The sequence below is a fragment of the Streptomyces sp. TSRI0107 genome (assembly GCF_001905845.1).
Lineage (GTDB): Bacteria > Actinomycetota > Actinomycetes > Streptomycetales > Streptomycetaceae > Streptomyces.
This window is the reverse complement of record NZ_LIVZ01000005.1, coordinates 286,082-341,638: the sequence shown is the minus strand read 5'-3', so window position 1 is coordinate 341,638 and position 55,557 is coordinate 286,082. Positions and strand designations below refer to the sequence as shown.

At 71.8% G+C, this 55,557-nt stretch carries 53 protein-coding genes, 1 pseudogene and 2 riboswitches (2 of these 56 only partly in view); of the genes and pseudogenes, 20 read left to right on the top strand and 34 right to left on the bottom strand.

Features of this window, described 5'->3' with window-relative positions:
- Positions 1-755 carry the 3' portion of an SAM-dependent methyltransferase gene (locus AMK31_RS15330; RefSeq protein ID WP_073941072.1) on the top strand. It extends 70 nt beyond the left edge of the window, so 755 of the gene's 825 nt are visible here — the last part of the coding sequence; the start codon falls outside the window, past its left edge; its stop codon occupies positions 753-755.
- Between the two features lie 70 nt (positions 756-825).
- Here the strand turns inward: AMK31_RS15330 and gatB are convergent, their stop codons facing one another.
- The 10 genes from gatB to AMK31_RS15280 all read right to left on the bottom strand — a co-directional run bounded on the left by gatB (position 826) and on the right by AMK31_RS15280 (position 12,013).
- A complete protein-coding gene (gene gatB / locus AMK31_RS15325) occupies positions 826-2,340 on the bottom strand; it encodes an Asp-tRNA(Asn)/Glu-tRNA(Gln) amidotransferase subunit GatB (RefSeq protein WP_073941071.1) in 1,515 nt (504 codons plus the stop codon).
- 15 nt (positions 2,341-2,355) lie between these two features.
- A complete protein-coding gene (locus AMK31_RS15320) occupies positions 2,356-2,595 on the bottom strand; it encodes a hypothetical protein (RefSeq protein ID WP_073941070.1) in 240 nt (79 codons plus the stop codon).
- Complete coding sequence (gene gatA / locus AMK31_RS15315; RefSeq protein ID WP_073941069.1) at positions 2,592-4,085, bottom strand: Asp-tRNA(Asn)/Glu-tRNA(Gln) amidotransferase subunit GatA; 1,494 nt, start codon at positions 4,083-4,085, stop codon at positions 2,592-2,594. The genes AMK31_RS15320 and gatA overlap by 4 nt, the downstream gene beginning before the upstream one ends.
- A gap of 6 nt (positions 4,086-4,091) precedes the next feature.
- A complete protein-coding gene (gene gatC / locus AMK31_RS15310; protein WP_004925108.1) occupies positions 4,092-4,388 on the bottom strand; it encodes an Asp-tRNA(Asn)/Glu-tRNA(Gln) amidotransferase subunit GatC in 297 nt (98 codons plus the stop codon).
- Between the two features lie 108 nt (positions 4,389-4,496).
- A complete protein-coding gene (locus AMK31_RS15305; RefSeq protein WP_073941068.1) occupies positions 4,497-4,991 on the bottom strand; it encodes a cupin domain-containing protein in 495 nt (164 codons plus the stop codon).
- 8 nt (positions 4,992-4,999) lie between these two features.
- Entirely contained in the window at positions 5,000-7,225 is a 2,226-nt protein-coding gene (locus AMK31_RS15300) for a putative bifunctional diguanylate cyclase/phosphodiesterase (RefSeq protein ID WP_073941067.1), read from the bottom strand.
- A 259-nt stretch (positions 7,226-7,484) separates the two neighbouring features.
- Positions 7,485-9,677: an NAD-dependent DNA ligase LigA gene (ligA, locus tag AMK31_RS15295; protein ID WP_073941066.1), complete on the bottom strand. Its 2,193-nt coding sequence runs from the start codon at positions 9,675-9,677 to the stop codon at positions 7,485-7,487.
- Between the two features lie 15 nt (positions 9,678-9,692).
- Complete coding sequence (locus AMK31_RS15290; RefSeq protein ID WP_073941065.1) at positions 9,693-10,700, bottom strand: methionine synthase; 1,008 nt, start codon at positions 10,698-10,700, stop codon at positions 9,693-9,695.
- A gap of 56 nt (positions 10,701-10,756) precedes the next feature.
- The gene (locus AMK31_RS15285) at positions 10,757-11,455 is read right to left on the bottom strand and encodes an SDR family oxidoreductase (RefSeq protein ID WP_073941064.1); all 699 of its coding nucleotides are present in this window, start codon (positions 11,453-11,455) and stop codon (positions 10,757-10,759) included.
- Positions 11,456-11,473: 18 nt separating this feature from the next.
- Entirely contained in the window at positions 11,474-12,013 is a 540-nt protein-coding gene (locus AMK31_RS15280; protein WP_073941063.1) for a TIGR00730 family Rossman fold protein, read from the bottom strand.
- 51 nt (positions 12,014-12,064) lie between these two features.
- Between AMK31_RS15280 and AMK31_RS15275 the strand changes: the two genes are divergently transcribed.
- Together AMK31_RS15275 and AMK31_RS15270 are read left to right on the top strand one after the other, a co-directional pair.
- Positions 12,065-12,388, top strand: a complete 324-nt coding sequence (locus AMK31_RS15275) for a DUF427 domain-containing protein (RefSeq protein WP_073941062.1) — start codon at positions 12,065-12,067, stop codon at positions 12,386-12,388.
- 38 nt (positions 12,389-12,426) lie between these two features.
- Positions 12,427-13,209 (top strand): alpha/beta fold hydrolase, encoded by a 783-nt coding sequence (locus tag AMK31_RS15270; protein WP_073941061.1) that lies wholly within the window; start codon positions 12,427-12,429, stop codon positions 13,207-13,209.
- Positions 13,210-13,236: 27 nt separating this feature from the next.
- Here AMK31_RS15270 and mnmA read toward each other — a convergent pair whose 3' ends face one another.
- Entirely contained in the window at positions 13,237-14,367 is a 1,131-nt protein-coding gene (gene mnmA / locus AMK31_RS15265; protein WP_073941060.1) for a tRNA 2-thiouridine(34) synthase MnmA, read from the bottom strand.
- A gap of 60 nt (positions 14,368-14,427) precedes the next feature.
- On the opposite strand from mnmA, the gene AMK31_RS15260 reads away from it, so the two are divergent.
- Positions 14,428-15,093: an N-acetylmuramoyl-L-alanine amidase gene (locus AMK31_RS15260; protein ID WP_073941059.1), complete on the top strand. Its 666-nt coding sequence runs from the start codon at positions 14,428-14,430 to the stop codon at positions 15,091-15,093.
- Between the two features lie 463 nt (positions 15,094-15,556).
- On the opposite strand, the gene AMK31_RS15255 is transcribed toward AMK31_RS15260, so the two are convergent.
- The 3 genes from AMK31_RS15255 to AMK31_RS39825 form a co-directional block, all read right to left on the bottom strand.
- On the bottom strand, positions 15,557-16,720 hold the full coding sequence (locus AMK31_RS15255) for a cysteine desulfurase family protein (protein ID WP_073941058.1): 1,164 nt from the start codon (positions 16,718-16,720) through the stop codon (positions 15,557-15,559).
- Positions 16,721-16,805: 85 nt separating this feature from the next.
- A complete protein-coding gene (locus tag AMK31_RS15250; RefSeq protein ID WP_073941057.1) occupies positions 16,806-17,072 on the bottom strand; it encodes a DUF4190 domain-containing protein in 267 nt (88 codons plus the stop codon).
- A 28-nt stretch (positions 17,073-17,100) separates the two neighbouring features.
- Positions 17,101-17,268, bottom strand: coding sequence for a hypothetical protein (locus AMK31_RS39825; RefSeq protein ID WP_107468613.1), 168 nt, complete (start codon positions 17,266-17,268; stop codon positions 17,101-17,103).
- Positions 17,269-17,379: 111 nt separating this feature from the next.
- Here AMK31_RS39825 and AMK31_RS15245 point away from each other — a divergent pair, with 111 nt between their 5' ends.
- On the top strand, positions 17,380-18,006 hold the full coding sequence (locus AMK31_RS15245; protein ID WP_073941056.1) for a TetR family transcriptional regulator: 627 nt from the start codon (positions 17,380-17,382) through the stop codon (positions 18,004-18,006).
- Between the two features lie 11 nt (positions 18,007-18,017).
- Here AMK31_RS15245 and AMK31_RS15240 read toward each other — a convergent pair.
- From AMK31_RS15240 to AMK31_RS15185, 11 genes and pseudogenes are all read right to left on the bottom strand, one after another.
- A pseudogene (locus tag AMK31_RS15240) lies at positions 18,018-18,987 on the bottom strand (helix-turn-helix transcriptional regulator).
- 21 nt (positions 18,988-19,008) lie between these two features.
- Positions 19,009-19,851, bottom strand: a complete 843-nt coding sequence (locus AMK31_RS15235) for a thioesterase family protein (RefSeq protein WP_073941287.1) — start codon at positions 19,849-19,851, stop codon at positions 19,009-19,011.
- A 25-nt stretch (positions 19,852-19,876) separates the two neighbouring features.
- Complete coding sequence (locus tag AMK31_RS15230; protein WP_073941055.1) at positions 19,877-20,554, bottom strand: trimeric intracellular cation channel family protein; 678 nt, start codon at positions 20,552-20,554, stop codon at positions 19,877-19,879.
- Positions 20,555-20,814: 260 nt separating this feature from the next.
- Entirely contained in the window at positions 20,815-21,993 is a 1,179-nt protein-coding gene (locus tag AMK31_RS15220) for an ABC transporter ATP-binding protein (protein WP_073941054.1), read from the bottom strand.
- Positions 21,990-23,087, bottom strand: coding sequence for an ABC transporter ATP-binding protein (locus AMK31_RS15215; protein WP_073941053.1), 1,098 nt, complete (start codon positions 23,085-23,087; stop codon positions 21,990-21,992). The genes AMK31_RS15220 and AMK31_RS15215 overlap by 4 nt, the downstream gene beginning before the upstream one ends.
- Positions 23,084-24,082 carry an ABC transporter permease gene (locus AMK31_RS15210; RefSeq protein WP_073941052.1) on the bottom strand — a complete coding sequence of 333 codons (999 nt, stop codon included), beginning with the start codon at positions 24,080-24,082 and terminating at the stop codon, positions 23,084-23,086. The genes AMK31_RS15215 and AMK31_RS15210 overlap by 4 nt, the downstream gene beginning before the upstream one ends.
- Positions 24,083-24,190: 108 nt before the next feature.
- Positions 24,191-25,990, bottom strand: a complete 1,800-nt coding sequence (locus AMK31_RS15205; RefSeq protein ID WP_073941051.1) for an ABC transporter substrate-binding protein — start codon at positions 25,988-25,990, stop codon at positions 24,191-24,193.
- Positions 25,991-26,060: 70 nt separating this feature from the next.
- The gene (locus AMK31_RS15200) at positions 26,061-27,065 is read right to left on the bottom strand and encodes an ABC transporter permease (RefSeq protein ID WP_073941050.1); all 1,005 of its coding nucleotides are present in this window, start codon (positions 27,063-27,065) and stop codon (positions 26,061-26,063) included.
- Positions 27,066-27,435: 370 nt separating this feature from the next.
- Positions 27,436-28,200: an enhanced serine sensitivity protein SseB C-terminal domain-containing protein gene (locus tag AMK31_RS15195; protein ID WP_073941049.1), complete on the bottom strand. Its 765-nt coding sequence runs from the start codon at positions 28,198-28,200 to the stop codon at positions 27,436-27,438.
- A gap of 129 nt (positions 28,201-28,329) precedes the next feature.
- Positions 28,330-29,124: an enhanced serine sensitivity protein SseB gene (locus tag AMK31_RS15190; RefSeq protein ID WP_073941048.1), complete on the bottom strand. Its 795-nt coding sequence runs from the start codon at positions 29,122-29,124 to the stop codon at positions 28,330-28,332.
- 81 nt (positions 29,125-29,205) lie between these two features.
- Positions 29,206-29,877, bottom strand: a complete 672-nt coding sequence (locus AMK31_RS15185; protein ID WP_073941047.1) for an AAA family ATPase — start codon at positions 29,875-29,877, stop codon at positions 29,206-29,208.
- Between the two features lie 179 nt (positions 29,878-30,056).
- A riboswitch (glycine riboswitch) is annotated at positions 30,057-30,156 on the top strand.
- A riboswitch (glycine riboswitch) is annotated at positions 30,157-30,269 on the top strand.
- Between the two features lie 47 nt (positions 30,270-30,316).
- On the opposite strand from AMK31_RS15185, the gene gcvT reads away from it, so the two are divergent.
- The 5 genes from gcvT to AMK31_RS15160 all read left to right on the top strand — a co-directional run bounded on the left by gcvT (position 30,317) and on the right by AMK31_RS15160 (position 35,202).
- Positions 30,317-31,444: a glycine cleavage system aminomethyltransferase GcvT gene (gcvT, locus tag AMK31_RS15180; protein ID WP_073941046.1), complete on the top strand. Its 1,128-nt coding sequence runs from the start codon at positions 30,317-30,319 to the stop codon at positions 31,442-31,444.
- 109 nt (positions 31,445-31,553) lie between these two features.
- Positions 31,554-31,931: a glycine cleavage system protein GcvH gene (gene gcvH, locus AMK31_RS15175; protein ID WP_073941045.1), complete on the top strand. Its 378-nt coding sequence runs from the start codon at positions 31,554-31,556 to the stop codon at positions 31,929-31,931.
- 14 nt (positions 31,932-31,945) lie between these two features.
- Positions 31,946-33,208 carry a serine hydroxymethyltransferase gene (gene glyA / locus AMK31_RS15170; RefSeq protein WP_073941044.1) on the top strand — a complete coding sequence of 421 codons (1,263 nt, stop codon included), beginning with the start codon at positions 31,946-31,948 and terminating at the stop codon, positions 33,206-33,208.
- A 63-nt stretch (positions 33,209-33,271) separates the two neighbouring features.
- Positions 33,272-34,639, top strand: a complete 1,368-nt coding sequence (locus tag AMK31_RS15165) for an L-serine ammonia-lyase (protein ID WP_073941043.1) — start codon at positions 33,272-33,274, stop codon at positions 34,637-34,639.
- A gap of 20 nt (positions 34,640-34,659) precedes the next feature.
- The gene (locus AMK31_RS15160; RefSeq protein ID WP_073941042.1) at positions 34,660-35,202 is read left to right on the top strand and encodes an MOSC domain-containing protein; all 543 of its coding nucleotides are present in this window, start codon (positions 34,660-34,662) and stop codon (positions 35,200-35,202) included.
- A 20-nt stretch (positions 35,203-35,222) separates the two neighbouring features.
- Here AMK31_RS15160 and AMK31_RS15155 read toward each other — a convergent pair whose 3' ends face one another.
- Entirely contained in the window at positions 35,223-36,215 is a 993-nt protein-coding gene (locus AMK31_RS15155) for a zinc-dependent alcohol dehydrogenase family protein (RefSeq protein WP_073941041.1), read from the bottom strand.
- Positions 36,216-36,316: 101 nt separating this feature from the next.
- On the opposite strand from AMK31_RS15155, the gene AMK31_RS15150 reads away from it, so the two are divergent.
- Complete coding sequence (locus AMK31_RS15150) at positions 36,317-37,246, top strand: AraC family transcriptional regulator (protein WP_073941040.1); 930 nt, start codon at positions 36,317-36,319, stop codon at positions 37,244-37,246.
- A 7-nt stretch (positions 37,247-37,253) separates the two neighbouring features.
- Here AMK31_RS15150 and AMK31_RS15145 read toward each other — a convergent pair whose 3' ends face one another.
- Both AMK31_RS15145 and AMK31_RS15140 read right to left on the bottom strand, forming a co-directional pair.
- Complete coding sequence (locus AMK31_RS15145) at positions 37,254-37,700, bottom strand: hypothetical protein (protein ID WP_073941039.1); 447 nt, start codon at positions 37,698-37,700, stop codon at positions 37,254-37,256.
- A 36-nt stretch (positions 37,701-37,736) separates the two neighbouring features.
- The gene (locus tag AMK31_RS15140; RefSeq protein ID WP_073941038.1) at positions 37,737-38,435 is read right to left on the bottom strand and encodes a FadR/GntR family transcriptional regulator; all 699 of its coding nucleotides are present in this window, start codon (positions 38,433-38,435) and stop codon (positions 37,737-37,739) included.
- Between the two features lie 211 nt (positions 38,436-38,646).
- On the opposite strand from AMK31_RS15140, the gene AMK31_RS15135 reads away from it, so the two are divergent.
- A complete protein-coding gene (locus AMK31_RS15135; protein WP_073941037.1) occupies positions 38,647-40,371 on the top strand; it encodes a 2-isopropylmalate synthase in 1,725 nt (574 codons plus the stop codon).
- A complete protein-coding gene (locus AMK31_RS15130; RefSeq protein WP_073941036.1) occupies positions 40,368-41,162 on the top strand; it encodes an ABC transporter ATP-binding protein in 795 nt (264 codons plus the stop codon). The genes AMK31_RS15135 and AMK31_RS15130 overlap by 4 nt, the downstream gene beginning before the upstream one ends.
- A gap of 55 nt (positions 41,163-41,217) precedes the next feature.
- On the opposite strand, the gene AMK31_RS15125 is transcribed toward AMK31_RS15130, so the two are convergent.
- Positions 41,218-41,430 carry an EF-hand domain-containing protein gene (locus AMK31_RS15125; protein WP_073941035.1) on the bottom strand — a complete coding sequence of 71 codons (213 nt, stop codon included), beginning with the start codon at positions 41,428-41,430 and terminating at the stop codon, positions 41,218-41,220.
- A gap of 160 nt (positions 41,431-41,590) precedes the next feature.
- Here AMK31_RS15125 and AMK31_RS15120 point away from each other — a divergent pair, with 160 nt between their 5' ends.
- A complete protein-coding gene (locus AMK31_RS15120) occupies positions 41,591-42,259 on the top strand; it encodes a GNAT family N-acetyltransferase (RefSeq protein ID WP_073941034.1) in 669 nt (222 codons plus the stop codon).
- Here the strand turns inward: AMK31_RS15120 and AMK31_RS15115 are convergent.
- From AMK31_RS15115 to AMK31_RS15095, 5 genes are all read right to left on the bottom strand, one after another.
- Entirely contained in the window at positions 42,213-42,842 is a 630-nt protein-coding gene (locus AMK31_RS15115) for an ADP-ribosyltransferase (RefSeq protein ID WP_073941286.1), read from the bottom strand. The genes AMK31_RS15120 and AMK31_RS15115 overlap by 47 nt on opposite strands.
- Before the next feature lie 155 nt (positions 42,843-42,997).
- Entirely contained in the window at positions 42,998-43,501 is a 504-nt protein-coding gene (locus AMK31_RS15110) for an ATP-binding protein (RefSeq protein ID WP_073941033.1), read from the bottom strand.
- Between the two features lie 285 nt (positions 43,502-43,786).
- Entirely contained in the window at positions 43,787-44,554 is a 768-nt protein-coding gene (locus tag AMK31_RS15105; RefSeq protein WP_073941032.1) for an enoyl-CoA hydratase/isomerase family protein, read from the bottom strand.
- Between the two features lie 76 nt (positions 44,555-44,630).
- Positions 44,631-45,881 (bottom strand): L,D-transpeptidase, encoded by a 1,251-nt coding sequence (locus AMK31_RS15100; protein ID WP_198948494.1) that lies wholly within the window; start codon positions 45,879-45,881, stop codon positions 44,631-44,633.
- Between the two features lie 160 nt (positions 45,882-46,041).
- Positions 46,042-47,289, bottom strand: a complete 1,248-nt coding sequence (locus tag AMK31_RS15095) for a L,D-transpeptidase (protein ID WP_073941030.1) — start codon at positions 47,287-47,289, stop codon at positions 46,042-46,044.
- A 153-nt stretch (positions 47,290-47,442) separates the two neighbouring features.
- On the opposite strand from AMK31_RS15095, the gene glgX reads away from it, so the two are divergent.
- From glgX to AMK31_RS15070, 6 genes are all read left to right on the top strand, one after another.
- Entirely contained in the window at positions 47,443-49,677 is a 2,235-nt protein-coding gene (gene glgX, locus AMK31_RS15090; protein ID WP_073941029.1) for a glycogen debranching protein GlgX, read from the top strand.
- Positions 49,678-49,748: 71 nt separating this feature from the next.
- A complete protein-coding gene (locus AMK31_RS42415) occupies positions 49,749-49,856 on the top strand; it encodes a putative leader peptide (RefSeq protein WP_385313103.1) in 108 nt (35 codons plus the stop codon).
- 74 nt (positions 49,857-49,930) lie between these two features.
- Positions 49,931-51,331: a sulfatase family protein gene (locus AMK31_RS15085; protein WP_073941028.1), complete on the top strand. Its 1,401-nt coding sequence runs from the start codon at positions 49,931-49,933 to the stop codon at positions 51,329-51,331.
- Positions 51,332-51,391: 60 nt separating this feature from the next.
- A complete protein-coding gene (locus AMK31_RS15080) occupies positions 51,392-53,191 on the top strand; it encodes an ABC transporter ATP-binding protein (RefSeq protein WP_073941027.1) in 1,800 nt (599 codons plus the stop codon).
- Positions 53,188-55,041, top strand: a complete 1,854-nt coding sequence (locus AMK31_RS15075; RefSeq protein WP_073941026.1) for an ABC transporter ATP-binding protein — start codon at positions 53,188-53,190, stop codon at positions 55,039-55,041. The genes AMK31_RS15080 and AMK31_RS15075 overlap by 4 nt, the downstream gene beginning before the upstream one ends.
- Before the next feature lie 172 nt (positions 55,042-55,213).
- Positions 55,214-55,557, top strand: the 5' end (the start) of a protein-coding gene (locus AMK31_RS15070; protein WP_073941025.1) for a carbohydrate binding domain-containing protein. It continues 2,632 nt past the right edge of the window; 344 of the gene's 2,976 nt are visible here — the first part of the coding sequence; its start codon is at positions 55,214-55,216; its stop codon lies off the right edge, out of view.

Genomic DNA, 55,557 nt, shown 5'->3' with positions numbered 1-55,557 from the left:
GGTACCCGCGCAGCAACGGCTACGACGCCCGCTGGACCGTCGAGAACCAGATGGGCCCGAACGCGCTGTGGCTGCTGGAGTGGCTGGCCCCGGCCCTCGGCCTCGACGCCCTGCCGCCCGGCGCCCGCGTCCTCGACCTCGGCTGCGGACGCGCCATGACGTCCGTGTTCCTCGCCAAGGAGTACGGCGTCCAGGTCACCGCCGCCGACCTGTGGATCAGGCCGGAGGACAACGCCGCGCGGATCGCCGAGGCGGGCGTCGCCGACCTGGTGCTCCCGGTGCACGCCGAGGCGCACGACCTGCCGTTCGGCGACGGGAGCTTCGACGCGATCGTCTCCGTGGACGCGTACCAGTACTTCGGCACCGACGACCTGTACCTGCCGTCGCTGACCCGGCTGCTGAAGCCGGGCGGGCGGATCGGGGTCGTCGTACCGTCGCTGCGGGAGGAGCCGGAGGGCGTCCAGCCGCCCGGGCACCTCACGCCGTGGTGGGAGCCGGACTTCTGGTGCTTCCACTCCCCCGCCTGGTGGCGCCGCCACTGGACCCGCAGCGGGGCGGTGGCGGTGGAGACGGCCGACTGGCTGACCGACGGCTGGCGCGAGTGGCTGCTGTGGTGCGAGGTGGTCGCCGACGAGAGCCGTGACGAGTGGCATGTGCGGATGGCCGGCCGGTGCGCCGAGATGCTGCGCGTGGACCGGGGCCGGGCGCTGGGCTTCGCGCGCGTGGTGGGCCGCCGCCTGCCGGAACACGGCTGATGACACACCCAGGGGGGATGCATCGCAACCGATGCATCCCCCCTGGGGCCGTGAGAACGGGCTCGGTGACTCAGCCCTCGCTGACGCCCAGCTTCTCCAGGATCAGCTCCTTGACGCGCGCCGCGTCCGCCTGGCCGCGGGTGGCCTTCATGACCGCGCCGACCAGGGCGCCGGCCGCGGCCACCTTGCCGCCGCGGATCTTGTCGGCGACGCCCGGGTTGCCGGCGATCGCCTCGTCGACGGCGGCGGTGAGCGCGCCCTCGTCGGAGACGACCTTCAGACCGCGCTTCTCGACGACCTCGTCCGGGGTGCCCTCGCCCGCGAGGACGCCCTCGATGACCTGACGGGCCAGCTTGTCGTTCAGGTCGCCCTTGGTCACCAGCTCGGTGACCCGCGCGACCTGCTCCGGCGTGATGGCCAGCTCGTCCAGCGCCTTGCCGGACTCGTTGGCGCTGCGGGCCAGTTCACCCATCCACCACTTGCGGGCGGCCGCGGCGTCGGCGCCGGCGTCGATCGTGGCGACGATCGGCTCCAGGGCACCGGCGTTGAGGATCGCCTGCATGTCGGTGCCGGAGATCCCCCACTCCTCGCGGAGCCGGTTGCGGCGGACCAGCGGCAGCTCGGGCAGACCGGCGCGGATCTCCTCGACCCACTCGCGCGACGGGGCGACCGGCACCAGGTCGGGCTCCGGGAAGTACCGGTAGTCCTCGGCCTCCTCCTTCACGCGGCCCGAGGTCGTCGACCCGGTGTCCTCGTGGAAGTGGCGGGTCTCCTGGATGATCGTGCCGCCCGAGGACAGCACGGCCGCGTGGCGCTGGATCTCGAAGCGGGCCGCGCGCTCCACGGACCGCAGCGAGTTCACGTTCTTCGTCTCCGACCGGGTGCCGAACTTCTCGGCGCCCTTCGGCATCAGCGACAGGTTCACGTCGCAGCGCATCTGGCCCATCTCCATACGGGCCTCGGAGACGCCGAGCGCGCGGATGACCTCGCGCAGCTCACGCACGTACGCGCGGGCGACCTCGGGAGCGCGCTCCCCGGCACCGACGATCGGCTTGGTGACGATCTCGATGAGCGGGATGCCCGCGCGGTTGTAGTCGAGCAGGGAGTGGGACGCGCCGTGGATACGGCCGGTGGCGCCGCCGACGTGGGTCGACTTGCCGGTGTCCTCCTCCATGTGGGCGCGCTCGATCTCCACGCGGAAGGTCTCGCCGTCCTCCAGCTGCACGTCGAGGTAGCCGTTGAAGGCGATCGGCTCGTCGTACTGGGAGGTCTGGAAGTTCTTCGGCATGTCCGGATAGAAGTAGTTCTTCCGGGCGAAGCGGCACCACTCGGCGATCTCGCAGTTCAGCGCGAGACCGATCTTGATGGCGGACTCGACGCCGGTCGCGTTGACGACCGGGAGCGCGCCGGGCAGGCCGAGGCAGACCGGGCAGGTCTGGGTGTTGGCGTCCTGACCGAGCGCGGTCGAGCAACCGCAGAACATCTTGGTCTTGGTGCCGAGTTCGACATGGACCTCGAGGCCCATGACGGGGTCGTACGACGCCAGCGCGTCCTCGTACGACACCAGGTCGGTCGTGGTGGTCACGGTGAAACTTCCCTCTCAGCCCAGCAGGACGTCGTCGTCGCCCAGCCGCTTCAGCTCGCGGTAGAGAATGGCGAGGTTGGTGACGACCGCGGCGCCGGTCACCACGGCGTCGAGCAGCCGCAGCGTGTCGTTCTCGCCACGGGCCTTCTTGATCTGCTTGTAGACCCCGACGGCGCCGAACGCCGACGTGGCCATCGAGATGTACAGACCGGAACGGGACTTCTTGAAGCCCTTGGCCTTGGACAGTGCACTCACAGCGACGGAGCCTCCTCGAGGAGCGGGTGGCCCCACTTTTCCACGTAGGCGGCCTCGACGGCCGCACCCACCTTGTAGAGCCGGTCGTCCTTCAGGGCCGGGGCGATGATCTGCAGGCCCACCGGGAGGTTGTCCTCCGGGGCGAGACCGCAGGGCAGCGACATGGCCGCGTTGCCCGCCAGGTTGGTCGGGATGGTGCACAGGTCCGCGAGGTACATCGCCATCGGGTCGTCGGCGCGCTCGCCGATCGGGAAGGCGGTGGTCGGGGTCGTCGGGGAGACGATCACGTCGACCTGCTCGAACGCCTTCTCGAAGTCGCGCGTGATGAGGGTGCGGACCTTCTGGGCGCTGCCGTAGTACGCGTCGTAGTAGCCGGAGCTGAGGGCGTACGTGCCGAGCATGATGCGGCGCTTGACCTCGGCGCCGAAGCCGGCCGCACGGGTGAGGGAGGTGACCTCCTCGGCCGAGTGGGAGCCGTCGTCGCCGATCCGCAGGCCGTAGCGCAGGCCGTCGAAGCGGGCGAGGTTGGAGGAGCACTCCGACGGGGCGATCAGGTAGTACGCCGACAGGGCGAGGTCGAAGGACGGGCAGTCCAGCTCGACGATCTCGGCGCCCAGCTCCTTCAGCAGCTCGACGGACTCGTCGAAGCGCTGGATGACGCCGGCCTGGTAGCCCTCGCCGCGGAACTGCTTGACGACGCCGACGCGCATGCCCTCGACGCTGCCGTTGCGGGCGGCCTCGACGACCGGCGGGACCGGGGCGTCGATGGAGGTGGAGTCGAGCGGGTCGTGACCGGCGATCACCTCGTGCAGCAGCGCCGCGTCCAGGACCGTACGGGCGCAGGGGCCGCCCTGGTCGAGGGAGGAGGAGAACGCCACCATGCCGTAGCGGGACACGGCGCCGTACGTCGGCTTCACGCCGACCGTGCCGGTGACGGCGGCCGGCTGGCGGATGGAGCCGCCGGTGTCGGTGCCGATGGCGAGCGGCGCCTGGAAGGAGGCGAGCGCGGCGGAGGAGCCGCCGCCGGAGCCGCCCGGGATGCGGGTGAGGTCCCACGGGTTGCCGGTCGGGCCGTAGGCGCTGTTCTCGGTGGAGGACCCCATGGCGAACTCGTCCATGTTGGTCTTGCCGAGGATGACGACGTCGGCGGCCTTCAGCTTCTTGGTGAGGGTCGCGTCGTACGGCGGGATCCAGCCCTCGAGGATCTTCGAACCGACGGTCGTGGGCACGCCCTCGGTGGTGAAGATGTCCTTCAGCGCCAGCGGCACGCCGGCCAGCGGGCCCAGCTTCTCGCCGCGCTCGCGCTTCTCGTCCACGGCGCGGGCCTGGGCGAGGGCGCCCTCACGGTCGATGTGCAGGAAGGCGTGCACCTTCTCGTCGACGGCCTCGATCCGGGCCAGGTGCGCCTCGGTGACCTCGACGGCGGTCAGCTCGCCGGAAGCGATCTTCGCGGCGATCTCGGCCGCGGTCAGCTTGATGATGTCCGTCATGGCGGATTACTCCTCCCCCAGGATCTGCGGCACCTTGAAACGCTGCTGCTCCTGGGCCGGGGCGCCGGAGAGCGCCTGCTCGGGGGTGAGCGACGGGCGGACCTCGTCCGGACGCATGACGTTCGTCAGCGGGAGCGGGTGCGAGGTCGGCGGTACGTCTTGGTCGGCGACCTCGCTGACGCGGGCGACCGCGCCGATGATGTCGTCCAGCTGTCCCGCGAAGTGGTCGAGCTCTTCGGGCTTCAGCTCCAGACGCGCCAGCCGGGCGAGGTGGGCGACCTCCTCGCGCGTGATGCCAGGCATGCAGCGATCCTCTGGGGTGAGTGTGGGTGGTTTGGGCCTAGGACAGGTCCTAATCCTATGGGGCGGGAAGCCATGCCCGTGAAACGGTTTCCCGCGGGGCCCGCCACATCACCTTCGGCGCGCCTCCCAGGCCTCGCTGTGCAGGAAGTGGTTGTCGTACAGCTCCTGCACCTGGAGGAGGCTCTCCGGGGTGGCCTCGCCGAGGCGGACGCGCTGGAGGTGGCGGAAGTACTCGAAGCGTTCGACGCCCGGTGTGATGACGATCAGCAGGTCGGCGTCGGTGCCGGGCGCGGCGGCGAAGGCGTGGGGCATGCCCGGCGGGACGATCACCAGGTCGCCGCGCCCGGCGGTGACCACGTCGTCGCCGGCCAGCAGCCTGGCCTCGCCGTCGAGCAGGAAGAACATCTCCGCCGAGCCCTTGTGCAGATGCGGGCGGGCCCCGTCGGCGCCGTCGGTCAGCGTGACCCGCACCGTGGACAGCGCCCCGCCCGAGGCGCTGCTGTCGGCCAGCAGCCGCACGGCGACCGGGGCACCGCCGAGCGTCTCGGCGTCGGCGTCCCGGACGATCACCGGCTCATCGAAATCGGGCACGAAGAGCGACATTCCCCACCTCACTCGGCCGCCGGAAGCGCCGCCTTCGGGCGCTGCCAGCCGCGGGAGCCGCGGGCGCGGAGCCAGGCCGTGGTCTCCTCGGGCGGCATCGCCGCGGCCACCAGCCAGCCCTGTACGGCGTCGCAGCCCAGGTCGCGCAGGCGCTCCCAGGTCTCGTCGTCCTCGACGCCCTCGGCGACCACCAGCAGGCCCAGGGAGTGGGCCAGGTCGACCGTGCAGCGGACGATCTCGGCGTCCTCCGTGTCGACGGCGAGGCGGGCGACGAAGGAGCGGTCGATCTTCAGCTCGCTCACCGGGAGCCGGCGCAGATGGACGAGGGAGGAGTAGCCCGTGCCGAAGTCGTCCAGGGACATCTTCACGCCGTGGCCGGTGAGGCCGGCGAGGGTGTCGGCGGCGCGCTGCGGGTCCTCCAGCAGGACGTGTTCGGTGATCTCGAGCTGGAGGGCGCCCGCCGGGACGCCGTGCCGGGCGAGGCGGGCGGCGACGGAGCCGGCGAAGCCGGGGGTGTGGACGTCGCGCGGGGAGACGTTGACGGCGACCGGGACGTAGAGGCCCTGGGAGCGCCACCGGGCGACCTGGCCGAGCGCCGTCTCCAGCACGTACTCGGTGAGGACGGGCATCAGCCCGGAGGACTCGGCGATCGCTATGAACTCGTCCGGCGGGACCTTGCCGCGCTCCGGGTGCACCCAGCGGACCAGTGCCTCCAGGCCGGCCACCTGGCCGTCGAAGCGGACCTTCGGCTGGTAGTGCAGCTGCACCTCGTGGGCGTCGAGCGCCCGGCGCAGATCGGCGAGGAGGCCGAGGCGGTCGGGGGTGTTCGAGTCGCGCTTGGACTCGTAGACCTCGACACCGGTGCGGTCCCGCTTCGCCTGGTACATCGCCACGTCCGCGCGGCGCAGCATGCCCTCCGCGTCGAGGGCGTGGTCGGGGAAGACGGCGACTCCGGCGCTGGCCTCCAGGACGAGGGTGAGCCCGTCGAGGTCGAGCGGGGAGCTCAGCGCGGCCACCAGGCCGCGGGCGATCCGGGTGGCGGAGGTGGTGGAGTCGGCCACCGGGAGTAAGACGGCGAACTCGTCACCGCCGAGCCGGGCGACCTCCGCGCCGCGCGGCAGGGCCAGCCGCAGCCGGTCGGCGGTCTGCAGCAGCAGCCGGTCACCGGCGAGATGCCCCAGGGTGTCGTTGACCGATCGGAAGCGGTCGAGGTCGATCAGCATCAGGGCGGCCCGGGCACCGAGGCGTTCGGCCTCGTCGAGGGCGGTCCAGATGCGTTCCAGCAGCCACTGGCGGTTGGGCAGCCCGGTCAGCGGGTCGCGCAGCTGCTCCTCCGCCCGGGCCCGGGCTATCCACAGCGTGGAGTCGAGGGCGATGAGCGGGATGGAGAACAGCGGCAGCAGGATCGGCTTGGCGGCGGCGACGACGCAGACCAGCGGGGCGATGCCGAGCAGCGCGACCGCGACCAGGCCCTGTCTGACCAGGGCGGTGCGGGCGACGGTGGGCAGGCCGCCGGAGCGGGGCGCGTGCAGGTACCACAGCAGGATGCGGGTCACCAGCAGGTAGCCGGCCGCGGCGAGCACCACCTGGGGGGCTGTGGTGAGCGTCCAGGAGTCGGGGTCCCAGGGGTGCTCGACGGACGGCACCCGGCCGAAGGCGGCGAGGACCAGGGCGCCGGCGCCGATGCCGAGGATGTCCACCGCGCCCTGGAGGACGCCCTGCCGCCAGCGGTGGCGGCGGGCTATGCCGACCAGCACGACGACGGTGAGGCTGACCATGCCGGCCGGCACCCAGCCGTACAGCAGCAGCACGGCGAGGGTGAGGGCGGCGCCGGAGCCGGTGCCGCCCCACCAGCGGGCCCGGCCGAGCAGGACCAGATGGCCGACGATGATCCCGGTCAGCACGGCCAGCGACCAGCCGGCCGTGCCCGCCGGGAAGAGCGCGTGGTGGCCGGTGAAGGCCCGCAGGAAGCCGGCGCCGAGCGCGAACCCGGCGGCCGCGACGATGCCCGCGGGCAGCGCGGGCCAGGACAGGTGGCGCTCGGTGTCGGTGTCCGGCAGTCCGGTGCCGCGTCCGGCGGCCAGGGAGGCGGTGTCGGGGCCGTCCGCCGCGGCGGAGGTTCCCGGGGCGCGCTCCTGCGTGCCCGCGCCCCGAGCCGGCCGGCGGCTCCCTCGCCAGACGCCGGCCAACCGGCGCAGCCGTGAATCCGGGGCGGCGCTCTCGGTCGGTTCCATTCCCGTCCCTCTCACAGCCGGCGGTGCCCACGCCACGCGGCCCGATGGCCGACAACCCTCAGCGGCGGCCGCGTTGGAAAACCCTTCCCCGTGCCCGTCGAGACCAGGGGATGCCCCGACCGCAGCTGGGCACGGCAGGCGCACATCTCAACAGTAGGCCGCAGAAGGCTTCCACGGGCAGCGGTCGTCGACGGTTGCCCGAATGCGCCCTGCCCGCCCGTATCCATCTGATATGCGCCGATCGGGTGGTCTTCAACCGCTACCCCTCGGCCGGAAGCGCGGCCTCCGACGCCGCCTCAGGCCCTTGGTCCAGCAGGACCTTGAGGCCGTCCTCGTTCAGAACCGGCACCTTCAGCTGCATCGCCTTGTCGTATTTCGATCCCGGGTTGTCACCCACAATGACGAACGACGTCTTCTTCGAAACCGAACCGGTCACCTTGGCGCCCTGGCTCTGCAGCGCGTCCTTGGCCCCGTCGCGCGTGAAGTCCTCCAGCGTGCCCGTGACGACGACGGTAAGGCCTTCCAGCGGACGCGGGCCCTGGTCCTCGCCGGAGCGCTCGTCCTCCATGCGGACGCCGGCCGCCCGCCACTTGCGGATGATCTCCTGGTGCCACTCCTCGGCGAACCACTCCTTGAGGGAGGCGGCGATGATCGGCCCGACCCCCTCGGTGCCCGCCAGCTCCGCCTCGGTCGCCTGCTCGATGCGCTCGATGGAGCCGAACTCGCGGGCCAGCGCCTCGGCGGCGACCGGGCCGACATGGCGGATCGACAGGCCGGTGAGGATCCGGGCGAGCGGGCGCTGCTTGGCGGCCGCGATGTTCTCCAGCATCGCCAGCGCGTTCTTCTTCGGCTCGCCCTGCTGGTTGGCGAAGACCGTGGCGATCTTCTCCTCGCCCGTCTTCGGGTCGCGCTTGGGCAGGCCGCTGTCCTGGTCGAGGACGTACGCCTTGATGGGCAGCAGCTGCTCGACGGTGAGGTCGAACAGGTCGCCCTCGTCCTTCAGCGGCGGCTCCGCGGGCTCCAGCGGCTTGGTGAGGGCCGCCGCGGCGACATAGCCGAAGTGCTCGATGTCCAGCGCCTTGCGCCCGGCCAGGTAGAACAGACGCTCACGCAACTGTGCGGGGCAGGTACGGGAGTTCGGGCAGCGCAGGTCGACGTCGCCCTCCTTCATCGGCCTGAGCGGCGTGCCGCACTCGGGGCACTCGGCCGGCATCACGAACTCGCGCTCGCTGCCGTCGCGCAGGTCGACGACCGGTCCCAGGATCTCCGGGATGACGTCACCGGCCTTGCGCAGCACCACCGTGTCCCCGATGAGGACGCCCTTGGCCTTGACCACGTCCTGGTTGTGCAGGGTGGCGAACTCGACCTCGGAGCCCGCGACCGTGACCGGCTCGACCTGCGCGTACGGCGTGACGCGGCCGGTGCGGCCCACGCCGACGCGGATGTTGACCAGCTTGGTGTTGACCTCCTCCGGCGCGTACTTGTACGCGATCGCCCAGCGGGGCGCCCGGGAGGTGGAGCCGAGCCGCCCTTGGAGCGGGATCTCGTCGAGCTTGACGACGACGCCGTCGATCTCGTGCTCCACGGAGTGGCGGTTCTCGCCGTAGTACGCGATGAACTCCCGTACGCCGTCGAGGTCGTCGACCACCTTGTTGTGCCGGGAGGTGGGCAGGCCCCAGGTGCGCAGCAGGTCGTAGGCCTCGGACAGGCGGGTCAGGCCGGTGAAGCCCTCCAGCGCGCCGATGCCGTGCACCACCATGTGCAGCGGGCGGGTGGCGGTGACGCGGGGGTCCTTCTGGCGCAGCGAACCGGCGGCGGCGTTGCGCGGGTTGGCGAAGGGCTTGTCGCCGGCCTTCACCAGCCGGGCGTTCAGCTCCTCGAACTTCTCCATCGGGAAGTAGACCTCGCCGCGGATCTCCACGAGGTCGGGGACGCGGTCTCCGGTGAGGCGGTCCGGGATCTCCGCGATCGTCCGCACGTTCGGCGTGATGTCCTCGCCGGTGCGGCCGTCGCCGCGGGTCGCCGCGCGGGTGAGGCGGCCGCGCTCATAGGTGAGGTTGACGGCCAGGCCGTCGACCTTCAGCTCGCACAGGAAGTGGTGCGGGGAGCTGCCGACGTCCTTGTGGACGCGCTCGGCCCAGGCGGCCAGCTCCAGGTCGTCGAAGGCGTTGTCCAGCGACAGCATGCGCCGGCGGTGCTCGACGGAGGTGAACTCCGTCTCGTAGGCACCCGCGACCTTCTGGGTCGGGGAGTCCGGGGTGCGCAGCTCCGGGTGCTCCTCCTCCAGTGCCTCCAGCGAGCGCAGCAGCTTGTCGAACTCCGCGTCGCTGATGACGGGGGCGTCCTTCACGTAGTACCGGAAGCGGTGCTCCTCGATCTGCTCAGCGAGCTGCGCGTGCTTCTCCCGTGCCTCGGTGGGCACCGTGCTCTCCGCTTGCCTGTCGCCGGCCACCGTGTTGTCCTCCCGTTACTCAGGGTTGTCCGCGAGGGATCTCGCCGCCCGGACGCAGTGGGCGAGGGCCTTGCGCGCGTACTCGGGGGAAGCGCCCGCGAGTCCGCACGTCGGCGTGACCGTGACCGCCTCCGCGAGAAGCGCCGGTGACAGCCCCAGCCTGCGCCACAGCGTCCTGACACCCATGACGCTACCGGCAGGGTCTGACAATCGGCCGTCGGTGCTCGGGACGACACCGGCGAACAGCCGGGTACCGCTCTCCACGGCTTCCCCGATCGCGTCGTCGTCACGTTCGGTGAGCAGTGTGAAGTCGAAGGAGAGCGCCGCCGCGCCGGCCCGGCGCAGCAGGGCGAACGGGACGTCCGGGGCGCAGGAGTGGACGACGACCGGGCCGCCGTCGTGCACGCCGATCACGTCGCGCAGGGTCGCCTCGACGAGCTGCCGGTCGACGGCGCGGTGGGTGCGGTAGCCGCTGGCGGTCTTCACCTGGCCGCGCAGTACGGCGGTGAGGGACGGCTCGTCGAGCTGGAGCACGAGCCGGGCGCCGGGGACGCGGCGGCGCACCTCGTCGAGGTGCAGGCGCAGGCCCTCGGCGAGGGAGGCGGCGAGGTCGCGGCAGGCGCCGGGGTCGGAGAGGGCGGCCTCGCCGTTCCTCAGCTCCAGCGCGGCGGCCAGCGTCCACGGGCCGACGGCCTGCACCTTCAGCGGGCCCTCGTAGTCCTGGGTGAACTCCTCCAGTGCGTCCAGGTCCTCCCCGAGCCACGACCGCGCCCGCTTGGTGTCGCGCCCCGGCCGGTCGCCGATCCGCCAGCCGCTGGGCTCCACGCGCGCGTACAGCTCGACGAGCATCCCGGCGGTACGCCCGATCATGTCCGCGCCGGGCCCGCGAGCGGGCAGCTCGGCCAGGAAGGGGAAGTCCTCGAAGGACCCGGTGACGGTCTTGGCGGCCTCCCGGGCGTCGCCGCCGGGCAGCGACCCGACGCCGGTGGCGGGGGCGAGGGTGAACAGGCTGTTTTCACTCACGCGGGAAGCCTATGCCTCCGGCGGCGGCGCGGATCCCGCCCCCGTGCCCGGCCGGCTCAGCGCCCCGGCCGCACCGTCAGATCGTTGACCTCCGCGTCCCTGGGCAGGTCCAGCGCCATCAGGACGGTCGTGGCGACCGACTCGGGGTCGATCCACCGCGCGGGGTCGTACTCCTTGCCCTCCTGCTGGTGGACCTTGGCCTGCATGGGGCTGGCCGTGCGGCCCGGGTAGACGGAGGTGACCCGGACCCCGTTGGCGTGCTCCTCGTGGCGCAGGGAGTCGGCGAGGGCCTTCAGACCGTGCTTGGAGGCGGCGTACGCGGACCAGTCGGCGTGGGCGTTGAGGCCGGCGCCGGAGTTCACGAAGACCACGTGGCCGCGGGCGGCGCGCAGTTGGGGCAGGAAGTGCCGGGTCAGCTCGGCGGGCGCGATCAGGTTCACGTTGAGCTGGTGGCGCCAGGTCTTGGGCGTCAGGTCGCCGACCGGGCCCAGCTCCACCACGCCGGCGATGTGCAGCAGCGAGTCCACCCGGTCCGGGAGCGTCTGGTGGGAGAAGGCCCAGCTCAGCTTGTCGGGATCGGACAGGTCCCCGACCAGGGTCCTCGCGCCGGGGAACTCGGCCGCCAGTTCCTTCGCGCGGCCCGCGTCGCGCGCGTGCAGGAAGAGCTCGTCCCCGCGCGCGTGGAGGCGGCGGGCGACGGCCGCGCCGATGCCGGAGCCCGCTCCGGTGATCACATGTGTAGCCATGCCCGCCATGCTCGCATCACCGCGCGGTCAGACCACGCCCTGGCTCTCCTCCAGGTAGGCCAGCGCGCCCACCGGCTCCTCGGCGAAGAACACCAGGTCGGTCAGGGGGCGGGGCAGGAAGCCCTCGTCCTCCATGCGCCGGAACTGCTCCTTGAGGCCGTCGTAGAAGCCCTCGGTGTTCAGCAGCACCACCGGCTTCTCCGTCTTGCCGTGCTTCTTCAGCTCCAGGATCTCGGTGGCCTCGTCGAGCGTCCCGGTGCCGCCGACCATGATCACCACGGCGTCGGACTTCTCCAGCAGCAGCCGCTTGCGCTCGGCGAGGTCCCGCGCGACGACCATCTCGTCGGCGCCGGGGCGCGCCTTCGCGGCGAGGAAGTCCACGGAGACCCCCACGAGCCGGCCGCCCGCCTCCTGCACTCCGTCCGCGACGACCTTCATCAGGCCGACGTCGGAGCCGCCCCAGACGAGCGTGTGCCCGCCCTTGCCCAGGAGCTTCGCGAACTCCCGCGCGGGCCGGGTGTAGCGGTCGTCGAGGTCGGCGGCGGAGAGGAAGACGCAGATGTTCATGGCTTCCACCGTACGCGGGAACAACCACCGCCCCGCGCACGCTGTCCTGGTATGGCCCATGGACACACGATCACCATCGAGCAGGGCACCCGGCGCGTGCGGGTCGTCCACGACGGACAGGTGCTGGCCGAGAGCGACCGGCCCCTGGTGCTGAAGGAGACCGGCTGTCCCGTGCGGTACTACATCCCCGCCGAGGACGTACGGCTCGACCTCCTGACCCCGTCCGAGACCCACACCGACTGCCCCTTCAAGGGGACGGCGTCCTACTGGTCGCTGCCGGGCGCCGCCGACCTCGTCTGGGCGTACCCGGACCCGAAACCGGACGTCGCGGCGATCAAGGATCACCTCTGTTTCTACGACGTCGAAGTGTTGTGACCCGATGAGTTCCGTGTCCCGTGGCAGTCTGCGGGGGCATGGACAACGAGACCATCTCGCGCGACGGCACACCCATCGCGTACCAGCGCACCGGCCGGGGCCCCGCGATCGTCCTGATCAGCGGGGCCATGTCGACGGGCGCCACGACGACGCCGCTGGCCGCCACCCTGAGGGACCGCTTCGAGGTCGTGGTGTACGACCGCCGGGGGCGCGGCGCGAGCGGTGACACACCGCCGTACGCGGTGGCCCGCGAGGTCGAGGACCTGGCGGCGCTGATCGAGGCGGTGGGCGGCGAGGCGGCGCTCTACGGCATGTCGTCGGGCGGCGCGCTGGCCCTGGAGGCGGCGGCGAGCGGACTGCCGGTGCGCCGGGTCGCGGTCTACGAGCCGCCGTTCGCCGACTTCTCGGCGGGCGGCGCGGAGGAACGCGCCGCCTACACGCAGAACCTGGCGTGGGCGCTCGCCGAGGGGCGGCGCGGGGACGCCGTGGAGCTGTTCCTGCGGCTCACCGGGCTGGCCCCGGAGATGATCGCGGGCGCGCGGCAGTCCCCCATGTGGGCGGACATGGAGGCGATCGCGCCGAGCCTCGCCTACGACGACGCCGTGATGGGCGACGGGCTGGTGCCGCGCGAGCGCCTGCGCGAGGTCACCGTGCCCGTGCTGGCCCTGGCGGGCGCGATGAGCCCCGCCTGGCTGCGCGAGGCGGCACGGGCCGTCGCGGAGGCGGTGCCCCAGGGCACCTACCGGGCCTTGGAGGACCAGAACCACATGGTCGAGCCCCAGGTGCTGGGCCCGGTGCTCGCGGAGTTCCTCACGGGCTGACCGGGCCTCGGGCGCCCTTCCTCGGGTTCAGGCCACCCCGGCCGTCGCCCGCACCGTCGACGCGATGGTCGCCGAGCCCACCACGCGGGTGCCGTCGTACAGCACGATCGCCTGGCCGGGGGCGACGCCGCGGACCGGCTCGGAGAAGTCCACGCGCAGCTCGCCGTCGACGACCTCGGCGGTGACCTCGGTCTCGCCGCCGTGGGCGCGCAGCTGGGCGGTGTAGGTGCCGGGGCCGGCGGGGGCCGTGCCGCACCAGCGGGGCTTGATCGCGGTGAGCGCGGAGACGTCCAGGGCCTCCGCCGGGCCCACGGTGACGGTGTTGTTCACCGGCGAGATGTCGAGGACGTAGCGCGGCTTTCCGTCGGGGGCCGGGGTGCCGATGCGCAGGCCCTTGCGCTGGCCGATGGTGAAGCCGTAGGCGCCCTCGTGGGTGCCCAGCTTGTTGCCGGTCTCGTCGACGATGTCGCCCTCGGCCTTGCCGAGCCTGCTCGCCAGGAAGCCCTGGGTGTCGCCGTCGGCGATGAAGCAGATGTCGTGCGAGTCGGGCTTCTTGGCGACGGCGAGGCCGCGCCGCTCGGCCTCCGCGCGGATCTCGTCCTTGGTGGTGACGGTGTCGCCGAGCGGGAACATCGCGTGCGCGAGCTGCTTGTCGTCCAGGACGCCGAGCACGTACGACTGGTCCTTGGCCATGTCGGAGGCGCGGTGCAGTTCGCGGGAGCCGTCCTCGCGGACGATCACCTTGGCGTAGTGGCCGGTGCACACGGCGTCGAAGCCGAGGGCGAGCGCCTTGTCGAGCAGCGCGGCGAACTTGATCTTCTCGTTGCAGCGCAGGCACGGGTTGGGGGTGCGGCCCGCCTCGTACTCGGCGACGAAGTCCTCGACGACGTCCTCACGGAAGCGGTCGGCGAGGTCCCAGACGTAGAAGGGGATGCCGATGACGTCCGCCGCGCGGCGGGCGTCCCGGGAGTCCTCGATGGTGCAACAGCCCCGCGCGCCCGTACGGAAGGACTGCGGGTTCGCGGAGAGCGCGAGGTGGACGCCGGTCACGTCGTGGCCTGCCTCGGCCGCGCGGGCGGCGGCGACGGCGGAGTCGACACCGCCGGACATGGCGGCGAGGACGCGGAGCGGGCGGGAGCGCTGCGGGGTGTCAGTCATAACCCCTCCAGGGTACGGGGGCGCGGGAACCGGAGCCCGCGAGTATCCGTTCTCGGTCACATGGGAGAGACGAAGGACGGCTCGCGCCGGCGGATCGGGCGGCGTTCGCTGATCATCGGCGGTGCGGCGGCCGTGGTCGGCACGGGCGCCGTGCTGGCGCGCGACGAGCTGTCGCGGCTGTGGTGGCAGGTGCCCGGGGTGGAGAAGCCCCGGGTGAAGGGCGCGGTCGACTACCGGGGCGCGCGCTGGGTGGAGGCCTCCTCGGCCAACTTCCGCTGGGCGGACCGGCCGGACGACTACGAGATAGACATGGTGATCGTCCATGTCACCCAGGGCAGCTTCGACAGCGCGGTGAAGGTCTTCCAGGACCCGGAGCACGGCGCGGCGTCGCACTACATCGTCGGGCAGGACGGCCGGGTCGCCCAGATGATCCGCGAGCTGGACGTGGCGTACCACGCGGGCAACCGGGACTACAACGAGCGCAGCGTCGGCATCGAGCACGCGGGTTTCGTCGACCGCCCGCAGGACTTCACGGACGCCATGTACACCGCGTCGGCCCGTCTGACGGCGGGGATCTGCCGGCGGTACGGCATCCCGGTCGACCGCGAGCACATCATCGGGCATGTGGAGGTGCCGGGCACCGACCACACCGATCCGGGGCCGCACTGGGACTGGGACCGGTACATACGGCTGGTTCGGCAGGCGCGCACGGCATCGGCGACCTAGGGGGTGTCTCGCCGATCATGCCGGGCTCGCGGCGCCTGGCACCGCGCCTCGCCGCGTTGTCGTCACTCGCCGATGCTCCGCATCGACTCCCTCCTCCGCCTTGCGATGCACGGCACCAGACACCGCTCCCTGATCCGGCATGATCGGCAAGACACCCCCTAGACCCCGCCGCCCGGACCTGCCCAGAAGCCCGATCAGCGAAAAAAGTGCGAATTACCCACTTCCATTTCTCTGCGACCGTCCTATCCTGTTTATAGGCCTATGAGACGAGTGAGGGAGCTCGACCGGAGTAGCCGACTTTGGCGAGAAGCTGAGGCTTCCGCCGGTGCCGACGTCGACGGTCGCGCTGAGAGGCCAGAAAGTCGCTTACACAGGACTGGATGACGACCCCTAACCACCTGATCCGGGTCATACCGGCGAAGGGAACCCGTTTCATAGGTCGTTTGCGTGCGCCCGGGCGGCCCTACGTCAGCCCCGCCGCCCGCGCCCGCTCCACCGCCGGGCCGATCGCCTTGGCGACCGCCTCCACGTCGGCCGCGGTGGAGGTGTGGCCGAGGGAGAAGCGCAGGGTGCCGCGGGCCAGGTCGGGGTCGGTGCCGGTGGCCAGCAGGACATGGCTGGGCTGGGCCACGCCCGCGGTGCACGCGGAACCGGTGGAGCACTCGATGCCCTGGGCGTCCAGGAGCAGCAGCAGGGAGTCGCCCTCGCAGCCGGGGAACGTGAAGTGGGCGTTGGCCGGGAGCCGGTCGACGGGGTCGCCGCCGAGGATCGCGTCCGGGACGGCCGTACGGACCGCCGTGACCAGGTCGTCGCGCAGAGCGCCGATCTCGCGGGCGAAGCGCTCGCGGTGCTCGGCGGCGTGCCGCCCGGCGACCGCGAAGGAGGCGATCGCGGGCACGTCGAGGGTGCCGGAGCGGACGTGGCGTTCCTGGCCGCCGCCGTGCAGCACGGGGACGGGGGCGTACTCACGGCCGAGGAGCAGCGCGCCGATGCCGTACGGGCCGCCGATCTTGTGGCCGGAGACGGTCATCGCGGCGAGGCCGGAGGCGGCGAAGTCGACCGGGAGCTGACCGACCGCCTGGACCGCGTCGGCGTGCAGAGGGACGCCGAACTCGGCTGCGGTGTCGGCGAGTTCACGGACCGGCATGACGGTGCCGATCTCGTTGTTGGCCCACATGACGGTGGCGAGGGCGACGTCGTCGGGGTCGCGGGCGATCGCCTCGCGCAGCGCGTCCGGGTGGACGCGGCCGTGGGCGTCGACCGGCAGGTACTCGACGGTGGCGCCCTCCTGTTCGCCGAGCCAGTGGACCGCGTCGAGGACCGCGTGGTGTTCGACGGGGCTGGCCAGGACGCGGGTACGGGCGGGGTCGGCGGCGCGCCGGGCCCAGAACAGGCCCTTGACGGCGAGGTTGTCGGCCTCGGTGCCGCCGGAGGTGAAGACCACCTCGCTGGGGCGGGCGCCCAGGGCTTCGGCCAGGGTCTCCCGGGCTTCCTCGACCGTGCGACGGGCCTGCCGGCCGGACGCGTGCAGGGAGGAGGCGTTGCCCGTGATCCCGAGGTGGGCGGTCAGTGCCTCTGCCGCCTCCGGGAGCATGGGGGTGGTCGCGGCGTGGTCGAGGTATGCCATGGTGACGCCGATTCTACGGCGCACTCCCCCGAGGAACTCCGGACGCCCGGCCGCCCCGGACGCCCGGCGCCGGGTGCGGGCCGGCTCAGAGGCTCCAGGAGATGGTGTTGTCCGCCTGCATGAACGCGGCCAGCACGACGAGGTCGGCGACGCCCAGGCCGAGGCCGAGGTAGGCGCGCCCGCGGCGGCGGGTGCCGCGCCAGAGGGCGACGGCCGCCAGGGTGATGGCGATCGGCCCGAGGAAGACGTTGAGCACGAGCAGGCCGAGCAGGCCGAGGACGAAGGACGCGACGGCCATGCCGTCGGTGTCGCGGATGCCGGTGCGGCGCGTGGCCGGTGCGGTGAGATGCATGTCGGTCGGCTTCCTGCGGTCGGTGGTGTCAGTGAGTGGACGTGTGGCGACGGCGGGCGTGCCGCTCGCGCGCGGCGAAGACGGCGAGCCAGGCGGCGATCACCGCGCCCGCCACGACGGAGAAGCCGAGCGGCGCGTGGGCGACGGTGCCCAGCACCATGCCCAGCAGGAGCAGGGCTGCGACTAGGAAGAGCATGGGACGGAATCCCCCTCCGTGAACGATTGCGGTAACACTTGTTCACTGACTTGCCAGTCTAACGCCCCTCACACCTTTCCAATTCCGGAGAACAGTTGTTAACTACATGGCATGAGTCACACCCTCGGTATCCGGCAGGCCCAGAAGCAGAAGACCCGGCAGGCGCTCCTGGACGCGGCGTTGCGTCTGCTGGAGGAGCAGAGCCTGAGCAGCCTGGGCCTGCGTGAGGTCACCCGCGCCGTCGGTGTCGCCCCGACCGCCTTCTACCGGCACTTCCGCTCCACGGCGGATCTCGGCGTGGCCCTGGTCGAGGAGGCGCTGGGCAGCCTGCACCCGATGATCCGGACGACGGTGTCCGCGGTGGACGACCACGAGGAACGCATCACGCGCGCCGTCGAGCTGATCGCCCGTCATGTGGACGCGTACCCCGCACACGTCCGTTTCATCGCCCGGGAACGACATGGCGGAGTCCAGCCGGTGCGCGAGGCCATCCGGGAGCAACTCGCCCGGTTCACCGAGGAGGTGAAGGCCGAGCTGGCCAAGGACCGGGTCTCCGAGGGCTGGAGCGACGACGACCTGCTGATGCTCGCCGGTCTCTACGTCGACCAGATGCTGATCACCGCCTCGCTCTTCCTGGAGACCCTGGACGCCCCCGAGGAGGAGCGCCTGCGTGTCTCCCGGACCGCCACCCGCCAGCTCCGGCTGATCAGCGTCGGCCGCGCGCACTGGCGGGACTGAACCGGCGTATTTCAGCCGTCCCCCGCGTACAGCCCGGTCACGGCCGCCGCCGCCCGTGCCAGTTCGGCGCGCACCTCGGGCGGTGACACGACCTCCACGTGGTCGGCGAACTGGAGCAGCCCGCGGGCCTCGCCCAGCACGCCGTACGACAGCCGTACGGTGACCCACTCGCCGTCGCCGGCGGGGTCGTCCGGATCCGCCGCCAGCCAGGGCCTGTTGATGCGCAGGAACAGGTCGAGGCGGTCGCGCCGGACGCGGGCGGTGACGTCGAGGCCGCCGGGGCGTTCCTCCACCCCGCGGCGCAGCACCTCCCAGACGTCGGCGAGTTCCACGCCGGGGCGGCGCCGCACGGGTTCGTCGAGCACCCGCGCGGAGCGCACCCGGTCGGCGCGGAACAGCCGCGGCGTCGACCGCCGGTCGGCGACCAGGTACCAGACGCCGGCCTTGGCGACGAGGCCGTACGGGTCGACGGTGTAGGTGCGCGGCGCGTCGGCGCCGCCGTGCCGGTAGCGCAGCCGCAGCCGGCGGTCGGCGAAGACCGCGTCCTGGAGGGTGTCGAGGTCGACGGCGGGTTGCGGGCCGCCCTTCCAGCGGGTGGCGTCGACGAGGACGCGCCGGGAGACGGCGTCGGCGGGCCGGGCGGTGCGGGGCCGGCAGCGCCGCCATCACCTTGCGCAGGGCGGAGCCGAGCGCGCCGTCCAGGCCGAGGGCGGCGTGGGCGCCCTGCGCGGCCAGCACGAACAGGGCCCGGGACTCGTCGGCGGTCAGTCCGGTGACGTCCGTGCGGAAGCCCGCGAGGAGTTCGATGCCGCCGTGCCGGCCGCGTTCGGCGTACACCGGGACGCCGGCGGCGGACAGGGCCTCGACGTCCCGGTAGATCGTGCGGACGGACACCTCCAGCCGCTCGGCGAGTTCGTGCGCGGGGACGCGGCCGCGCGTCTGGAGGAGCAGCAGGATCGACAGCAGGCGGTCGGACTTCACCGCCCCAGCATCCCGTACGGGTTACACCCGGGCCCGCGCCAGCTGCCGGGACTGGGCGACCAGCCGGTCCTCGCTGTCCCACACCTCGGCGTCCTCCTCCAGGAAGCCGCCGGCCAGGTTGCGGGTGGTGATGGACACGCGCAGCGGGCCGGGGGCCGGGCGGCGGCGGACGTGCACGGTGAGTTCGACCGTGGGCACCCAGCCGGAGATGCCGAGCTCGAAGGCGGTGGGCGGCAGCGCGTCCACCGCGAGCAGCAGGGAGAGGGGGTCGGCGTCGCGGCCGTCCTTGAGGCCGAACCAGGCCCGCATCTCGCCCTTGCCGGAGGGCGCGCCGAGCGCCCAGCCGAGGGTGGCGGGGTCGAGCTTGAGCATCAGCCGGTCGGTGATCGCGGAGCTGCCGGGGACCGGGGCCGGGGCGTCGTCGGGGCCGAAGCACTGCTCGATCGGCGGGATCGCGGGCGGCTTCGCCGTCGTCCGGACGTCGTCGGGCAGGGCGCCGAGGTCGCCGTAGGAGGCGAGGACGCGGATGCGCTCGACCTCATTGCCGTGGTCGTCGTACTGGAGGAGGGAGGCCTGGCCGGTGGAGAGGGTGCGGCCGGTGCGCACCACGTCCGTGCGGACGACCGCGGGGCCCGGCTGGGAGGCGGTCAGGTAGTGCGCGGAGATGGTGAACGGGTCGGGGTGCGGCAGGGCGTCCGCGAGGGCCCGACCCAGGACGGCGAGCAGGTAGCCGCCGTTGACGGCGTTGATGATGGTCCAGCCGGCGGAGAGGTCGATGTCGTAGACGCCCTCCGCGCGGCGCGTGACGGCCGTGTCGCGGTCGAACTCGCTGTTGCCGATCGTCGCCTGGGATGCCTGAGCCATGGCGGTACCGTACAACAGAAAATTACTAAGCGGTAGCTTTGGAGGGGTCTTCCTCACGCACCGTCGACCGCCGGTTCCACGCCCGCGGCGCCCGCCAGTGGTAGCGCATCGCCAGCAGCCGCAGGACGAAGGCCGTGACGACCGCGAACCCGGAGGTGACCGTGGTCAGCGCGTCGAAGCGGATGCACAGCACCACCATCGCGGCGCCCACCATCGCCGGCACCGCGTACAGGTCGCGGTCCCAGCGCAGCAGCGACGGCACCTCGTTGGCCAGCACGTCCCGCAGCACACCGCCGCCGACCGCCGTGGCCAGGCCCAGGGCCGCGGAGGCGGTCAGACCCAGGCCGTACTCGTACGCCTTTATGGTCCCCGAGACGCAGAACAGGCCGAGCCCGGCGGCGTCGAACACGTTCACCCCGGTCTGGATGCGCTCCACCTGCGGATGGAGGAAGACGACGAGGAGCGCGGCGAGCAGGGGGGTGATGAAGTACCCCAGGTCCGTGAAGGCGGCCGGCGGTACGGCGCCGATGACCAGGTCACGGAAGAGTCCGCCGCCGAGCGCGGTGACCTCGGCGAGGACGGCGATGCCGAAGACGTCGAAGTTCTTGCGGACGGCCAGCAGCGCACCCGAGATCGCGAAGACGAAGATGCCGATCAGATCGAGGGTGTGCTGGACGGACGGGGTGAACAGTTGCTGGAGCACCCGAACATTCTGACGTGTCAAGAGGGGTGCATCCGCAGTCCCGGACGCACCCCTCCCGATCGCGCTCTGGCCCCCTAGGGGGTGTCGTTTGGATCATCCCGGCGTCGCGGGGTCTGGCACGCACATCTGCCGCGTTGTCGTCAGTCGCCGACGCGCCGCGTCGACTCCCTCCTCCGCCTTGCAGCTGCACGCACCAGACCCCGCTCGACTCGGCCAGGACACACCGTCCCTCACAACCGGGCTGATCCAAACGACAGAGCCTAGTCGTCGTCGGAGGTCTTCTCGACGGCCTTCTTCACCGCCGTCGACGTCTCCGCCGACTCCTCGAGCACCGCGTCCGGCACCAGCTCGCCCGCCTCCTTGGCGGCGGTCAGCAGGACCGTGTCCTGCGGCGCCTGGTCCTCGAAGTTCTCCGGGTGGTGGCAGGCGACCTGCTGGCCGGGGCGCAGCTCCAGCAGCGGCGGCTCGGTCGTCCTGCAGATCTCCGTCGCCTTCCAGCACCGGGTGTGGAACCGGCAGCCGCTCGGCGGGGAGATCGGCGAGGGCACGTCGCCCTTGAGCAGGATGCGCTCGCTCTTGGCGTTCTTCCGCTTCGGGTCCGGGATCGGCACCGCCGACATCAGCGCCTTGGTGTACGGGTGCATCGGCGTCTTGTAGAGCAAGTCCCGGTCGGCCAGCTCGACGATCTTGCCGAGGTACATCACCGCGATCCGGTCCGAGACGTGCCGGACCACCGACAGGTCGTGCGCGATGATCACGTACGTCAGGCCCAGCTCGTCCTGGAGGTCGTCCAGCAGGTTCACCACCTGCGCCTGGATCGACACGTCCAGCGCGGAGACCGGCTCGTCGGCCACGACCAGCTTCGGGTTCAGCGCGAGCGCGCGGGCGATGCCGATGCGCTGGCGCTGACCGCCGGAGAACTCGTGCGGGTAGCGGTTGTAGTGCTCGGGGTTGAGACCCACGACCGACAGCAGCCGCTGCACTTCCTTCTTGATGCCGCCCTCGGGCGTCACGCCCTGGAGCTTGAAGGGAGCGCCGATGATCGTGCCGATGGTGTGGCGCGGGTTCAGCGACGAGTACGGGTCCTGGAAGATCATCTGCACATCGCGGCGCAGCGGACGCATGCCCGCCACCCCGAGGTGCGTGATGTCCTGGCCCTCGAACTCCACCTTGCCGCCGGTCGGTTCCAGCAGGCGGGTGATCAGCCGGCCCATCGTCGACTTGCCGCAGCCGGACTCGCCGACGACGCCCAGCGTCTCACCGGACCGGACCTCGAAGTCGAGGCCGTCGACCGCGTGCACCGCGCCGACCTGCCGCTTGAGCAGGCCCTTCTTGATCGGGAAGTGCTTCTGCAGGCCGGTGACCTTCAGCAGCACCTCGCGCTCGGCACGGGTGCCGTCGCTCTGCGCGGGAATCGTCACCGCTTTCTCGTCACTCACAGCTTCGGCGCAATCTCTTCGGTCCAGATACGCTCCCGCTGCTCCTGCCCCATGTGGCAGGCGGCCCAGTGCCGGCTGCCGACCTCGGTCAGCTCCGGACGGACCGTGCGGGTGACGTTGTCCTTCGGCAGGTCCGCGTACGGGCAGCGCGGGTTGAAGGCGCAGCCGGACGGGACGTTGATGAGGGAGGGCGGGGAGCCCTTGACCGGGATCAGCCGCTCCTGCTGGTCGCGGTCGAGGCGCGGCATCGAGCCGAGCAGACCCCAGGTGTAGGGGTGGCGGGGCTCGTAGAACACCTTCTCGGCCGGGCCGCGCTCGACGCACCGGCCGCCGTACATCACCAGCAGGTCGTCGGCGAGCTCGGCGACGACGCCCAGGTCGTGGGTGATGATGATGACCGCCGAGCCGAACTCCTTCTGCAGATCCCGGATCAGGTCCAGGATCTGCGCCTGGACGGTGACGTCCAGGGCGGTGGTCGGCTCGTCCGCGATGAGCAGCTCCGGGTTGTTGACCAGTGACATCGCGATCATCGCGCGCTGGCGCATACCGCCGGAGAACTCGTGCGGGTAGTTGTCGACGCGCTTGTCGGGCTGCGGGATGCCCACCCGGTCGAGCATCTCGACCGCACGGCGCCTGGCGGTCTTCTTGTCGACGTCGTGGTGGATCCGGTACGCCTCCACGATCTGCTGGCCGATCGTGTAGTACGGGTGCAGCGCGGACAGCGGGTCCTGGAAGATCATCGCCATCTCGCGGCCGCGCAGCTTGCGCACCTCGTCGGCCGGGGCGGACAGCAGCTCGGTGCCGTTGAGCCAGATCTCGCCGGAGATCTGCGGCTTGCGCTTGCCGTACTGCCCGGCCGTGTGCAGGCCCATGATGCCGAGCGAGGTCACCGACTTGCCGGAGCCGGACTCGCCCACGATGCCGAGGGTCTTGCCCTTCTCCAGCTGGAAGCTGAGCCCGTCGACGGACTTCACCAGGCCGTCGTCGGTGGGGAAGTGCACCTTCAGGTCGCGCACTTCCAGGAAGGCGGTCGGCGCGGCGCCGGAGGTGGTGGGCTCGCCCACGGCCGCGCCGGTCTTGCTGAGTTCGGTCATGCGAGCCTCACTCGGGGGTCGATCACGGCGTACAGGACGTCCACCACGAGGTTGGCGATGAGCACCGCGAGAGAAGTGATCAGGGTGACACCGAGGATGACGGGCAGGTCCTGGTTCTTGATCGCGTTCAGCACGGCCTGGCCGAGGCCGGGCAGGGAGAACGTGGTCTCGGTCAGGATCGCTCCGCCGATCAGGGCGCCGAGGTCCATGCCGAGCATGGTGAGGATGGGCGTCATCGTCGAGCGCATCGCGTGCTTGCGGATGACGACCGGTTCCCGCAGGCCCTTGGCGCGGGCGGTGCGGATGTAGTCCTCGCCGAGGATCTCCAGCATGGTGGCGCGGGTGATGCGGGCGTACATCGCCGCGTAGAGGAAGGCGAGGGTGACCCAGGGCAGGATCATGCCGCCCAGCCAGCCGGTGAGGCTGTCCTCCAGGGGCACGTACTCACCGTTGATCCAGCCGAGGCCGTAGGAGAAGACCGCGAGGCTGAGCAGACCGGTGAAGTAGATGGGGAGGGAGACACCCGCCAGGGCGACGATCATCGCGCCGCGGTCCCAGAAGGTGCCCCGCTTGAGCGCGGAGAGCACACCCGCGGCGAGGCCGAAGATCAGCCACAGCACGGCCGCGCCGAGCGCCAGCCCCAGGGTCACCGGGAAGCGGTCGGTCAGCACCGGCCAGATGGCCTGTTCGCTGCGGAAGGAGTAGCCGAAGCACGGCGCGGAGCAGTGTGTGACGTCACCGCCGGCCGCGTAGGTGCGGCCCGCGAAGATGCCCTTGAAGAACTCCCAGACCTGCGAGTAGATCGGGTCGCCGAGCCCCAGCTTCACCCGCACGGCCTCGACGGCGGCGGGGTCGGCCTGCTTGCCCACGAAGCTCAGTGCGACGTCGACGCCGGCCCACTTGGGGATGAGGAAGAAGATGCTGAAGACCACCATGACGATGACCACGAGCATCACTGCGGCGGCGAACAACCGCCTGATGAGGTAAGCGAGCACAGCTAACGGCCCGCCGCGGACCGCGGGCCACCGGAGGTCTTCCGGTGGCCCGCGGTCACGCCGCGCCGGCCTTCACCTGCCTTTCGTGCCGTACGGCGGGTGTGCCGGTTACTTCGTGTTCTTCAGGCCGAGGTTGACGAAGTCGTACATACCGCTGTACGCGTCAGTGGTGTAGACGTTCGCCAGCCGGTCCGAGCGCCAGTTCAGGAACCGCTCGAAGACGAAGGGCAGGTAGTACGCGCCGTCCATCACCTTGTGGTTGATCTCCGTGGCGATCTTCGTCTTGCCGGCGTCGTCCAGCGTCTTCACGTACTCGTCGAACAGGCCGTCGATGGCCTTGTCGTTGATGAGCGCGTAGTTGTTGTTGGCGCTCTCCAGGATGTACTTGCTGTGCCACAGCGGCAGGCCGTAACCCTGGACGGACGGGAAGTCGGCGCCCCAGCCCATGATGATGATGCCGTAGCCCTTCTTCTCCACGTTGGAGGGGCTGCCGACGACGCTGGAGTTCTGGGCACCGTCGTACTGGTCGATCTCGACCTGGATGCCGACCTTCTTCAGCGACGCCTGGAGCGACTCGGCGGTGGCCACCTCGACCGGCTTGTTGTTGCGGACCGCGATGGTGGTCTTGAAGCCGTCGGGCTTGCCGCAGGCCTTCAGCTCTTCCTTGGCCTTGGCGACGTTGCCGGTCTTGTTGGCACCGGCCATCTCGTACGGGTCGTACTTCTGGCCCTCACCGCCGGGGATGCCGGGCGGCAGCATGTTGGTGCCGATGTCGCCGCCGGCGACGGGGCCGCCGCGCGCGGTCTGCAGGGAGACGTGGTCGGCGCCGTAGAGGACCGCCTTGCGGCAGTGGATGTTGTCGAACGGCTTCACGTTCTGCGCGAGGGCCGCGTAACGGATGTAGCCGGAGACCGGGTTGTCCAGGTTGTCCTTGTGCTCCTTCAGGGCGGTGGAGCGGCCCTGCGGGGACAGGCTGGTCTGGGCGAGGTCCAGGTCGTAGTCACCGGCGATGAGCCGGGCGTCCAGGTCGTTGGCGTTGGAGAAGAACTTGATCGTGATCTTGTCCGGGTACGCCTTGCGGATCGGGTCCGAGTCCTGCTTCCACTCGGTGTTGCGGACCAGCGTCAGGTCCTTACCCGGGTTGTACGACTCGAACTTGTACGGGCCGGAGGAGAACGGGTGCAGGCCGTACTTGGACTTGGTGTCCTTGTCCTGGCGGACCGGGGACGCGGAGATCAGCGCCAGCATCTCCTCGAAGTCCGAGTTGGCCTTCGGAAGCTTGAAGACGATGGTCTTGTCGTTCGGCGTCTCGATCGCCTTCAGACCCAGCTTGTCCGCGGACTTGTCCTTGTACGGGCCCTTGTACTCACCCTTGGGGTCGAGCACCTCCTTGAGGTACGTCGGACCGCCGGAGAGCACGTCCTGCGCCCAGACACGCTCGATGCCGTACTTGACGTCCTTGGAGGTGATCGGCTTGCCGTCCTCCCAGGTGATGCCGTCACGCAGGGTGTACGTGTAGGTCTTGCCGTCGTCGCTGATCTTGGCGAGACCGGTGGCGAGGTCCGGGGTCAGCTCGGCGCCGGCCTTGCCGGGCTCCGTCTTGTTCGTGACGAGCTGGCGGCTGTAGTAGCGCGAGAAGTTCCACATGAAGCCGTAGTAGCCACGCGTGGTGTCCCACGAGTCGGCGTCCTGGGCGCTGGCGAACTTCAGCGTGCCGCCCTTCTTGGCCAGGTCGGCCTGGGCAACCTTGTTGTTCGCGGCGTCGAAGCCGGCCGCGCCGTTCTTCCCGCCCTTGTCGCCGTTGCCACCGCCGCCGCCGCCGCACGCCGCCGTGGTCAGCAGCCCGGCGACCACGACGGCAGCGGCCATGGCCTGCTTGCGCCGCCCTGAGGTGCGTTGGGTAGTCACGATCTCGGATCCTCCGGAATTGATGAGAGACCCCGTGCCTTGCGCCACGGGTCGCTTGGGGTACGGCAGTTCAGCGGGAGCCCTTCGGGTCCAGCGCGTCGCGCACGCCGTCGCCGAAGAGGTTGAAGGCAAGAACGGTGATGAAGATCGCCACGCCCGGGATCACCATGTACATGGGATCCGACTCGTAGTAGTCGAGCGCGCTCGAAAGCATCTGCCCCCAGGAGGCCGTGGGCGGCTTGACGCCCACGCCCAGGAAGCTGAGTGCCGCCTCGGTGAGGATGTTGGTGGGAATCATCATCGTCGTGTACACGATGATGGGCGCGACCAGGTTGGGCAGCAGCTCCTTGAACAGGATGTAGAACCGCCCGGCGCCCAGCGACCGGGCCGCCTCGACGTACTCGCGCTCACGCAGCGAGAGCGTCTGGCCGCGCACCACGCGTCCGATGTAGGGCCAGCCGAAGAAGCCGATGACCAGGATCATCACGAACAGGCGCACGCCGGTGCCGGTCAGCCCCAGCATCTCGTTCGGCATGACGGAGACCAGCGCGATGATGAACAGCAGCTGGGGGAAGGCCAGCAGACCGTCCATCACCCGGCTGATGACGGTGTCCACCCAGCCGCCGAAGAAGCCGGCGAGGATGCCGAGGACGGTGCCGAGGACGACGGCGACGATCGCCGACAGGAAGCCGACGAGCAGGGAGATCCGGGCGCCGTAGACGATCCGGGCGAAGATGTCGCGGCCGTTGACCGGTTCGACGCCCAGCCAGTGCTCGCCGCTGATGCCGCCGAGCGAGCCGACCGGCGTGCCGAACAGCGGGTCGATGAGGTCCTCGTGGTGAGCCTCGGGGTCCTGCCCGACCAGGCTGGTGATCACCGGCGCGAGCACGGCGACCAGGATCAGGAACAGCACCACGATGCCGCCCGCGAGGGCCAGTTTGTCGCGCTTGAGCCGCTCCCAGGCGATCCGCCCCAGGGAGCGCCCCTGTACGGCCTTCGCGCCGCCCGCCGGCGTCGCTTCCTCGGCCGCACTCGGAGCCGCTTCCGCGGTCGGCTCGTGCAATGGTGCCGTCATCTGGCAGGGACCCCTCTCAACCGGCGGTAGCCGGCCCGCACTTGCCGCTGTAGCGGCGTGATCAGTCCGTCTTACACAGGGCGAACACCCGGGCGAACACCCCTTGGTGCGGGAGTCTTCAACGCTTTGGCGATCTGTTGCCAGACTTGGCGGTGAATGGATGCGTAACCGTGATGCTGTCTGCCGGGTTCCGTTATCCGAACACTTCGTAACGCGGGCCGGACGGTGACCAGTTGGGACAACGGGGACAAAGTGGCTGCTTCCGCCCCACGTCTACGCGCGCAGAGACGGCCCTGGCCGGAACCTGACCGGCATCCGGACGAGCCCCGGATGAGCCCCGGACGGCATCCGGCCAAGCTCAGGACGACGGTCAGTAACGGCCCTGCACCGGCGGCACCGGCGGATAGCCGTAGCCGGCGACCGGGGCCTGCGCGGGGGCGGCGTGCGCCTCGCGGTCGTAGAACGGGCGGGCGTTGGCGCGCAGCCACATCGCGACCGGGTCGTACCCGTCGGACATGGCGACCGTCGACACCGGCAGCCCGTCCGGCACGGCGCCGATGGACTGCTGCATCATCGCGCGTACCGAGTCCACGGCGGCCGGCGAGGTGTCGTACACATCCAGGCCGATGGCGAGATACGGCGCCCCCAGCGCGGGCTGCACCCAGGCCCGGCGCAGCGAGCGGACGGCCGGGGTGCGGTGGGCGTTCTGGGTGAGCAGGGCGTAGAACGCGGGGATCTCGATGGTCGGCTCGGCGAGCCGCAGCGGGCCGGCGGGCTGGCGGTCCAGGCCGGTCGCGATACGGCGCAGATCGAGCCAGGGGATGCCGACGCCGCCGCCCGGGGCGTGCGGGTTCAGCCAGAGGCCGTAGTGGTCGGGGTAGAGGGTGCGGGCCACGTCGAGGCCGTCGACCACTTCGTAACTGCGGTTCCAGCCGCTCGCGGACAGCTCCTGGGCGGAGGTCACGCAGGGGGCGTAGCCGTGGCCGTCGACCTCCATGTTCCCGTACTGGGCGTCGGGGCTGCCGGCCTGGCCGTGCCACAGCAGCATCCAGACCTGGCCGGAGGAGGGGGTGGCGAGGGTGCGCAGCAGTGCCTCGTAGGCGTCGTAGCGTCCGGGCGTGACCTGGCGCAGCATGTGCTCGACCTGGCCTGTGGCGGCCGTGCCAGCGCTCACTTTTCAACGCCCCTTCGTACAACGCCCTCTTTTTGAGCCGTGACCCTAGCTTAAGGGTGCCCGGGGAGTCCGGCCTTGCCTCGGGTCGGCTCATCCACCCCGCGTGTAGAAGGGCCGTACCCTCTCCCGCATCCAGTGGCCCACCGGGTCCTCCGCCACGTCCAGGAGGATCAGGTTGACGGGCCATGGGGCCGGGGTGCGGCCGAGGGCCCGGCCCAGGGCGTCGAGGGGGAGGGTGCGGGCGTCGCCCTCCCAGTGGGAGAGTTCGACGCCGACGAACATGACGGGGTCGGCGGTCTCGATGGCGGCGAGGCAGCGGCGGGCCGTCAGGACGACGCCGGTGCCGTCGAACTCGGCGGAGGCGGCGGAGAGGAAGTCGACCGGGTCGTCCTGCCAGTCGGGCTCGTAGAGGCGGACCCGGCCGCCGCTCGCGGGCCCGTCGAGCGGGGTGCGGCCGGTGCGGCAGAGTTCCGCGACGGCGGGCGGGGGCAGCGGGATGCCGACCACACCGCCGGGGTTCACGGCGATGCCGACCTGCGGGGGCAGACCGCGGGCGAACTCGACGGCGGGGGCGATGGTGTACGACATGTGGGCGCCGGCGATCTGGCGGAGCTGTTCCTCGGAGCTGAACACCGGGACGTAGGCCTGGCCGTCGATCTCCATGCCGGGCAGGTCGAGGGGGCCGCTGTCCGGGCCGCCGCCGTTGGGCAGCGGTATCCAGAGGAAGCTGCGGCCGAGGACCTCGACGATGCGGCCGCCGGCCGCCGGGCCCGCGCCGAGGGAGGCGGACAGCACCTCCTCCAGCTCGTTGCCGGGCCAGCCGCCGTGCGGCTGGGGGTGGGTCTGTGCCGGGAAGTCCGCGGAGAAGTCCGCCGGGAAGTCCATCTGCCTACCGCCTGCTTCGTGCCACTGCTGTGACCGCACAGGTTATCGGCTTCCCCTTCGGCCGTCCGCGTGCGTGTGCCGTCAGCCGGTGAAGCCGATGTGCTTCAGCGCGTTCGCCGCGTCCCGGTCGAGCAGCACCGCCGAGCCGCAGCCGCCGGGCAGCCGGCCCCGCTCCACCGCGCGCAGCAGGCGGGCGGCGGCGCGGCGGTGGCGCAGGAACGCGTACCGCGAGACGCCGCGGCCGCGGGCGCGCTGGCCGGCCAGGGCCTGCTCGGCGGTGACGTCGAGCAGCAGCAGGTGCAGGGTGCCGCCGCGGCGGCGGGCCTCCCGGGCCAGCCAGCGGCGCACCCAGGCCTGCGTACCGCAGTCGTGGACGACGACGCCCTCGCCGACGCGCAGGGCGCGGCGCAGCCCGGCGTAGTGGGCGAGGCGGACCAGGGGGCGGTAGACCGCGTACGGCAGGAAGCGGGGCGCGCGGTGGTCCCAGCGGTCGCGGGTGTCCTGGGAGTCGACGCGCCGGGCGTCGCGCACCGTGCGCCGCATCAGGGTCGACTTGCCGCTGCCGGGGAGGCCGGTGACCACGGCCAGGTCCCTGGGGCCGAAGAGCAGGGCGCGCGGGCTGCGGCCGGCGCGCTCCCGCAGGTCGCGGACGACGGGGGACGGCAGCGGGGCGCACGCCGGTCCGGCCGGGACGGCCGGCTGCCGGGGCATCGCGATGCCGGTGGTGGTCGCGTACGCCCTGGTCCTGTTCACCGTGATCGTCCTCCCTGGGGGCGGTTCACGAGCTTCCATCCCCGCCGAGTGTAAAGAGAAGGTAATGCTCCATGTCTGCGTTTTCGTACCCGTAGCGCCACAGCCCGGTTACGGATGCGGCCCTGCCGCGATCCGGCACGGCGTGCAATGATGTGGCCGCCAACTGCATACCGGCCGTTTGAATCCGCGCGGGAGAGTCCCCGGCAGTCGTGTCGCCGGGGCGCCGAAGGAGCAAGTCCCTCCCTTGAATCTCTCAGGCCCCGTTACCGCGCGGGCGAGGCACATCTGAAAAGCGGGCCGCCGGCTGGCGGCTCCACCCAAGGTGCAAGCCGTGACTACCCCGCGTGGGGGTCTCGGCGAACCTCTCAGGTTCCGATGACAGATGGGGAGGACCTTTCCTCGCCCGTCATGCGTTCATGCCCTGGGAGACGACCGACCGATGAGCAGTACCGCCCCCTCAGAGAAGCGCCGCACCGCGCTCGATGCCCTGCATCGGTCGCTGGGCGCGACGATGACCGACTTCGCCGGCTGGGACATGCCGCTGCGCTACGGCTCCGAGCGTGACGAGCACAACGCCGTGCGCACCAAGGCCGGGCTCTTCGACCTCTCGCACATGGGCGAGATCACCGTCACCGGCCCGCAGGCCGCGCGGCTGCTGAACCACGCCCTGGTCGGCAACATCGCCTCCGTCGGCGTGGGCCGGGCCCGCTACACCATGATCTGCCAGGAGGACGGCGGCATCCTGGACGACCTGATCGTCTACCGCCTGGCCGAGACCGAGTACATGGTCGTCGCGAACGCCTCCAACGCCCAGGTGGTGCTGGACGCGCTGACCGGGCGGGCGGCCGGCTTCGACGCCGAGGTGCGCGACGACCGGGACGCGTACGCGCTGATCGCCGTGCAGGGCCCGGAGTCCCCGGGGATCCTCAAGGGCCTCACCGACGCCGACCTGGACGGCCTGAAGTACTACGCGGGGCTGCCCGGCACCGTCGCCGGCGTCCCGGCGCTGATCGCCCGCACGGGCTACACCGGCGAGGACGGCTTCGAGCTGTTCGTGAAGCCGGAGCACGCCGTGCGGCTGTGGCAGGCGCTGACCGAGGCGGGCGAGGGCGCCGGCCTGGTCCCGTGCGGGCTGTCCTGCCGGGACACCCTGCGCCTGGAGGCGGGCATGCCGCTGTACGGGCATGAGCTGTCGACCTCCCTGACCCCCTTCGACGCCGGGCTCGGCCGGGTGGTCAAGTTCGACAAGGAGGGCGACTTCGTGGGCCGCGAGGCGCTCGCCGAGGCCGCCGCGCGCGCCGAGCAGAACCCGCCGCGCGTCCTCGTCGGCCTGGTCGCCGAGGGCCGCCGCGTGCCGCGCGCCGGTTACCCGGTGGTCGCCGGCGGCGAGGTGATCGGCGAGGTCACCTCCGGCGCGCCCTCCCCGACGCTGGGCAAGCCGATCGCCATGGCCTACGTCGACGCCGCGCACGCGGCGCCGGGCACGCCGGGAGTCGGCGTGGACATCCGGGGCAGTCACGAGCCGTACGAGGTCGTCGCGCTCCCCTTCTACAAGCGCCAGAAGTAGCCCCCGGCGGGGCGACACACGTGACCCCGCGCACATTCGGGCTGCTCACGCATGGTTTCGGCAGTCCCCCATTCATCAGCACTCCCCCGCGTACAGGAGAATTCAGGCCATGAGCAACCCCCAGCAGCTGCGCTACAGCAAGGAGCACGAGTGGCTGTCGGCCGCCGAGGACGGCGTCGCGACGGTCGGCATCACCGAGTTCGCGGCCAACGCGCTCGGCGATGTCGTCTACGCCCAGCTCCCGGACGTCGGCTCCCAGGTGACCGCGGGCGAGACCTGCGGCGAGCTGGAGTCGACCAAGTCCGTCAGCGACCTGTACTCCCCCGTCACCGGTGAGATCACCGAGATCAACGAGGACGTCGTCAACGACCCGTCGCTGGTGAACTCCGCGCCCTTCGAGGGCGGCTGGCTGTTCAAGGTGCGGATCGCACAGGAGCCGGCCGACCTGCTCTCCGCCGACGAGTACGCCGCCCACACCGCCGGCTGAGGAGCCCGCCCCCGATGACTGTCCTGAACACGCCCCTGCACGAACTCGACCCGGACATCGCCGCCGCGGTCGACGCCGAGCTGCGCCGCCAGCAGTCCACGCTGGAGATGATCGCCTCCGAGAACTTCGCCCCGCTGGCGGTCATGGAGGCGCAGGGCTCGGTCCTCACCAACAAGTACGCCGAGGGCTACCCGGGCCGCCGCTACTACGGCGGCTGTGAGCACGTCGACGTCGCCGAGCAGATCGCGATCGACCGGATCAAGGAGCTGTTCGGCGCCGAGTACGCCAATGTGCAGCCGCACTCGGGCGCCTCCGCCAACCAGGCGGCGCTCTTCGCCCTCGCCCAGCCCGGCGACACGATCCTGGGCCTGGACCTGGCGCACGGCGGCCACCTCACCCACGGCATGCGGCTGAACTTCTCCGGCAAGCAGTTCGACGTGGTCGCCTACCACGTGGACGACTCCGGCCTGGTCGACATGGCCGAGGTCGAGCGGCTCGCCAAGGAGCACCGCCCGAAGGTGATCATCGCCGGCTGGTCGGCGTACCCGCGGCAGCTGGACTTCGCCGAGTTCCGCCGGATCGCCGACGAGGTCGGGGCCTACCTGTGGGTCGACATGGCGCACTTCGCGGGCCTGGTCGCGGCCGGTCTCCACCCGAACCCGGTGGAGTACGCGGACGTGGTGACGTCCACCACGCACAAGACGCTGGGCGGCCCGCGCGGCGGCATCATCCTGGCGAAGCAGGACTTCGCCAAGAAGCTGAACTCCTCCGTCTTCCCGGGCTTCCAGGGCGGCCCCCTGGAGCACGTGATCGCGGCCAAGGCGGTCTCCTTCAAGATCGCCGCCTCGGACGACTTCAAGGAGCGCCAGCGCCGTACAGTGGAAGGCGCGCGGATCCTCGCCGAGCGGCTGACCGCGCCGGACGCCCGCGAGGCCGGGATCAACGTCCTGACCGGCGGCACCGACGTCCACCTCATCCTGGTCGACCTGCGCGACTCGGAGCTGGACGGCCGGCAGGCGGAGGACCGGCTCCACGAGGTCGGCATCACCGTCAACCGCAACGCCGTCCCCAACGACCCGCGGCCGCCGATGGTGACGTCCGGTCTGCGGATCGGCACGCCCGCCCTCGCCACCCGCGGCTTCACGGCCGAGGACTTCGCGGAGGTCGCGGACGTGATCGCGGAAGCGCTGAAGCCGTCCTGCGACGTCGAGGCGCTCAAGTCCAGGGTCACCGCCCTGGCGGATAAGCACCCGCTCTACCCGAGCGTCGGCAAGTAAGCACCACCCCGTGCGGGGCACCCCACCGGGTGCCCCGCCACCACCCGCATTGAGGAGTCTGACGTGGCCATCTCGGTCTTCGACCTGTTCTCGATCGGCATCGGCCCGTCCAGCTCCCACACGGTCGGCCCGATGCGCGCCGCGCGCATGTTCGCCCGCCGGCTGCGGGGCGAGGAGCTGCTGGGCTCGGTCGCCTCGGTCCGCACCGAGCTGTACGGCTCGCTGGGCGCCACCGGCCACGGCCACGGCACACCCAAGGCGGTGCTGCTCGGCCTGGAGGGCGACTCGCCGCGCACGGTGGACGTGGAGACCGCCGACGAGCGGGTGGAGCGGATCAAGGAGTCGGGCCGTATCCGTCTCCTCGGCGAGCGCGAGATCGCGTTCTCCTTCGACGACGACCTGGTCCTGCACCGCCGCAAGACCCTGCCCTACCACGCCAACGGCATGACGCTGTGGGCGTACGACGCGGCCGGCGCCGAGCTGCTGAGCAAGACGTACTACTCGGTGGGCGGCGGCTTCGTCGTCGACGAGGACGCGGTCGGCGCGGACCGGATCAAGCTCGACGACACGGTCCTCAAGTACCCCTTCCGCACCGGCGACGAGCTGCTGCGTCTGACCAAGGAGACCGGCCTGTCGATCTCCGCCCTGATGCTGGAGAACGAGCGGGCCTGGCGGACCGAGGAGGAGATCCGCGCGGGCCTGCTGGAGATCTGGCGGGTCATGCGGGAGTGCGTGGAGCGCGGCATGTCCCGCGAGGGCATCCTGCCGGGCGGGCTGCGGGTGAAGCGGCGGGCCGCGAACACCGCGCGCAAACTGCGCTCCGAGGGCGACCCGCAGGCCCTCGCGATGGAGTGGATCACGCTCTACGCGATGGCCGTGAACGAGGAGAACGCGGCGGGCGGCCGGGTCGTGACCGCCCCGACCAACGGCGCGGCCGGCATCATCCCGGCGGTCCTGCACTACTACATCAACTTCGTGCCCGGCGCCGACGAGGAGGGCGTGGTGCGCTTCCTGCTCGCCGCCGGCGCCATCGGCATGCTCTTCAAGGAGAACGCCTCCATCTCCGGCGCCGAGGTCGGCTGCCAGGGCGAGGTCGGCTCCGCCTGCTCCATGGCGGCGGGCGCGCTCGCGGAGGTGCTGGGCGGCAGCCCGGAGCAGGTGGAGAACGCCGCCGAGATCGGCATGGAGCACAACCTGGGCCTGACCTGCGACCCGGTCGGCGGCCTGGTCCAGATCCCGTGCATCGAGCGCAACGGCATGGCCGCGGTGAAGGCGGTCACGGCGGCCCGTATGGCGATGCGCGGCGACGGCTCCCACAAGGTGTCCCTCGACAAGGTCATCAAGACGATGAAGGACACCGGCGCGGACATGTCGGTCAAGTACAAGGAGACGGCCCGGGGCGGGCTGGCGGTCAACATCATCGAGTGCTGACGCGTGGATACCCTGTCCGTATGGGCGGGATGATCGCTGCGGTCAGCAGCAACGACACGTACTCCTTCTCCAAGCCGAACCGCCCGGGCATCACGCTCGTCGCCGGTCTCGGCGTGGCGGGTGACGTGCACGCGGGCAGCACGGTGAAGCACCGGTTCCGGATGAAGCGGGACCCGTCGCAGCCGAACCTGCGCCAGGTGCACCTCATCCACGAGGAGCTGTTCGCGGAGGTCCGGGCCGCCGGTTTCGAGGTCGCCGCCGGGCAGCTCGGGGAGAACGTGACCACGCGGGGGATCGATCTGCTCGGCCTGCCCACCGGGACGCGGCTCCGCCTCGGCGACGAGGCGGTGGTCGAGGTGACCGGGCTGCGCAACCCGTGCGCGCAGATCGACGGGTTCCAGAAGGGCCTGATGAAGCAGGTCGTCGGACGGAACGCCGACGGCTCGCCGCGCTTCAAGGCCGGGATCATGAGTGTCGTGCTCAGCGGCGGCGTGGTGCGGCCCGGTGACCCGGTGCGGGTCGAGTTGCCGGACGGGCCGCACGTACCGCTGAGCGTCGTCTGAGCCGCCGGTGAACCCCCCGGTCAGACCGTGACCACGATCTTCCCCGTGTGCCGGTTGGACTCCATCAGACGGTGGGCGTCCTGGATGCGGTCCAGGCCGTCGAAGACCTCGGCGACGACCGGACGCAGGGTGCCGTCGGCGAGGCCGGAGGCCAGGTAGCGGCTGGTGCGGCGGCGGCCGTCGGCGCTGCCGCTCATGGCGAGGTTGTTGTAACCGTGCACGGTCAGCGGCCAGTTCATCGGCAGTTCGATGGGCAGCCGGTCCAGCCAGCCGTAGCTGACCAGGGTGCCGCCCTCGACGACCGCGTCGCCCAGCTCGCGGAAGCCGGCGCCGCCGATCGCGTCGAAGACCACCTCGGCGCCGCGCCCGCCGGTGACCCGCCGGGTCTCCTTGGCGATGTCCTCGCCGCCGGTGACGATCACGTGCTCGGCACCCAGGTCGAGCAGCTGCCGCCGCTTGTCCTCGGTGCGGGTGGTGGCGATGGGGACGGCGCCGGCCCGGCGGGCGACCTGGATCGCGGCGGTGCCGGTGCCGCTGGACGCGCCGGTGATCAGCACGTGGTCCCCGGCGGCGAGTCCCGCCGTGCGGACCAGCGCGCCGTACGCCGTGGAGTAACCGACCCAGACGGCGGCCGCGACGACCGGGTCGACGTCGGCCGGGCGGGCCACGACGCGGTCCTCGGGCAGCAGGATCCGGTCGGCGTGGACGCCCTGGGAGCCGAGGTCGATGTCACCGGCCGCCATCACCGGGTCCCCCGGCGCGAAGGCGGTCACGCCGGGGCCGACCGCGGCGACCGTCCCGGCGGCCTCGTAACCGTTGCGGGAGGCGGGCAGGGTGGGCTGGTAGAAGTAGCGGCCCGCGCGGAAGAGCGCCTCGGCGCGGTTGAGGGCGATCGCGGCGACGTCGATCAGCACCTCGCCGGGGCCGGGGTCGGGCAGCCGGGTCTCCTCGACGCGCAGGACCTCGGGGCCGCCGATCTCGTGAAAGAGCACAGTACGTGCGGTGGTTGGCATGCCGTCGACGCTATGGCCGCCGTACGAGACGATCCATGTCCGCCTGTCTCGATTTCCTGTCCGTTCGTCTTCGGGTACGGCGTGACGGCTACGGTACGGACATGGACGTACTCAGTGACGCCGTCGCCGCGATGCGCACCGGGCATCCGCATTCCACGCGCAACGACAAGCACGCGCCCTGGGGCATGCGCTTCGAGGCGTCGAACGGGGCGGGGTTCCACGTGGTGCTGCGCGGGTCGGCCTGGCTGATCCCCGCGGAGGGCGAGCCGGTCGCCCTGGGGCCCGGCGACGTGGCGTTCCTGGCGCACGGGCGCGGGCACGCGCTGGCCAGCGGTCTGGACGTACCGCTGGAGGAGGTACGGCTGGACGCGGACGGCCGCTGGCCGGAACCCGAACCCCCGTCCCGCGCGGAGGGGCCTGAGCCGGACACGGTCATGCTGTGCGGGGCGTACACCCTGGACCGCTCCCGCGCGCATCCGCTGCTGACCGAACTGCCGGAGGTGGTGCATCTGCCGGCCCGCGTCGGCGCGCACCGCTCGCTGCGGGCCGCGGTGGAACTGCTCGGCGAGGAGCTCCAGGAGTCCCGGCCGGGCTCGGCGACGATCGTCACCTCGCTGCTGGACACCCTGCTGCTGTACATCCTGCGGGCCTGGTGGCAGGACGGGCACCGGAGCGCGAAGGGGCGCCCGACGGGCTGGGCGGCGGCGCTCGCCGATCCGGCGGTCGGCGCGGCGCTGCACGCCATCCACGGCGATCCGGCGCACCCGTGGACGGTGGAGGAGCTGGGCGCGCGCGGCGGCCTGTCGCGGGCGGCGTTCGCCCGCCGGTTCACCGCGCTGGTGGGCGAACCGCCGCTGACGTATCTGACGTGGTGGCGGATGACCACGGCCGGGCGGCTGCTGCGCGCCGACGAGACCCCGCTCCGGCTGGTCGCCCAGCGCGCCGGCTACACCTCGGAGTTCGCCTTCGCCAAGGCGTTCAAGCGGGAGTTCGGGGTGGCGCCGGGGCAGTTCCGGCGCCGGGTCTCCTGAGCGCCGGTCAGTTGTCGAACCAGACCACGAGCCGGACGTCGTCAGCCCCGTAGAGACCGGCGAGGGTGCGCATCACCGACCACACCGGCGCCCAGCGTTCGTCCTCCCACGCCGCCTCGCGGCGGGTCGGCGCCTCGTCGCTCCCACCCCGCTCGTCCCAGTCGGCGGCCTCCAGTTCGGCCCAGGTGATCCAGGACGCGCTGTGGGCGTCCGGACCCCATTCGCCGTGTTCCCTGCGGGTCGGGGTGGACGCGTCCTCCGGGAGGCCGCGGTCGGCGGCGAGCGGACGGAACTCCCAGCCGTTGCGGACGCCGAAGAGGCAGCCGAAGGAGGCGTAGCCGCGGCCCATGTAGAGCAGATCGAGGTTGATCGCGCAGTCCCACTCGTCCTCGTCGTACTCCCACGCGCCGCTGCCGGAGCGGCACTCCACCCGGCCGTGTATGTCACATCCCATGGCGGGATCCTCCCGACCGGGCCGGTTCTCGGCCACTCATTTACCGGCGCCTGCCGCCAGCAGCTGAAGCGTCTGCTCCAGTTCCCGCCGCAGCACGTCCGCCGCCGTGTCCGCGTCTTCGTCCTCGATGGCCCGGACGAGTGCCGCGTGGCTGCCGTCGCCGGTGTCCGGGTCGTTGTCGCGCAGTCCGGTGAGGGCGAGGAGGCCGGTCAGGCCCTCGCGCAGAGCCGGGGTGAACTCGTCGAACAGGGCGGACAGCAGCGGGTTGCGGGCGGCGGCGACCGCGGCCGCGTGCAGGGCGATATCGGCGTCGACGAAGGCGCCGTCGTCGGCCGTGGCGGCGGCGCGGCGGCCGGCCAGGGCGGTGTGCAGCGCCTCGACGTCCTCGGGGGTGCGGCGCCGCGCGGCGAGCCGGACCGCGTGCACCTCGACGGCCATGCGGACGTCGTAGACGTCGGTGACGGCGGCGCGGCGCAGCCGGGTGGCCCAGTCCTCGACGGGCTCGGTGGCGACGACGAAGACTCCGGCGCCCTGCCGGGGCCGCACCAGCCCGGCGCCGGCCAGGGCGCGCAGCGCCTCGCGGACGGTGGAGCGGCCGACGCCGAGCTGCTGGGCGAGGGCGGTCTCGGCGGGCAGTCTGGCGCCCACCGGCCAGGTGCCGTCGGCGATCTGCGCGCGCAGGCGTTCCGCGGCCTGTTCGACCAGGGGGCTGGGACGGAGCGGGCCGGTCGGCATCGACGGTTCACCAACTTGTCTGAGGAGTTCGCGGGGTTTCCGCGAAAACAACTTGTCTGAGGACCTGAGGGGTGACTAGCGTACCCGGCATGACGCTCTGCGGTCTCCTTCTCCTCGGCTGCCGCGGCGGGGCCTGACGCGACCGGCACCCCGCCGCGGGGCGCCGTGCCGCCGGTCACCGTCCGAGACCGAGCCGAAGGCCCAGCAGACGATGACCACCACCCTGACCACCCCCTGGAACCCGCAACGCCCCGGCCCCATGCCGTACCACCGCTACCGCCCCTTCGACGAGCGGGTGACCGTACCGGCGGGCGACCGGCACTGGCCCTCCGCCCGCATCGAACGCGCGCCCCTCTGGGTCCCCGTCGACCTGCGCGACGGCAACCAGGCGCTCGCCGAGCCGATGGACACCCCGCGCAAGCGCCGCTTCTTCGACCTGCTGGTCGGGACGGGCTTCAAGGAGATCGAGGTCGGCTATCCCTCCGCGAGCCGCACGGACTTCGACTTCGTCCGCCATCTGGTGACCGACGGGGCCGTGCCGGACGACGTGACGCCGGTGGTGTTCACGCCCGCGCGGCCGGAGCTGATCGACCGCACCTTCGAGGCGGTCGAGGGGCTGCCCCGCGCGGTCGTCCACCTGTACATCGCGACCTCGCCGGTGTGGCGGGACGTCGTCCTCGGCCGCGACCGGGACGAGGTGTGGCGGACCGTGCGGGCGGCGGCCGAGCGCATGGCCCGCCGGGCGGACGGCTCGTCGTCGTACGTCCGCTTCCAGTTTTCCCCCGAGACCTTCAACCTGACCGAGCCGGACTTCGTCCTGGAGCTGTGCGACGGACTCACCGAGCTGTGGGACGCGAGCCCCGACCGCCCGGTGACGCACAACCTGCCCGCGACCGTCGAGATCGCCACCCCCAACGTCTACGCCGACCAGATCGAGTACCTGCACCGGCATCTCGCCCGCCGCGACTCGGTGATCCTCTCCGTGCACCCGCACAACGACCGCGGCACCGGCGTCGCCTGCGCCGAACTCGCGGTGCTGGCCGGGGCGCAGCGCGTGGAGGGCTGCCTGTTCGGCAACGGGGAGCGCACCGGAAACGTCGACCTGGTGACGCTCGCGCTGAACCTGTACACGCAGGGCGTCGACCCGATGCTCGACTTCCGGGACGTCGACGCGGTGCGGGAGACGGTGGAGCACTGCAACCGGCTGCCGGTGCACCCCCGCCACCCGTACGCCGGCGACCTGGTCCACACCGCGTTCTCCGGCACCCACCAGGACGCCATCGGCAAGGGCCTCGCCCATCACGCGCGGCGGGCCGCCGAACTGGGGGTGCCGGAGCGGCTGGCGCCGTGGGACGTGCCGTACCTGCCCGTCGACCCGGCCGATCTGGGCCGTTCCTACGAGGCGGTGATCCGCGTCAACTCGCAGTCCGGCAAGGGCGGGGTGGCGTATCTGCTGCACACGCACGCGGGCCTGGAGCTGCCGCCGCGGATGCGGCCCGACTTCGCGCGGGTCGTGCAGGAGGCCACCGACGACAGCGGCCGGGAGGCCACCCCGAAGGAGCTGTACGAGCTGTTCCGGGCGACCTACCTCGCGGCGGGCGGGGTACGGCTCGACGCCTGGTCCACCCACCAGGAGGCGCCCGGCGTCCACCGCTTCGTCTGTACCCTGGCCACCGGACCCGACGAGCGCACCGGCGACTACGAGGGCACCGGCACCAGCCCCCTGACCGCCTTCGCCGACGCCCTCGCCGGGGCCGGGCACACCGTCGCCGTGCTCGGCCTCACCGAGCAGCCGGTCGAGGACGGGGTCGCCGTCTACGCCGAGTGCCGGGTCGACGGCGGCCCGCCGGTGTGGGGCGCGGGCCGGGACGCCTCGCCCCTGGCCGCCGCCGTCCAGGCGGTGCTGTCCGCGGTGAACCGGGCGGGCCTGCGGTGACGGAGGTCCTGCGCGCCCACGACGTCCATGTGGTCCGGGACGGGCGGCCCCTCCTCCAGGAGGTGTCCCTCACCGTCCGGGCCGGCGAACACTGGGCGCTGCTCGGCGCGAACGGCGCCGGCAAGTCGACGCTGCTCGGCCTGCTCGGGGCCCGCGTCCACCCGACCCGCGGCACGGTGGAGGTGCTGGGCCACCGCCTGGGCCGCGTCGACCTGCGGGAACTGCGGGCGTACGTCGGCCATGTCGACCCGCGTCATCCGCTGGCCGAGCCGCTGCGGGTGCGAGACGTGGTGCTGACCGGGGTGACCAACTCGGTGGCGCCGCCGCCCCGGTGGCGTCCGACGGCCGAGCAGTCGCGGCGCGCCGACCGGCTCATCCGGACGCTGGGGCTGGCGGACCACCGCGACGCCCGCTGGCCCACCCTCTCGCAGGGGCAGCGCGGGAGGGCGCTGATCGCGCGGGCGCTGATGCCGGAGCCGCGGCTGCTGCTTCTGGACGAGCCGGCCACCGGTCTCGACCTGCCGGGCCGGGAGCGGCTGATCGGCGCGCTGGACGAGCTGCGCCGGGACCGTCCCCGGCTGGCGACGGTCCTCGTCACCCATCACCTGGAGGAGCTGCCGCCCGGCACCACGCACGCGCTGCTGCTGCGCGAGGGCCGGGCGCTGGCCGCCGGTCCGGTGGCCGACGTGCTCACCGGTGACGCGGTCGGCAAGTGCTTCGACCTGCCGCTGTCCCTGGACCGGCACGACGGCCGCTGGAGCGTGCGGATCACCGGCCCCGTCCGGGCATGACGAAGGGGCGCCCGCATCCCGGGTCCGGGATGCGGGCGCCCCCGCACGGCACGCGTCACTTGTTCAGGTGGGCCCAGAACTCGTCGAACGACAGCACCTTGTCGCCGTTCAGGTCGCGGCTGGCGATGATCGCCTCGGCGACCGCCTCCGTGACGTTCCAGTCGCCACCCTGAGCCAGGGCGGTCTTGAACTCGGCAGCGGTGATCCGGCCGTCCCCGTCCGTGTCGATCCGCTCGAACTGCTTGCGTGCTTCCTCGATGTCGGCCACCGATCCGCCCCTCTTTGTCATACTTTGCTACACGTTGCTGTCGTACTGACGCAGGTCAGATTAACCGCCCGCCCGAGCGCGCAGTGCGGCGACCACCCACGCGGGCTCCTCGCGGCTGGCAGGCTGGGCCTTCCGGTGTGCGGAGACTCGAGGAGCGGCGGTGGCGGAGAGCCTGCGGGACGTTCTCGACGCGGCGGCGCGGGGCGTCTTCCCGCCCCCGGACGGCCGTACGACCGTCGTGCCGCAGCCGTCCTCCCGCGACGCCGGGGTGCTCGCCCTCACGGCGCACTCGGTGGTCTTCACGGACGAGGATCCGCAGTGGGTGTACGACACCCTGGACGCGCTCGACTGCGACCCGCTCGCCGCGACCATGAACGCGCGGTTCCTCAGCGCCCTCATGGAGCGCACGGGACGCCGGACGGACACCATCGACGTCCTGTCGGTGGGCGACCCGCTGCCGGGCGAGCCGTCACTGGCGCTGCGGGAGATCCGCGATCCCGGCCATCCCCGGGTGGTGAGTTCGCTGCGGCGGCGCGACGACGTCCGGGTGTGGGCGGCCGACGGCGGGGTGCTCGTGCTGGGCCGCGGGGTCGCCGGGCGGCTGGAGGTGGCGGTCGAGGTGACGGAGGACGTACGGCACCGGGGGCTGGGGCGAGCGCTGGTGACGGCGGCGCGGCAGCTCGCCGGGGAGCCGGTGTGGGCGCAGGTGTCGGCGGGGAACGCCCGCAGTCTGCGGGCGTTCCAGGCGGCCGGCTACCGACCGGTGGGGTCGGAGGCGCTGCTCAGTGCCAGGCCTCGTAGTGCGGGTTGCTCTCGCAGCCGCTCATGATCTCGACCTTGGTGGTCTTGTTCACCGGGCAGACGCCGATGACGTACTTCCGGTCGATGCCGCCGGGGAAGGCCACCTCGACCTGGTCGGCCCATTTGTGGGTGTCGCCGATGGTCTTGTTGACGTCGATGCCGCCGGGTGCGTCGATGTAGTAGTTCCAGCCGGACTTCCACCACTTCTTGTACAGGTCGTGGTCGTACGTCGTGGACACGAACGGCGAGGGCTGGTTGACCAGGACGTACTGCTCCAGGTCGTACTGGCCGTTCTCCACGTCCCGGGGCTTGAAGCCCTCCTCGAAGACGACCGTGGGGCCGCGGCCGTCGGCGCGGTAGAGCGTGCCGCAGCTCTTGCGCCAGGCCGGCTCGGGGGTGATCCGCTCGACCTGGACGCGGCGGTCGGCGGCGGCCTTGATCTTGTCCTCGAACTGGACCGGGCAGTCCTTGGGTTCGGCGGCGGCGGCCTTCACGAAGGCCGGAACGGCGGACCGGGCGCTCTCGGGGGTGGTGGCGGCCGTCGTGGCGAGGACGGCGGAGAGGGACATGACGACGGCGGCGGCACGCCGCCGCAGACGAGTTGTGATCATGCGGAGCACGATGGCGCGTCCGGCGCGGCGCGCCGTGGATTCTCACCCGTACGGCGGCGTGTCAGTCTTCCCCGCGTCAACGGAAAATGCCTTGTTCGTCGGGGCGGGCACGGCCGCCTCGTTGCCGGGCGTCTCGGCCGCACGGCGGTCGGGACTCAGCGGTCCGCGACCCGCATCTCGAACCAGGTGGTCTTGCCGCGCGGCAGCAGGTCGACGCCCCAGCGGTCGGAGAGCTTGTCGACGAGGAACAGGCCCCGGCCGCTGACGTCCATCTCCTGCACCGGCATCAGACAGGGCAGACCGCGCGAGGGGTCGCGGACCTCGATGCGGATCCGGCCGCGGGGGCGGCGCATACGGAGGTGGAAGACCCGGGCGCCGGTGTGCCGTACCGCGTTGCCGACGAGTTCGGAGACGAGCAGGACGACGTCCTCGGTCATCTTCGGGGACAGGCCCCACTGACGGAGGACCACCACCTGGGCCAGCCGCCGGGCCGTCGCCGCGGACTCGGGAAGGGACGGCAGCGAGACCTCGGCCTCCGTCGGGTTGCCGAACGACTCCAGCGCCCTCAGCGCCTGTTCGTCCTCGACCGCCGGCGACCAGCGCGCCGCGGTCGCACGGCCGCGTCCCCGCGGCGGTTCGATGCCCTCCAGCCCCGCCATGCCCCCATCATGGCCGCCCGGCGCGCCGTTGGGGGCCGTTCCGGAGGAATACGCCCCCCGGCAGCCCCCGTCCCGCGCGTTCCGACCGGCATATGCCGGAGGCAGTGCGGACTCGAACGCAGCCCCGCTGACCTGCGGGGACGGATCGATCGGCGGCAATGGACGGGCTCCCTCGACAAGGCAGGCTCAAGGTTGCCCCAAGGCTTCCACAAACCGCCCCTTCGAGGGACCCGGATCAGACATCGCGTCAACGGCAAGCCCCTCGGGGGACTTTCCGCGGACCGTTCAGCGGAACTTGGCCTTGCCCGGCCCCTCCTCCACGAAGCTGCGCATCCCGATCGCCCGGTCCTCGGTGGCGAACAGCCCCGCGAACCAGTTGCGCTCCACGGCGAGGCCCGTCTCGATGTCGGTCTCCAGGCCCACGTCGACCGACTCCTTCGCGGCGCGCAGCGCGAGCGCCGGCCCCTGGGCGAGCCGTGCGGCCCAGGCGTGCGCCTCCGCGTACACCTCGGAGGCCGGGACCACCCGGTCCACCAGACCGAGCGTCAGCGCCTCGTCGGCCTTCACCTGGCGGCCGGTGAAGATCAGGTCCTTGGCCCTGGACGGGCCGATCAGCCGGGACAGCCGCTGGGTGCCGCCCGCGCCGGGGATGAGGCCCAGCAGGATCTCCGGCTGGCCCAGCTTGGCGTTCTCCCCGGCGATCCGGTAGTCCGCGCACAGCGCCAGCTCGCAGCCGCCGCCCAGCGCGTAGCCGGTCACCGCCGCCACCACCGGCTTGGGGATGCGGGCCACCGCGGTGAAGGAGTCCTGCAGGGCGCGGGCGCGCAGGACCATCGCCGTGTGGTCCATGTCCTGCATCTCCTTGATGTCCGCGCCGGCCGCGAACACCTTCTCGCCGCCGTAGATCACCACGGCGCGCACGTCCTCGCGGCGGGTGGCCTCCTCGGCGAGCTCCTTGAGCCGGTCCTGGGTGGCCACGTCCAGCGCGTTCATCGGCGGGCGGTCCAGGCGCAGGGTGCCGACGCCGTCCGCGACTTCGAGAGATACGGTCATGCACGCAGGTTAACGGGGACTAACGACAGCGGGCCCGGTGCGGTAGCTCACACCGGGCCCGCGCGCGCTCAGCGCGTCACGCCTTCCACTCGTCCCAGGACATGTTCCAGCCGTTGAGGCCGTTGTCCGGGTCGATGATCCGGTCGTCCGAGTTCTTCACGACCACCACGTCGCCGATCATCGACTGGTTGAAGAACCAGGCGGCCGGCGCGTCCTTGTCCCAGCCGCCGCGCACGTCGCGCAGACCGACGCAGCCGTGGCTGGCGTTGCGGTTGCCGAAGGCGTCGCCGCCCCAGTAGTTGCCGTGCAGGAAGGTGCCGGAGGTGCTCAGCCGCATGGCGTGCGGGACGTCCTTGATGTCGTACTCGCCGCCGTAGCCGACCGTCTCGCCGTTCATCCGGGTGACCGTCAGCTTCTCGCTGATGACCATCTGGCCGTTCCAGGTCTCGTAGCCGGGGGCACCGGTGGTGACCGGGATGGTCTTGACGGTCTTTCCGTCCCGCGTGACCTTCATCGTGAGCTTCTTGGCGTCGACGACGGAGACCTGGTTGCGACCGATGGTGAAGGAGACGGTCTTGGCCTGCTCGCCGTAGACGCCGGGGCGGCCCTCGACGCCGTCGAGGTTGAGGCGGACGGTGACCTTGGTGCCGGCCTTCCAGTACTTCTCGGGCCGGAAGTCGAGGCGGTCGTTGCCGAACCAGTGGCCCTCGACGTCGACGGCCGGCTCGGTCTTGATCTCGATGGCCTTCTCGACGTCCTCGGGGTTGGTGATCCCCCGGGTGAAGCGGAGCGAGAACGGCATTCCGACGCCGACCGTGGAGCCGTCCTCGGGGGTGAAGTGCCCGACGAACGTGTTCTGCGGCGTCAGGGTGGTGAAGCCGGAGTCCTCGGCGGCGGTGCGCCCCTCGGAGTCCTTGGCGACCGCGTGGACCTGGTACTCGGTGGCCGCGGCCAGGTGGCTGGACGGCGTCCAGGTGGCGCCGTCCTTGGATATCTCCCCGGCTATCTTCGCGCCCTTGGCGTCCTTGACGACGACCTCGGTGAGCTTGCCCTTGGCGGCGGTCACCTTGAGGTCGCCGCTGGTGTCGACGGACTTCGCGCCGTCCTTGGGGGCTATGGAGACGACCGCCTCCGACTGCCCGCTCACGGCGGTGGGTTCGCCGCCGGCCTTGCCCTTGCCGTCACCGGACGACCCGGAGTCCGAGCCTCCGCCGCACGCGGTGACGGCCAGCAGCAGCGCCCCGAGTATCACCGCGAGCGGCCCCCTGCCGCTCGCGCGCCCCCCGCGCGCGTCAACCGACGCCCCCGATATCGGCCGCACGTTCAAGTTGTCTCCCCTCAACGGGTCCGGGACCGGACCCTCACCGGGCCCCGTCGGGCCCCCTCCCCAGCGCGTCCCACGCGCTCGGCGCATATTAACCACAAGGTCAGCGCGCCGGACGTCCGGGAAATGTCACTGTTCGGTCCCAACCGTTCCCCCCGTCGGGTCACTCCGTCGCAGTGCCCGCTTTCCACTCGTTCCATCCCATGTTCCAGCCTCCGAGGCCGTTGTCGGGAGCGACCTTTTTGTCATTGCTGTTGACGACCTCGACGACGTCCCCGACGAGACTGCGGTCGAAGAACCAGCCGGCCGGGGTGTCCGCGCCGCCGCCCTTCACGTCGCGCAGGCCGACACAGCCGTGGCTGACGTTGGTGCGGCCGAAGACCGATGTGGGCGCCCAGTAGTTGCCGTGCAGGAAGGTGCCGGAGTAGGTGAGCCGCATGGCGTGCGGGACGTCCGGGATGTCGTACTCGCTCTTGCCGTTCTTCTTGCGGAAGCCGACCGTGGCGCCGTTCATCCGGGTCACCTCGAGCATCTCGGTGACCACCATCTTGCCGTTGTAGGTGGTGGTCTTGGGGGCGCCCGCGGTGATGGGCACCGTGCCGAGCAGCCGGCCGTCGCGCCGGACCTCCATGCTGCGCCGGGCGACGTCGACGAGGGAGGCCTGGCTGCGGCCGACGGTGAAGGTGAACGTCTTGTGCTGGAGGCCGTAGACGCCGGGCGCGGCCTCGACGTCGCGCAGGCGGAGGTCGACGGTGACCTCGGTGCCGGGCTTCCAGTAGCGCTCGGGGCGGAAGTCCAGGCGGGTGTCGCCGAACCAGTGGGGGCGGATCTCGACGGCGGGCTTCGCGGTGACCCGGATGGCGCGTTCGACGGCCGCGCGGTGCCGGATCTCCCGGTTGAACTCCAGGGAGACGATCATGCCGGTGCCTACGGTGGAGCGGTTCTCGGGGGTGACGTACCCGATGAAGCGTTCCTCCGGCACATGCGTGGTGAAGGTGGTGTGCCGGGCCGAGCGGCGGCCCTCGCCGTCGACGGCGACCGCGTCCACCGTGTACTCGGCGGCCAGCGCGAGCTTGTGGCTGTCCGGCTCCCAGCGCCGTCCGTCCGCGGAGATCCGGCCCGGCACCCGCGTCGTCTGCGCGTCCTGGGACCTGGTCACCTTCACCGACTCCAGACGCCCGCTCGGTACGCGGACGGAGAGGTCCGTGCCGGGGCTGACCCCCTTGCTGCCGTCGTCCGGGGTGACCCGGATGACGTCCTCGGGGCCCGGTGGCTTCTCCGGCCCGCCGAAGCCCATTGTGCCGGTGCCGTCGCCGGTGCAGCCGACGACTCCGGCCAGTAGTCCTGCCCATGTCAGTGCTGCGGCCAGTGCGGCCCTCGCGCGCCGCGCGCGCCCGTTTACGTGCCTCACAAACGTGCCCAACGACGGCGCCCGCCCTGGGGAAACGTGAGTGCGACCCAAGCTCTGGGCAGAACAGTGGGGAGGACGACGACGGGGAGCCGGGGCCGGGACGCCGTGGGCCTTCGTGGGCACGTCGTTCCGCGAGCCGTGGGAGGCGTACTGGTGTCCAGCGCTGCCGAGCAGGAGACGCGTGTCGGGGAAGGGCGCCCTGCCGCCGGCGTGAACGGCGCCGCGCGGGAGGCACCGGCGACGACACCCGTGTGGCCGGGGGCGCCGATGCCGCTGGGCGCGCGGTTCCGGGTCGGTCCGGACGGGGTGGCGGGCACCAACTTCGCGCTCTGGGCGGGCGGGGCGGAGGCCGTCGAGCTGTGCCTGTTCGACGACGACGGCGGCGAACGGCGGCTCCGGCTGACCGAACTGACGCACGAGATCTGGCACGGCTTCGTGCCGGGGGTGATGCCCGGCCGGCGGTACGGCTACCGGGTGCACGGCCGCTGGGACCCGTGGACCGGGGGCCGCTGGAACCCGGCGAAGCTGCTGCTCGACCCGTACGCCCGCGCGGTGGACGGCGAGTTCGCGCTGCCGCCGGAGGTGTACGGGCACGTCCGGGACTGGCCGCAGCAGCAGGTCGCCGACACCGTGCGCGACGACCGGGACTCGGCGCCGTACGTCCCGAAGGGCGTCGTCGTCCACGATGACGACGACTGGGCCGACGACCGCCGCCCGAAGACGCCGTGGGCGGACTCGGTGATCTACGAGCTGCACGTGAAGGGCTTCACCAGACTGCACCCGGACATCCCCGAGGACTTGCGCGGCACGTACGCCGGACTGGCCCACCCGGCGGCGATCGAGCACCTGACACGGCTCGGCGTCACGGCCGTCGAGCTGCTGCCGGTCCACCAGTTCGCGCACGAGGACCACCTGCTCAAACGCGGTCTGAGGAACTACTGGGGCTACAACTCCATCGGCTACTTCGCCCCGCACGCCGCCTACGCCGCCTCCGGCACCCGCGGCCAGCAGGTCGGCGAGTTCAAGCGCATGGTGCGCGCCCTGCACGCGGCGGGGATCGAGGTCATCCTCGACGTGGTCTACAACCACACCGCCGAGGCGGGCGAACTGGGCCCGACGCTGTCCCTGAAGGGCATAGACAACCGGGGCTACTACCGCCTCCAGCCGGACGCGCGCAGGTACGCCGACTACACGGGCTGCGGCAACACCCTGCACGTCGTCCAGCCGCACGTGCTGCGGCTGATCACGGACTCGCTGCGCTACTGGGTGACCGAGATGGGCGTCGACGGCTTCCGCTTCGACCTGGCGGCGGCGCTGGCCCGCTCCATGCACGACGTCGACATGCTCTCCCCGTTCCTCGCCGTCATCGCCCAGGACCCGGTGCTGCGGCGGGTGAAGCTCATCGCCGAGCCGTGGGACGTGGGCTCCGGGGGCTACCAGGTGGGCGCGTTCCCGCCGCTGTGGACGGAGTGGAACGACCGGTACCGCAACGCCGTACGGGACTTCTGGCGGCACGCCCTGCCCGATGTGCGCGAGATGGGGTACCGGCTGTCCGGCTCCAGCGACCTGTACGCGTGGGGCGGGCGGCGGCCGTACGCGTCGGTCAACTTCATCACCGCGCACGACGGCTTCACGCTCCGGGACCTCGTGTCGTACGAGCGCAAGCACAACGAGGCCAACGGCGAGGGCAACCGGGACGGCTCCAACGACAACCGGGCCTGGAACTGCGGCGCCGAGGGCGACACCGACGACGAGCGGGTGCGGGCGCTGCGCCGCCGCCAGCTGCGCAACCTGCTCACCACGCTGCTGCTGTCCACGGGCGTGCCGATGCTGGTCGCCGGCGACGAGCTGGGCCGCACCCAGGGCGGCAACAACAACGCCTACTGCCAGGACAACGAGATCAGCTGGCTGGACTGGAGCCTCCTGGAGGACCCCGGCTGGCGGGCGCTGACGGAGCTGACCGCGCGGCTGATAGCGCTGCGGCACCAGCATCCCGTGCTGCGCCGCCGGGCCTTCTTCTCCGGGCGGGCGCACTCCGCGGACGGACTGCGGGACCTGGCGTGGTTCACCGCGCGGGGCACCGAGATGACGGAACGGGACTGGTACGCGCCCGCCGCCACGCTCGGCATGTACCTCTCCGGGCGGGACATCCCGGGCCGCGACGAGCGGGGCGCGCCGATCCTCGACGACAGCTTCCTCGCCGTGCTGCACGCCGGGGAACGGCCGGTGAGCTTCGTCCTGCCGGGGCCGCCGTGGGCGGAGCGCTACGAGGTGGTCGTCGACACGTCGGAGGAGGAGCAGGCGACGGCACCCGGGGTGACCCACCCGGCGGGAGCGGCGATCACGGTGCCGGGGCGGTCGGTGCTGCTGCTGAAGGTCGTCGGCTGAGGCGACTGTTGCCAGTCCGTGAACTTGCCGGCCGGGCCGTTGACCGTGTCCCCGTCCGGCTGGCACCTTCCATGGTCATGAGGCCGTCCGCTGATCACCGGTGTGCGTACGCCGCGCTCGTGGAGCGGCGTCACGTCGACCTGTGCCGGCAGGCCGGCGCGATCTGTCGCCGCCGCTGAGCCGCGGCCCTTCTCCCTTCCCCCTTTGTCTGTATGTCCCAGCTCCGGGACACCTCTGTCTCCGAGGATTCCGCATGCCCGAAATATCCCGCCGTGCCTTCGGCGGACTCGTCGGCGGCGGTGCCGTGACCGCGACGCTCGCGGGGACGACCACCGCCGAGGCCGCGACTCCCGCCGAACGCCCCTTCCGGGCCCGGCCCGCCACCGGCGGGCACCGCCGGCCCAACATCCTGTTCATCCTCGCCGACGACCTCGGCTGGGCCGACCTGTCGGTGTACGGGGCGCCGCACATCCGCACCCCGAACCTGGACCGGCTCGCCGCGCAGGGCGTGCGGTTCACCGACGGCTACTCGGGCTCGGCGACCTGCTCCCCCACCCGGTTCAGCCTCTACACCGGGCGTTACCCCGGCCGTACGAAGGGCGGGCTGGCCGAGCCCATCGGCAACCGCACCCAGGGCCTCGACCCGAACCACCCCACCTTGGCGTCCCTGCTGAAGAAGGCCGGCTACGACACCGCCCTGATCGGCAAGTGGCACTGCGGCTTCCTGCCCGACTACAGCCCCACCCGGTCCGGCTGGGACGAGTTCTTCGGGAACTTCGGCGGCGCCCTGGAGTACTTCTCCAAGCTGGGCCAGCTCGGCGAGTACGACCTGTACGAGGGCGACGCGGCCTACAAGGACCTGCGCTACTACACGACCGTGCTGACCGAGCGGGCCGTCGACTACGTCCGCCGGGAGCACGAGCGGCCCTGGCTGCTCAACCTGAACTTCACCACACCGCACTGGCCGTGGCTCGCGGAGGGCGACGAGGAGGCCGGCGCGGAGATCGCGGCGAAGATCCGTGCCGGGCAGGTGCTGCCGGGGCTGCTGCACAACGACGGCGGCTCGGTGGAGAAGTACCGGGAGATGGTGGAGAGCCTGGACGCCGCCGTCGGCGAGGTGCTCACCGCGCTGCGCCGCTCCGGCCAGGAGCAGAACACCGTCGTCGTCTTCGCCAGCGACAACGGCGGCGAGCGGTTCTCCTACCAGTGGCCGCTGAGCGGCGAGAAGTCGCAGCTGCTGGAGGGCGGCATCCGGGTGCCGACCATCCTGCGCTGGCCGGCCCGGATCGACGGCCGCCAGGTCAGCCACGAGCCGGTCTACTCCCCCGACTGGACGGCGACCCTGCTGGAAGTGGCCGGCGCCCGCCCCGACCCGGCCTACCCGCTCGACGGGCACAGCCTGGCCGGCTATCTGCTGCGCGGCGAGGAGATCCCCGAACGGGACCTGTTCTGGCGGGTGCGGGGCAACCGCGCGCTGCGGCGCGGGGACTTCAAGTACTACCAGGACTCGTCCGGCCGGGATCACCTGTTCGACCTGTCCGAGGACGCCCGCGAACAGGCCGACCTGGCCGCCGCCCGGCCCGAGCTGCTGGCCGAACTGAAGGAGGCGTGGGAGGCGATCGCCAAGGGGTTGCTGCCCTACCCGGCCCCCTGACGCGCCGACCGGTCCGAAACTCGGTGGGCGTTGTCAGTGGCTGTCCGTAATCTCACAGTGATGCCGACGACACGTGCCACCACCGAAGAGGACCGCCCGGGGAAACCCTCCGGGAACCGCTCCGCCGTCCGTTCCCTGCTGCGCCTGTGGCCGTACGTCCGTCCCGTGCGGGCGCGGCTGTTCAGCGCCGCGTTCGTCGCGGTCGTCGCCTCGTGCGTCGGCCTGGTCATCCCGCTGGTGCTGAAGTGGCTGGTGGACGGGCCGGTCGCAGAGCGTGACCCGGCGGGGGTGTGGCTCGGGGCGCTGTACCTGCTGCTGCTCGGGCTCGCCGAGGCGCTGCTGTTCGGGCTGCGGCGGTGGCTGGTGGCCCGGCCGCTGGCGGGCGTCGAGGCGGCGATGCGGGCGGATCTGTACCGGCGGCTGCAGCGGCTGCCGGTGGCGTTCCACGACCGCTGGCCCTCGGGACAACTGCTGTCCCGAGGGACCGGCGATCTGATGCTGCTGCGCATGTTCCTCGCCTTCCCGCTGACCTTCCTGCTGGTCAACGCGGTCACGATCCTGGTCGGCGTGATCATCATGCTGGTGCAGGACTGGACGCTGGGCCTGGTGATCCTGGGCCCGGCCGTGCCGGTGCTGGTGGTCTGCGTGGTCTTCGAGAGGCGGTACGCGCATGCCGCGCGGCGGGCGCAGGACCAGGTCGGCGACCTGACGACGGTCGTCGAGGAGAGCGTCCTCGGGATCCGGATCATCAAGGGCTTCGGCCGCCACCGCAGCCAGGCCCGGGCGTTCCGCGAGCTGTCGCGGACGCTGCGCGGCACGGAGCTGTACAAGGCGCGGCTGCTGGCGACCATCTGGGCCGCGATGATGACGCTGCCCGAGGTCGCGATCGGGACGGCGCTGGTGCTGGGCGCGGTGCGGGTCGCCGACGGGGACCTGTCGGCGGGCACGCTGGTCGCGTTCCTGTCCACGGCGCTCGCGCTGCGCTGGCCGGTGGACTCGATCGGCTTCCTGCTGGCCCTCAGCCAGGAGGCCGCGACGGCGACCGAACGGTACTTCGAGGTCATGGACGCCGAGCCGGAGTCGACCGCTCTCAGCGGATCGGCGGACGGCGACGATCGCGGGCTGCGGTTCCACGGCGTCACCTTCCGTTACCCCGACGCCCCGCCCGGCTCCCCGCCCGTGCTCGACCGGGTCGACCTGCATGTGCGGCCCGGCGAGTCGATGGCGCTGGTCGGGGCGACCGGCAGCGGGAAGACGACACTGACGGCGCTGGTGCCCCGGCTGCACGAGGTGACGTCCGGGCGGATCACCCTGGACGGGGTGGACATCACGGCGATGTCCCGCGAGGAGCTGCGCGGCCGGGTCGCCGTCGCCTTCGAGGAGCCCACGCTGTTCTCGGCGACGGTCGGGGAGAACGTGCTGATGGGTGCCGCCGACGGGGCCGGGGACGCCGAGCTGGACCGCGCGCTCGCGGTCGCCCAGGCGGACTTCGTCGGCGCGCTCCCGCAGGGTGTGGACACCCAGGTCGGCGAGCAGGGCCTGAGCCTGTCCGGCGGGCAGCGGCAGCGGCTGGCGCTGGCGCGCGCGGTCGTGGGACGGCCCCGGTTCCTGGTGCTGGACGACCCGCTGTCGGCGCTGGACGTGCACACGGAGGCCGCGGTGGAGGCGGCGCTGCGGCAGGTGCTCGCGGACACCACGGCGCTGATCGTGGCGCACCGCCCGTCCACGGTGCTGCTCGCGGACCGGGTCGCCCTGCTCTCCGGCGGCCGGATCACCGCCGTCGGCACCCATCACGAACTGCTGCGCGGCAACGCCGAGTACGCCCGTCTGATGTCGGGGGAAGAGGAGGACGGCCGATGACGGCCATCACCACCGCGCCGCCCAAGGAGGAGCCCGAGGACCGCCCCTCCCCCGGCGGGGACCCGTTCGACCAGGACGTCCTGCCCACCCCGCCGGGCGCCACCGCCGCGCTGCTGCGTTCCCTCCTCGCCCCGATGAAGGCACGGGTCGCGCTGACCACGCTGTTGCTGCTGCTCCAGCAGGCGGCCGTGCAGGCGGGTCCGCTGCTGGTGGCGTACGCCATCGACCACGCCGTGCCCGCGCTGCGCGCCGACGACCGCGGGCCGCTGATCGCGGTGGCCGTCGGCTATCTGGCGTGCGCGCTGGCGGCAGGGGCGCTGCAGTACGCGTTCGTCCGGGGCTCCGCGCGGGTCAGCCAGGACGTGCTGCTGGACCTGCGCGGCCGGATCTTCCGGCACGCCCAGGCGCTCAGCGTCGACTTCCACGAGCGCTACACCTCGGGCCGGCTGATCTCCCGCTCCACCAGCGATGTGGAGTCCCTGCGCGAGCTGCTGGAGGACGGTCTCCAGGAGCTGGTGATGGTGATCCTGTCCTGTGTGTACACGGCGGTGCTGCTGCTCTGGCTGGATCTCGGTCTCGGCGGGGTCGCGGTGGCCTCGTTCGTGCCGCTGTGGTGGCTGGTGCGGCTGTACCGGCGGCGGGTGCAGCGGGTGTACCTCCAGCGGTCCAGCGCGATCGCCGCGGTGATCGTGAAGTTCGTGGAGACGATGAACGGCATCCGCCCGGTCCGCGCCTTCCGCCGGGAGGCGGCCAACGACGCCGAGTTCCGGGTGCTGAACCGGCGGCACGAGCGGACCAACGGCGACGCGCTGCTGGAGATGGCCCGCTATGTGGTCGGCTCCCGGATCGTCGGCAACACGGCGGTCGCGCTGATCGTGCTGTGGGGCGCCCACCGGGTGGCGGACGGCACGCTGGCGCTGGGTGTGCTGGCGGCGGCGGTGCTGTACCTGCGGCGGATGTACGACCCGATCGACCGGTTCGGCATGTTCCTCAACTCGTACCAGTCGGCGGCGGCCTCGCTGGAGAAGATCGCCGGACTGCTGGCCCAGACGCCCTCGGTGCCCGAGCCGTCGACGCCCACGCCGCTCCCGCCGCTGCGGACCGCGGACCAGCCGGGCCGCGAGGCCGTCTTCGAGCAGGTGCGGTTCGCGTACCGCACCGGCGGCGAGGTCCTGCCCCGCTTCGACCTGACGCTGCCGGCCGGGCAGACGGTCGCGGTGGTCGGCTCCACCGGCGCCGGCAAGTCCACCCTCGCCAAGCTCCTCGCCCGCTTCTACGACCCGTCCGACGGGCGGGTGCTGCTCGACGGGGTCGACCTGCGGGAGCTGTCGGTGGCGGAGCTGCGGCGCGGGGTGGTGATGGTGACGCAGGAGGCGTTCCTGTTCTCCGGCACGGTCGCCGACAACATCGCCATCGGCCGCCCGGACGCGAGCCGCGAGGAGATCGAGCGGGCGGCGAAGGCGATCGGCGCGCACGATTTCATCAGCGCCCTGCCCGACGGCTACGACACGGACGTCCGCAAGCGGGGCGGTCGCATCTCGGCCGGTCAGCGGCAGCTCGTCGCCTTCGCGCGGGCGTTGCTCGCCGACCCCGGGGTGCTGATCCTCGACGAGGCGACCAGCTCGCTGGACATCCCCGGGGAGCGGGCGGTGCAGCGGGCGATGGCGACGGTGCTGAAGGGCCGTACGGCGGTGGTGATCGCGCACCGGCTGTCCACCGTGGAGATCGCGGACCGGGTGCTGGTGATGGAGCACGGCCGGATCGTGGAGGACGGCAGTCCGGCCGAACTGATCGCGGGCACGGGCCGGTTCGCGGATCTGCATCGCGCCTGGCGGGACAGCCTGGCATAAGTCCGCTCAAGTCCGGTGCCGCGCCGGAAAGTTCAATGCGCGATCTCTTTACGCGCTCCTCACGCGGGAGTAACTTCCAGCCGTCGAAAGCTCTTTCAGTAACTTTCCGACGGCTCTTGCGTCAGGCGTGCGGCGTGAGCGTCCTGCCAGGGCCCGCTGACGAGGGAGTGTCATGGAACGCCGTACCCCGTGGCGACCGAGACGGCCGCTGGCGGCCGCGCTCGTCGCCGGCTCGCTGCTGAGCCTGCTGCACGCCGTGCCGAGGACGGACAGCCCGCGCACCGCGCCCGTCGCGGACACCGCGAACACCGCGACGGTCTTCTACTACACGAAGACCAGGAACTGGTCCCGGTACAACCTCCACTACGCGCCCGACGGCGGCGCCTGGACGACCGTGCCGGGCGTGACGATGGAGGCGGCCTGCACGGACTGGGTGAAGAAGACGGTGGACCTGGGTGCCGCGAGCGGCCTCCAGGCCACCTTCAACAACGGCAGCGGCACCTGGGACAACAACGG

What these genes read in the sequence shown, in the direction of transcription:
- gatA (WP_073941069.1), bottom strand. Translation starts at nt 4,085, where the DNA reads ATGACGGACATCATCAAGCTGACCGCGGCCGAGATCGCCGCGAAGATC.
- gatC (WP_004925108.1), bottom strand. Translation starts at nt 4,388, where the DNA reads ATGCCTGGCATCACGCGCGAGGAGGTCGCCCACCTCGCCCGGCTGGCG.
- AMK31_RS15305 (WP_073941068.1), bottom strand. Translation starts at nt 4,991, where the DNA reads ATGTCGCTCTTCGTGCCCGATTTCGATGAGCCGGTGATCGTCCGGGAC.
- AMK31_RS15300 (WP_073941067.1), bottom strand. Translation starts at nt 7,225, where the DNA reads ATGGAACCGACCGAGAGCGCCGCCCCGGATTCACGGCTGCGCCGGTTG.
- AMK31_RS15285 (WP_073941064.1), bottom strand. Translation starts at nt 11,455, where the DNA reads ATGGCGGGCATGGCTACACATGTGATCACCGGAGCGGGCTCCGGCATC.
- AMK31_RS15280 (WP_073941063.1), bottom strand. Translation starts at nt 12,013, where the DNA reads ATGAACATCTGCGTCTTCCTCTCCGCCGCCGACCTCGACGACCGCTAC.
- AMK31_RS15275 (WP_073941062.1), top strand. Translation starts at nt 12,065, where the DNA reads ATGGCCCATGGACACACGATCACCATCGAGCAGGGCACCCGGCGCGTG.
- AMK31_RS15270 (WP_073941061.1), top strand. Translation starts at nt 12,427, where the DNA reads ATGGACAACGAGACCATCTCGCGCGACGGCACACCCATCGCGTACCAG.
- mnmA (WP_073941060.1), bottom strand. Translation starts at nt 14,367, where the DNA reads ATGACTGACACCCCGCAGCGCTCCCGCCCGCTCCGCGTCCTCGCCGCC.
- AMK31_RS15260 (WP_073941059.1), top strand. Translation starts at nt 14,428, where the DNA reads ATGGGAGAGACGAAGGACGGCTCGCGCCGGCGGATCGGGCGGCGTTCG.
- AMK31_RS15255 (WP_073941058.1), bottom strand. Translation starts at nt 16,720, where the DNA reads ATGGCATACCTCGACCACGCCGCGACCACCCCCATGCTCCCGGAGGCG.
- AMK31_RS15250 (WP_073941057.1), bottom strand. Translation starts at nt 17,072, where the DNA reads ATGCATCTCACCGCACCGGCCACGCGCCGCACCGGCATCCGCGACACC.
- AMK31_RS39825 (WP_107468613.1), bottom strand. Translation starts at nt 17,268, where the DNA reads ATGCTCTTCCTAGTCGCAGCCCTGCTCCTGCTGGGCATGGTGCTGGGC.
- AMK31_RS15245 (WP_073941056.1), top strand. Translation starts at nt 17,380, where the DNA reads ATGAGTCACACCCTCGGTATCCGGCAGGCCCAGAAGCAGAAGACCCGG.
- AMK31_RS15235 (WP_073941287.1), bottom strand. Translation starts at nt 19,851, where the DNA reads ATGGCTCAGGCATCCCAGGCGACGATCGGCAACAGCGAGTTCGACCGC.
- AMK31_RS15215 (WP_073941053.1), bottom strand. Translation starts at nt 23,087, where the DNA reads ATGACCGAACTCAGCAAGACCGGCGCGGCCGTGGGCGAGCCCACCACC.
- AMK31_RS15200 (WP_073941050.1), bottom strand. Translation starts at nt 27,065, where the DNA reads ATGACGGCACCATTGCACGAGCCGACCGCGGAAGCGGCTCCGAGTGCG.
- AMK31_RS15195 (WP_073941049.1), bottom strand. Translation starts at nt 28,200, where the DNA reads ATGCTGCGCCAGGTCACGCCCGGACGCTACGACGCCTACGAGGCACTG.
- AMK31_RS15190 (WP_073941048.1), bottom strand. Translation starts at nt 29,124, where the DNA reads ATGGACTTCCCGGCGGACTTCTCCGCGGACTTCCCGGCACAGACCCAC.
- gcvT (WP_073941046.1), top strand. Translation starts at nt 30,317, where the DNA reads ATGAGCAGTACCGCCCCCTCAGAGAAGCGCCGCACCGCGCTCGATGCC.
- gcvH (WP_073941045.1), top strand. Translation starts at nt 31,554, where the DNA reads ATGAGCAACCCCCAGCAGCTGCGCTACAGCAAGGAGCACGAGTGGCTG.
- glyA (WP_073941044.1), top strand. Translation starts at nt 31,946, where the DNA reads ATGACTGTCCTGAACACGCCCCTGCACGAACTCGACCCGGACATCGCC.
- AMK31_RS15160 (WP_073941042.1), top strand. Translation starts at nt 34,660, where the DNA reads ATGGGCGGGATGATCGCTGCGGTCAGCAGCAACGACACGTACTCCTTC.
- AMK31_RS15155 (WP_073941041.1), bottom strand. Translation starts at nt 36,215, where the DNA reads ATGCCAACCACCGCACGTACTGTGCTCTTTCACGAGATCGGCGGCCCC.
- AMK31_RS15150 (WP_073941040.1), top strand. Translation starts at nt 36,317, where the DNA reads ATGGACGTACTCAGTGACGCCGTCGCCGCGATGCGCACCGGGCATCCG.
- AMK31_RS15145 (WP_073941039.1), bottom strand. Translation starts at nt 37,700, where the DNA reads ATGGGATGTGACATACACGGCCGGGTGGAGTGCCGCTCCGGCAGCGGC.
- AMK31_RS15140 (WP_073941038.1), bottom strand. Translation starts at nt 38,435, where the DNA reads ATGCCGACCGGCCCGCTCCGTCCCAGCCCCCTGGTCGAACAGGCCGCG.
- AMK31_RS15135 (WP_073941037.1), top strand. Translation starts at nt 38,647, where the DNA reads ATGACCACCACCCTGACCACCCCCTGGAACCCGCAACGCCCCGGCCCC.
- AMK31_RS15115 (WP_073941286.1), bottom strand. Translation starts at nt 42,842, where the DNA reads ATGATCACAACTCGTCTGCGGCGGCGTGCCGCCGCCGTCGTCATGTCC.
- AMK31_RS15110 (WP_073941033.1), bottom strand. Translation starts at nt 43,501, where the DNA reads ATGGCGGGGCTGGAGGGCATCGAACCGCCGCGGGGACGCGGCCGTGCG.
- AMK31_RS15105 (WP_073941032.1), bottom strand. Translation starts at nt 44,554, where the DNA reads ATGACCGTATCTCTCGAAGTCGCGGACGGCGTCGGCACCCTGCGCCTG.
- AMK31_RS42415 (WP_385313103.1), top strand. Translation starts at nt 49,749, where the DNA reads ATGGTCATGAGGCCGTCCGCTGATCACCGGTGTGCGTACGCCGCGCTC.
- AMK31_RS15085 (WP_073941028.1), top strand. Translation starts at nt 49,931, where the DNA reads ATGCCCGAAATATCCCGCCGTGCCTTCGGCGGACTCGTCGGCGGCGGT.
- AMK31_RS15080 (WP_073941027.1), top strand. Translation starts at nt 51,392, where the DNA reads ATGCCGACGACACGTGCCACCACCGAAGAGGACCGCCCGGGGAAACCC.
- AMK31_RS15075 (WP_073941026.1), top strand. Translation starts at nt 53,188, where the DNA reads ATGACGGCCATCACCACCGCGCCGCCCAAGGAGGAGCCCGAGGACCGC.